The organism is Mesorhizobium kowhaii, from assembly GCF_042431665.1.
In the GTDB taxonomy this organism is placed as follows: domain Bacteria; phylum Pseudomonadota; class Alphaproteobacteria; order Rhizobiales; family Rhizobiaceae; genus Mesorhizobium; species Mesorhizobium kowhaii.
On the sequence record NZ_JBHLYT010000018.1, the window covers coordinates 56,222 to 105,374 of the forward strand.

40 protein-coding genes and 2 pseudogenes (1 of these 42 only partly in view) are annotated in these 49,153 nt (G+C 60.8%); 25 read left to right on the forward strand and 17 right to left on the reverse strand.

Annotated elements, in window-relative coordinates; genetic code table 11:
- Nucleotides 1-482, forward strand: partial view of an efflux RND transporter periplasmic adaptor subunit gene (locus ACFFNA_RS14655; RefSeq protein ID WP_378919339.1) — the 3' end only. The gene continues 625 nt to the left of window position 1, outside the view; only the last 482 of its 1,107 coding nucleotides appear in the window; its start codon lies beyond the left edge, outside the window; it ends in the stop codon at nt 480-482.
- Nucleotides 479-3,682, forward strand: coding sequence for an efflux RND transporter permease subunit (locus ACFFNA_RS14660; protein ID WP_378919278.1), 3,204 nt, complete (start codon nt 479-481; stop codon nt 3,680-3,682). Before ACFFNA_RS14655 ends, ACFFNA_RS14660 begins: the two co-directional genes overlap by 4 nt.
- A 433-nt stretch (nt 3,683-4,115) precedes the next feature.
- Here ACFFNA_RS14660 and ACFFNA_RS14665 read toward each other — a convergent pair whose 3' ends face one another.
- The 8 genes from ACFFNA_RS14665 to ACFFNA_RS14700 all read right to left on the reverse strand — a co-directional run bounded on the left by ACFFNA_RS14665 (nt 4,116) and on the right by ACFFNA_RS14700 (nt 11,553).
- Entirely contained in the window at nt 4,116-4,448 is a 333-nt protein-coding gene (locus tag ACFFNA_RS14665) for a hypothetical protein (RefSeq protein WP_378919280.1), read from the reverse strand.
- A 145-nt stretch (nt 4,449-4,593) separates the two neighbouring features.
- Nucleotides 4,594-5,709, reverse strand: a complete 1,116-nt coding sequence (locus ACFFNA_RS14670; protein WP_111543056.1) for an ABC transporter substrate-binding protein — start codon at nt 5,707-5,709, stop codon at nt 4,594-4,596.
- A gap of 65 nt (nt 5,710-5,774) precedes the next feature.
- The gene (locus tag ACFFNA_RS14675; RefSeq protein ID WP_111543055.1) at nt 5,775-6,710 is read right to left on the reverse strand and encodes an SMP-30/gluconolactonase/LRE family protein; all 936 of its coding nucleotides are present in this window, start codon (nt 6,708-6,710) and stop codon (nt 5,775-5,777) included.
- Between the two features lie 28 nt (nt 6,711-6,738).
- Nucleotides 6,739-7,794, reverse strand: a complete 1,056-nt coding sequence (locus tag ACFFNA_RS14680; protein ID WP_378919283.1) for an ABC transporter permease — start codon at nt 7,792-7,794, stop codon at nt 6,739-6,741.
- Between the two features lie 19 nt (nt 7,795-7,813).
- Nucleotides 7,814-9,310 (reverse strand): sugar ABC transporter ATP-binding protein, encoded by a 1,497-nt coding sequence (locus ACFFNA_RS14685; RefSeq protein ID WP_378919285.1) that lies wholly within the window; start codon nt 9,308-9,310, stop codon nt 7,814-7,816.
- A 78-nt stretch (nt 9,311-9,388) separates the two neighbouring features.
- The gene (locus tag ACFFNA_RS14690) at nt 9,389-10,273 is read right to left on the reverse strand and encodes an NAD(P)-dependent oxidoreductase (RefSeq protein ID WP_378919287.1); all 885 of its coding nucleotides are present in this window, start codon (nt 10,271-10,273) and stop codon (nt 9,389-9,391) included.
- A gap of 1 nt (nt 10,274) precedes the next feature.
- On the reverse strand, nt 10,275-10,847 hold the full coding sequence (locus tag ACFFNA_RS14695; RefSeq protein ID WP_378919289.1) for a gluconokinase: 573 nt from the start codon (nt 10,845-10,847) through the stop codon (nt 10,275-10,277).
- Nucleotides 10,816-11,553 (reverse strand): SDR family oxidoreductase, encoded by a 738-nt coding sequence (locus ACFFNA_RS14700; protein WP_245445788.1) that lies wholly within the window; start codon nt 11,551-11,553, stop codon nt 10,816-10,818. Before ACFFNA_RS14700 ends, ACFFNA_RS14695 begins: the two co-directional genes overlap by 32 nt.
- A 125-nt stretch (nt 11,554-11,678) precedes the next feature.
- Here ACFFNA_RS14700 and ACFFNA_RS14705 point away from each other — a divergent pair, with 125 nt between their 5' ends.
- Nucleotides 11,679-12,647 (forward strand): 2-hydroxyacid dehydrogenase, encoded by a 969-nt coding sequence (locus tag ACFFNA_RS14705; protein ID WP_378919291.1) that lies wholly within the window; start codon nt 11,679-11,681, stop codon nt 12,645-12,647.
- 15 nt (nt 12,648-12,662) lie between these two features.
- Nucleotides 12,663-13,694, forward strand: a complete 1,032-nt coding sequence (locus ACFFNA_RS14710) for an L-idonate 5-dehydrogenase (protein WP_378919293.1) — start codon at nt 12,663-12,665, stop codon at nt 13,692-13,694.
- Nucleotides 13,695-13,709: 15 nt separating this feature from the next.
- Here ACFFNA_RS14710 and ACFFNA_RS14715 read toward each other — a convergent pair whose 3' ends face one another.
- Both ACFFNA_RS14715 and ACFFNA_RS14720 read right to left on the reverse strand, forming a co-directional pair.
- Nucleotides 13,710-14,753 carry a LacI family DNA-binding transcriptional regulator gene (locus ACFFNA_RS14715; protein ID WP_111543047.1) on the reverse strand — a complete coding sequence of 348 codons (1,044 nt, stop codon included), beginning with the start codon at nt 14,751-14,753 and terminating at the stop codon, nt 13,710-13,712.
- A gap of 593 nt (nt 14,754-15,346) precedes the next feature.
- Nucleotides 15,347-15,964, reverse strand: coding sequence for a TetR/AcrR family transcriptional regulator (locus ACFFNA_RS14720; protein WP_378919295.1), 618 nt, complete (start codon nt 15,962-15,964; stop codon nt 15,347-15,349).
- Nucleotides 15,965-16,128: 164 nt separating this feature from the next.
- Here ACFFNA_RS14720 and ACFFNA_RS14725 point away from each other — a divergent pair, with 164 nt between their 5' ends.
- The 7 genes from ACFFNA_RS14725 (at nt 16,129) to ACFFNA_RS14755 (ending at nt 25,309) form a co-directional block, all read left to right on the forward strand.
- On the forward strand, nt 16,129-17,301 hold the full coding sequence (locus tag ACFFNA_RS14725) for a patatin-like phospholipase family protein (protein WP_378919297.1): 1,173 nt from the start codon (nt 16,129-16,131) through the stop codon (nt 17,299-17,301).
- A gap of 106 nt (nt 17,302-17,407) precedes the next feature.
- Nucleotides 17,408-18,193, forward strand: a complete 786-nt coding sequence (locus ACFFNA_RS14730; RefSeq protein ID WP_111543044.1) for an acetoacetate decarboxylase — start codon at nt 17,408-17,410, stop codon at nt 18,191-18,193.
- Between the two features lie 43 nt (nt 18,194-18,236).
- Complete coding sequence (locus ACFFNA_RS14735; RefSeq protein ID WP_111543043.1) at nt 18,237-19,007, forward strand: 3-hydroxybutyrate dehydrogenase; 771 nt, start codon at nt 18,237-18,239, stop codon at nt 19,005-19,007.
- A 340-nt stretch (nt 19,008-19,347) separates the two neighbouring features.
- On the forward strand, nt 19,348-20,313 hold the full coding sequence (locus tag ACFFNA_RS14740) for an efflux RND transporter periplasmic adaptor subunit (protein ID WP_245445681.1): 966 nt from the start codon (nt 19,348-19,350) through the stop codon (nt 20,311-20,313).
- A complete protein-coding gene (locus ACFFNA_RS14745) occupies nt 20,313-23,411 on the forward strand; it encodes an efflux RND transporter permease subunit (protein ID WP_378919300.1) in 3,099 nt (1,032 codons plus the stop codon). Before ACFFNA_RS14740 ends, ACFFNA_RS14745 begins: the two co-directional genes overlap by 1 nt.
- Before the next feature lie 144 nt (nt 23,412-23,555).
- Complete coding sequence (locus ACFFNA_RS14750; RefSeq protein ID WP_111543738.1) at nt 23,556-23,996, forward strand: hypothetical protein; 441 nt, start codon at nt 23,556-23,558, stop codon at nt 23,994-23,996.
- Between the two features lie 218 nt (nt 23,997-24,214).
- Nucleotides 24,215-25,309 (forward strand): patatin-like phospholipase family protein, encoded by a 1,095-nt coding sequence (locus tag ACFFNA_RS14755; protein ID WP_208647040.1) that lies wholly within the window; start codon nt 24,215-24,217, stop codon nt 25,307-25,309.
- Between the two features lie 551 nt (nt 25,310-25,860).
- Here the strand turns inward: ACFFNA_RS14755 and ACFFNA_RS14760 are convergent.
- From ACFFNA_RS14760 to ACFFNA_RS14775, 4 genes are all read right to left on the reverse strand, one after another.
- The gene (locus tag ACFFNA_RS14760; protein ID WP_378919302.1) at nt 25,861-27,060 is read right to left on the reverse strand and encodes a mandelate racemase/muconate lactonizing enzyme family protein; all 1,200 of its coding nucleotides are present in this window, start codon (nt 27,058-27,060) and stop codon (nt 25,861-25,863) included.
- Between the two features lie 38 nt (nt 27,061-27,098).
- A complete protein-coding gene (locus ACFFNA_RS14765) occupies nt 27,099-28,457 on the reverse strand; it encodes a mandelate racemase/muconate lactonizing enzyme family protein (RefSeq protein ID WP_378919304.1) in 1,359 nt (452 codons plus the stop codon).
- 63 nt (nt 28,458-28,520) lie between these two features.
- Nucleotides 28,521-29,687 carry a mandelate racemase/muconate lactonizing enzyme family protein gene (locus ACFFNA_RS14770; protein ID WP_378919306.1) on the reverse strand — a complete coding sequence of 389 codons (1,167 nt, stop codon included), beginning with the start codon at nt 29,685-29,687 and terminating at the stop codon, nt 28,521-28,523.
- A 54-nt stretch (nt 29,688-29,741) separates the two neighbouring features.
- The gene (locus ACFFNA_RS14775; RefSeq protein WP_378919308.1) at nt 29,742-30,452 is read right to left on the reverse strand and encodes a GntR family transcriptional regulator; all 711 of its coding nucleotides are present in this window, start codon (nt 30,450-30,452) and stop codon (nt 29,742-29,744) included.
- 215 nt (nt 30,453-30,667) lie between these two features.
- Between ACFFNA_RS14775 and ACFFNA_RS14780 the strand changes: the two genes are divergently transcribed.
- The 6 genes from ACFFNA_RS14780 (at nt 30,668) to ACFFNA_RS14805 (ending at nt 37,144) form a co-directional block, all read left to right on the forward strand.
- Nucleotides 30,668-32,149 carry an ABC transporter substrate-binding protein gene (locus ACFFNA_RS14780; protein WP_111543035.1) on the forward strand — a complete coding sequence of 494 codons (1,482 nt, stop codon included), beginning with the start codon at nt 30,668-30,670 and terminating at the stop codon, nt 32,147-32,149.
- Nucleotides 32,150-32,228: 79 nt separating this feature from the next.
- A complete protein-coding gene (locus ACFFNA_RS14785) occupies nt 32,229-33,188 on the forward strand; it encodes a carbohydrate ABC transporter permease (RefSeq protein WP_378919311.1) in 960 nt (319 codons plus the stop codon).
- On the forward strand, nt 33,185-34,075 hold the full coding sequence (locus tag ACFFNA_RS14790) for a carbohydrate ABC transporter permease (protein ID WP_111543033.1): 891 nt from the start codon (nt 33,185-33,187) through the stop codon (nt 34,073-34,075). The genes ACFFNA_RS14785 and ACFFNA_RS14790 overlap by 4 nt, the downstream gene beginning before the upstream one ends.
- A 10-nt stretch (nt 34,076-34,085) precedes the next feature.
- On the forward strand, nt 34,086-35,183 hold the full coding sequence (locus tag ACFFNA_RS14795; protein ID WP_378919313.1) for an ABC transporter ATP-binding protein: 1,098 nt from the start codon (nt 34,086-34,088) through the stop codon (nt 35,181-35,183).
- Nucleotides 35,184-35,216: 33 nt separating this feature from the next.
- The gene (locus ACFFNA_RS14800; RefSeq protein WP_378919315.1) at nt 35,217-36,380 is read left to right on the forward strand and encodes a mandelate racemase/muconate lactonizing enzyme family protein; all 1,164 of its coding nucleotides are present in this window, start codon (nt 35,217-35,219) and stop codon (nt 36,378-36,380) included.
- A 23-nt stretch (nt 36,381-36,403) separates the two neighbouring features.
- On the forward strand, nt 36,404-37,144 hold the full coding sequence (locus ACFFNA_RS14805; RefSeq protein ID WP_111543030.1) for a ribonuclease activity regulator RraA: 741 nt from the start codon (nt 36,404-36,406) through the stop codon (nt 37,142-37,144).
- A 427-nt stretch (nt 37,145-37,571) separates the two neighbouring features.
- Here ACFFNA_RS14805 and ACFFNA_RS14810 read toward each other — a convergent pair whose 3' ends face one another.
- Together ACFFNA_RS14810 and ACFFNA_RS14815 are read right to left on the reverse strand one after the other, a co-directional pair.
- Complete coding sequence (locus ACFFNA_RS14810) at nt 37,572-37,883, reverse strand: tautomerase family protein (protein WP_378919317.1); 312 nt, start codon at nt 37,881-37,883, stop codon at nt 37,572-37,574.
- A 25-nt stretch (nt 37,884-37,908) separates the two neighbouring features.
- Nucleotides 37,909-38,310: pseudogene (locus tag ACFFNA_RS14815) on the reverse strand (SDR family NAD(P)-dependent oxidoreductase); the annotation flags it as partial.
- Between the two features lie 897 nt (nt 38,311-39,207).
- Between ACFFNA_RS14815 and ACFFNA_RS14820 the strand changes: the two are divergent.
- The gene (locus tag ACFFNA_RS14820) at nt 39,208-40,512 is read left to right on the forward strand and encodes a hypothetical protein (protein WP_378919319.1); all 1,305 of its coding nucleotides are present in this window, start codon (nt 39,208-39,210) and stop codon (nt 40,510-40,512) included.
- An 84-nt stretch (nt 40,513-40,596) separates the two neighbouring features.
- Here ACFFNA_RS14820 and relB read toward each other — a convergent pair whose 3' ends face one another.
- Nucleotides 40,597-41,085 carry a type II toxin-antitoxin system RelB family anti-toxin gene (gene relB, locus ACFFNA_RS14825; RefSeq protein WP_378919321.1) on the reverse strand — a complete coding sequence of 163 codons (489 nt, stop codon included), beginning with the start codon at nt 41,083-41,085 and terminating at the stop codon, nt 40,597-40,599.
- 21 nt (nt 41,086-41,106) lie between these two features.
- Between relB and ACFFNA_RS14830 the strand changes: the two genes are divergently transcribed.
- The 7 genes and pseudogenes from ACFFNA_RS14830 to ACFFNA_RS14860 form a co-directional block, all read left to right on the forward strand.
- On the forward strand, nt 41,107-42,369 hold the full coding sequence (locus tag ACFFNA_RS14830) for a hypothetical protein (RefSeq protein ID WP_378919323.1): 1,263 nt from the start codon (nt 41,107-41,109) through the stop codon (nt 42,367-42,369).
- A 125-nt stretch (nt 42,370-42,494) separates the two neighbouring features.
- A complete protein-coding gene (locus tag ACFFNA_RS14835) occupies nt 42,495-42,743 on the forward strand; it encodes a hypothetical protein (protein ID WP_378919325.1) in 249 nt (82 codons plus the stop codon).
- Nucleotides 42,744-43,041: 298 nt separating this feature from the next.
- Entirely contained in the window at nt 43,042-44,418 is a 1,377-nt protein-coding gene (locus ACFFNA_RS14840) for a site-specific DNA-methyltransferase (RefSeq protein WP_378919327.1), read from the forward strand.
- On the forward strand, nt 44,415-44,870 hold the full coding sequence (locus tag ACFFNA_RS14845) for a DUF5681 domain-containing protein (RefSeq protein WP_378919329.1): 456 nt from the start codon (nt 44,415-44,417) through the stop codon (nt 44,868-44,870). Before ACFFNA_RS14840 ends, ACFFNA_RS14845 begins: the two co-directional genes overlap by 4 nt.
- A 65-nt stretch (nt 44,871-44,935) precedes the next feature.
- Nucleotides 44,936-46,324, forward strand: coding sequence for a phage terminase large subunit (gene terL, locus ACFFNA_RS14850; RefSeq protein WP_378919331.1), 1,389 nt, complete (start codon nt 44,936-44,938; stop codon nt 46,322-46,324).
- 19 nt (nt 46,325-46,343) lie between these two features.
- Nucleotides 46,344-46,899 (forward strand): annotated as a pseudogene (locus ACFFNA_RS14855) (transposase); the annotation flags it as partial.
- Between the two features lie 1,145 nt (nt 46,900-48,044).
- Nucleotides 48,045-49,153 (forward strand): cadherin-like domain-containing protein (locus ACFFNA_RS14860; protein ID WP_378919333.1); only part of this gene is annotated, 1,109 nt, incomplete at its 3' end.

Genomic DNA, 49,153 nt, shown 5'->3' on the forward strand with positions numbered 1-49,153 from the left:
GCGGCGGCAGCATGCAGGAAGGCGCCGGCGGGCTCGAGGTGGTGGTTCGCGTCGCCGACCGCGCGGAGGCGGTATTCAAAGGCAAGCTCGATTTTGCCGAGAACCGGATCGACAACGCGACCGGCACCATGCGGGTGCGTGCAAGCTTTCCCAACGCCGACGGCATTCTCCAGCCAGGCATGTTCGGGCGCATCAACGTGCCGGGGTCGCTGCCGCATGGCGGCGTGCTGGTGCCCGACGAGGCGATCGGCGCCGATCAGGATCGCCGCATCGTGTTCCTGGTGGATGAGGCCGGGATGGTGTCGGCGAAGCCCGTGCGCACCGGCCCGCTTCTCGACGGCTACCGTGTGATCCGCCAGGGCCTGACCGGCGACGAGACGATCATCGTCAACGGGCTGATGCACGCCAGGCCCGGCACCAAGGTGAAGGTCGAGATGGTCACGTTGCCGCCCAAGGCCGACACCGCCGAGTTGCAGCAATGAGGTTCGCACATTTCTTCGTCGACCGTCCGATCTTCGCATCGGTCGTTTCGATCGTCCTGCTGATCCTCGGCGGGATCGCTTATACCCAGCTGCCGGTCGCGCAATATCCCGAGATCGCGCCGCCGACCATCGTCGTTCGCGCGCAGTATCCGGGCGCCGACGCCGAGACGGTCGCAGCGACGGTGGCAACGCCGATCGAGCAGGAGATCAACGGCGTCGAGGGCATGCTCTACATGTCGTCCTATTCGTCGGGCGACGGGGCGATGGGCCTGACCATCACCTTCAAGCTGGGCACCGATCTCGACCAGGCGCAGGTGCTGGTGCAGAACCGCGTGTCGGTCGCCGAGCCGCGCCTGCCCGAAGAAGTCCGCCGCCTCGGCATCACCACCACCAAGAGCTCGCCCGACCTGATGATGGTCGTGCACATGCTGTCGCCCGACAATACCTACGACCAGCTCTACGTCTCGAACTACGCCCGCTCGCAGGTGCGCGACATACTGCTCAGACTCGACGGCGTCGGCGACCTCACCATCTTTGGAGAACGCGAATATTCGCTGCGGATCTGGCTCGATCCGGAAAAACTGTCCGCCCTGGGGATGACCTCGGGCGATGTGGTGCAGGCGCTGCGCGACCAGAACGTCCAGGTGTCGGGCGGCTCGATCGGCGCGCCGCCGACCAGCACCGGCACGGCATTCCAGTACACGGTCACCACGCAAGGCCGCTTCAACGACGCACGCGACTTCCGATACGTGATCGTCAAATCGACCGACGACGGCCGCCTGATCTCGCTGCAGGACGTGGCGCGCATCGAGCTCGGCGCCAAGGATTACGTCACCAACTCCTATCTCAACGGCAAACCGGCGGTGGCGCTCGCCATCTTCCAGCGGCCGGGCACCAATGCGCTCGCCGCAGCCGCGGAGATCCAGGACAAGATGAAGGAGCTTTCCCGCGACTTCCCGAAGGGGTTGAGCTACGACATCGTCTACAATCCGACCGAGTTCGTCGCCGAGTCGATCCAGGAGGTCTACAAGACGATCCTCGAGGCGATGCTGCTGGTCATCATCGTCATCATCGTCTTCCTGCAATCGTGGCGCATGGCGATCGTGCCGATCGTGGCGATCCCCGTGTCGCTGATCGGCACGCTGGCGGTGCTTTACGCCGCCGGCTTCTCGCTCAACATGCTGACGCTGTTCGGCCTCGTTCTGGCGATCGGCATCGTCGTCGACGATGCGATCGTCGTGGTCGAGAACGTCGAGCGCAATATCGCCAGAGGGCTGGCGCCCAATCCGGCGTCGCACCTGACCATGGACGAAGTCGGAACGGCGGTCATCGCGATCTCGCTGGTGCTGATAGCCGTGTTCGTACCGACAGCCTTCATCCCCGGCATTTCTGGGCAGTTCTACCTGCAGTTTGCGATCACCATCGCGGTGTCGACGGCGATCTCGGCATTCAATTCGCTGACGCTTTCGCCGGCGCTGGCCGCGCTGCTGTTCAAGCCGCACCACGCCGCGGCGGCGCCGCCGCGCTTTTTCCTGGCGCGGTTCGGACGGGCGCTCGCCGACGGCTTCAATCGCGGCTTCGACAGGGTCGCCCATTGGTATTCGAGCATCATCCGCGTGCTGGTCGGCTCGTGGATAACGATCGCCGCCATGCTGGCCGTTTTCGCGGCCCTCATCTGCGCCACGGTCTACATGGTGCAGGCGGTGCCGCGCGGTTTCATTCCGTCGCTCGACCAGGGCTATGCGATCATCGTCGTCCAGTTGCCGGACGGCGCCTCGCTGTCGAGGACCGATGCGGTCATCCAGCAGGCGTCGCAGATCATCCAGAAAACGCCAGGCGTCGACTACGCAGTCGCCTTCGCCGGCTTCTCCGGCGCGACCTTCACCAACGCCAGCAACGCGGGCGTGATCTTCGCCAGGTTCAAGCCGTTTCACGAGCGACTGAAAGCCGGCCAGTCGGCGACCCAGGTCATCGGCAATCTGTTCGGCAGCCTGCAAAGCATCAAGGAAGCCTTCATTATCGCACTGCCGCCGCCGCCGATCCGCGGCGTCGGCAATGCCGGCGGCTTCAAGCTGCAGATCCAGGAGCGCAAGAGCGCCGACATGCGGCAGATCCTGGCACTTGCCAACGAAATCGCCGGCAAGGCCAACAAGACGCCGGGGCTGACGGGCGTGTTCACGACGTTCTCCGCGTCGAGCCCGCAATTCTTCCTGGCGATCGATCGCGACAAGGCGCGCATCCTGAACGTGCCGATCCCCAACATCTTCGAGACGCTGTCGATCAATTTGGGCACCGCCTACGTCAACGACTTCAACGCTTTCGGGCGCGTCTACCAGGTGCGGGCGCAGGCCGACCAGGCGTTCCGCCTCGATCGCGCCGACATCTTGAAACTGAAGGTGCGCTCGGCGACCGGCGCGCTGGTTCCGCTCGGCACGTTGATCGAGATCCGCGACGTCACTGGCCCGGCGCTGGTCCAGCGCTACAACATGTACGTCTCGGTGCCGCTGCAGGGCAACGCCGCGCCCGGCGTTTCCACGGGCGACGCGCTGGCATTGATGGAAGGGATCACGGCAAAGACGCTGCCGGCCGGTACCTCCTATGAATGGACCGAGCTCGCCTATCAGGAGCGCAACACCGGCAATGCCGCTGTCTATATCTTCGGACTGTCGGTGCTGTTCGTGTTCCTGGCGCTGGCGGCGCAATATGAAAGCTGGGTGCTGCCGTTTGCCATTGTGCTGGTGGTGCCGCTCGGCGTGCTCGCGGCGTTGCTCGGCGTGTCTTTCCGAGGGCTGGACAATAACATCCTCGTGCAGATCGGCCTCATCGTGCTGATCGGGCTTGCTGCCAAGAACGCGATCCTGATCGTCGAGTTCGCGCGGCAGGCGCAGGAACGCGGCCTGACGGCCGCCGAGGCTGCCGTCGAAGCCTGCCGGCTCAGGCTGCGGCCGATCCTGATGACCGCCTTCTCGTTCATCCTCGGCGTCGTGCCGCTGATGATCGCAACGGGCCCGGGCGCAGAAATGCGCCAGTCGCTCGGCACCGCGGTGTTCTCCGGCATGCTCGGCGTCACCTTCGTCGGCCTGTTCCTGACGCCGGTGTTCTACGTCACGCTCAGGTCGCTGTTTTCACGGCGCAAGCCCCGTGCCGAGGCCGAGCCTTCGGGGCCGGCAGAGGCGCCATCGGAGACGGCCGCCGAGTAGGGTTACGAATTCGCCGCGTCGGGCGCGGCTTATCACTCCAGAAAATCGGCGCGGCGCGCTGCACACGACCCCAACAAACGATCAGATTGGGGTCAGTTGTCTGCCTCAACATCTTCGTTACTGGCGGACGTGAGACCAATAAGTGCTTGGTCAGAAATAGGGGGTTCGAGTCCACGTCGTGGGCCCCTTCAGAAAATGGTATAAAAATCAGCCACTTACGCGGTCGTTTTGGTGGGCCCGGAGGGCGTATTAAGACCGTTGATTTTATTGAGTTTTTCGTGGGCCAAAACCAGAAGTCTTCCCGTATCGTTCCGTACGGTCCCGCGGCCAATGAGCGACGTCTGGTCCGCAGGTTCAAATCATGGACATGCAACCACCGATACCGGCATTCGCCGATCGCAGCAATTGAGAGCGTTGCCGATCAAGATCCCAATCAGGCCGGTGCGTACTCATTTGCCTCGAACACATGGTGATGAACACGGCCGGTAAACATCTTCAGCAGATCACCGGTCACGTCCCTACTTTGAAATCTTACATCGGATTGAAGCGCTCGGTTGCAGGCGTCCATGTCGGGGTAGCGAATGGCGAGTGCCATGGCATAGACGGGAGCGCCTTCGTCCCGCGTCGTGCCATCCAGAACGCGCACTTCCTCCGCTCCGGGAAACTGTGTCCACAGCGGCACCAGCCTTTCCCTGACGAAGCGCCGGAACTCGCTCTCTTGTCCGGGGTGGATTTCACCTTCGAAGAGGGCGTAGCGAATGATCATGACGAGGGTTTCCTGACTTTTCTGCAGTTGATGCGACTTGCCGCCGCCGGCGGCAGTTCGCGGGCCGGACACTTCCCGGATTTGCGGTATCGAATGACGCCGGTTTTGGGGGCGCATCGGGTGATGCGCCCGCCTCCTTGCATGCTTATTTGCCCCAGATTTTCTTGTACTGGTCGCGGTAGCCATTTTCGGGGTCGAACGCATTCTTCGGGCCACCGTCGAACTCGACATTGTCGGCCGTCACCACATGCAGGGGCGACAGGTAGCCCGACCATTTCTCACCGGCGATGGCGCGGTTCAATTCGTCGACCAGTTGCCAGCCCTGCAGGTTGAGCGGTTCGGCGACCGTCACCTTCTGGAACTGGCCGGCGCGGATGCGCTGATAAGCTGATTCCGAACCGTCGCCGGCGGCGACATTGATCGGTGCGTCGGTGCCGGCTTTGCCGGCCGCCGCAAGCGAGGGTCCCATGAAGTCGAAATAGAGATCGTTGATCGCCAGCGAATGCGTCCAGGCATCGCCGTATTTCTGCAGCAGCGAGGTGGTGAGCTGCGGCATGCGCTGCGAGGTCTCGGCGATCGGCGTGTCGACATATTCGAGCACCTTGCCGCCCAGCCGCTCGATCTCCGCCTTCATCTTGTCGGCCTTGGCGATGGCGATGGCGTAGGTCGAATCGGTGAAGATGACGACGCCGGGTTTGCCCTTGGCATCGGCGTAGGCCCAGTCGGCCGCCGCCGTGGAGACCTGCATGGCGTCGGTGGAGACATTGGCGAAGACGCCGCTCTTTTCGTCAGGTCCGATCACCGGTCCGGCATGCCAGGAAACCAGCGGGATGCCGGCAGCCTTCGCCTGCTCCAGCGCCGGCGCCTGCTCGATGGCGTCGAAACCGTTGATGACGATGCCATTCGGCTTCAGCGCCATCGCCTGGCCGAAGGCGGCGGTGCGGCCACCGATCGAGCCGGCGCCGTCGATCACCTTGACCTCCCAGCCGATCGCCTTGGCCGCTTCCTCGACGCCGGTGGTGACGCCCAGAATGCCGCCATTCTTGAGGTCACCGGCGAGCACGACGATCGTCTTGCCCGGCTGCGCCTTCGGACCGGTGGTCGGGCCGTCCCAGGCGGTGACTTTCTGGGCATATTTTTCGACCACCGCCATGGCGTCGGCCATCGCGTCCGCCCGTGCATGGCCGGCGAACAGGACTGGAGCAGCGATTGCGATAGTCATCAAGGCGACGGATGATTTCAAAAATGTTCTGCGTTGCATGTTGGTACCTCCCTTGGTTTCAAAAAAATTGTCTGGTCTTCCGGGACTCGACTTCGGGCGCCAGGTCACTGGCTGATGTGCCCAGCCACCGGGCCCAAACCGGCCGGATGCGCGTCGACATAGATGGAATAAAGCGACGTCTGGGCGGTGATGTAGAGGCGGTTGCGCTTCGGACCGCCGAAGCACAAATTGGAGACGATTTCGGGAATCAGGATGCGCCCGATCAGCGTCCCGTCCGGCGCGTAGACGCGAACCGCATCGGCGCTGGAGGCCCAGATGTTGCCATCGCGATCGACGCGGAATCCGTCGAAGAATCCTGCCCCGCATTCGGCCAGGGTGCCGCGCGACCGCAGCGAGCGTCCGTCCTTAGCGACGTCATAGGTCTTGATCGCACGCGGCAGGCCCTGAACATGGCTTGCGCCGGTATCCGACACGTAGAGGATGCTCTCGTCGGGCGAAAAAGCCAGCCCGTTCGGCTGCACCAGATCGGTGATGACCGCACCCACCTCGCGGGTTGCTTCATCGAACCGGTAAACATGCGACGCGCCGATCTCCGGCCGGGCAATCATGCCTTCATAGTGGCTGTCGATGCCGTAGACCGGGTCGGTGAACCAGATCGTCCCATCGGATTTGACCACCACATCGTTCGGCGAATTGAACCGCTTGCCATTGATGGCTTCGACAAGCGGCTGCCAGCGTCCATCATGCTCAAGCCGGGAGATGCGCCGGCCGCGATGCTCGCAAGCGACGACGCGGCCCTCGCCATCGAGCGTGTGACCGTTCTGGTTGTTGCAAGGGGTTTCGAAGACACTGACCGAGCCGTCGCTTTCGTCGTAGCGCAGCAACCGGTCGTTGGGGATGTCCGACCACAGCAAATGCTTTGCCGCCGGAACATAGACCGGTCCTTCCGCCCAGCGACTGCCGGTCCACAGCCGTTCGAGCTTGGCATGTCCGATCGTCAGCTTTCGGAAGCGATCGTCCAGAATCTCGTAGTCGCTCATTCCATTATTCCCGGATGGGTTCGGCTGGTCACTTCGAGGACTGCGCTACGGTCTTGGTCCTGGCTCTGCGAGCCGCGCCGCGCTTGCGCTGGGCGTAGCCGGCGATGCCGATGGCGACGAGCAGCGTCACGCCGTTGAACAGCGGTTCGACGAAGAACGAGCCGCCGAACTGCTGGATGCCGGAAATGCCGACCGCCAGGATGATGACGCCGGTCATCGTGCCCCAGACATTGACGCGTCCGGGCTTGATGGTGGTCGAGCCGAGAAAGGCGCCGACCAGGGCCGGCAGCAGATATTCCAGCCCAACGCTGGCCTGGCCGATGCGCAGCTTGGAGGCAAGCAGCACGCCTGTCAGCGCCGTCAGGAAACCCGACGAGATGAAGGCGCCGATGACGAAGCGGCGCACCGGAATGCCGTTCAGCGCAGCGGCTTTCGGGTTGGCGCCGATGGCATAGACGTAGCGACCGATCGGCAGATATTCGAGGATGATCCACAGCGCGACGGCGATCGCCAAAACATAGAGGCCGGTGATCGGCAACCCGAACACCATCGTGCCATTCAGCGCGTAGAACCCGTTCGGCAGCACGCCAACCACTTGCCTGCCGCCAGTGTGCCATAGCGCCAGCGCGTAGAGCACGGTGCCGGTGCCGAGCGTGGCGATGAAAGAGTCGATGCGGGCGACTTCGACCAGCAGTCCGTTGAGGAAGCCGGTTGCAGCACCAAGAAGCAGCACGATGATCACCGCCAGCGGCCACGGAACGCCGAACATGGTCTGCAGGCTGATAGCGAGGATGTGCCACAGCACGATGCCATAGCCGACGGTGAGGTCGATACGGCCGGACGCCATCGGGATCATCGCCGCCAGCGACAGCAGCGCGATGATCGCCTTGTCGGAAATGATCGAGCGCAAATTGAGCATCGTCGGAAACGTGTTCGGCAGCAGGATCGAAAACAAAAGGATCAGCAGCGCCGTCAGGATCACCAGCCCGTACACCGGCAGCAGCCGGATGATCTTCTGCCCCAACGATAAACCCGCCATTTCGCCGCGGGTCGGTTCGAGTGCGCTGGATTCGATCGATTGCATGAACTCGCTCCCAGAAAAATCAGGCGGCTTCGGAAGCCGATGCCGCGGTGATCACGGCGGATGTGGTCAGTTTGTCGCCGGTGAGTTCGCGCACGATCTGTCCGCGCGAAAACACCAAGGCGCGGTGGCAGATATGGGCAATCTCCTCGAAATCGGTCGACACCACGACGACGACGAGGCCGGCTTCGAGCGCCCGGCCGATCAACCGGTAAATCTCGGCCTTGGCGCCGACATCGACGCCGGCCGTCGGATCCTCGGCGATCAGCAAGGTGCGGCCGGTGTGGAGCCAGCGGCCGACGACCACCTTTTGCTGGTTGCCGCCCGACAACGCCTCGATCGGCAGGTTCGGATCGTTGGGGCGCAGCCCGACCGAGCCGCCGATCACTTGCGCCAGGGCGGCCTCCTTGTGTGGCGCCAGAAAGGAGAACAGGCCGCGCTTGCCGGCGCCGGGATTGAGAAAACTGTTTTCGCGGATCGACAAGGAGGCCGCGATGGATTCTTCGGTCCGGTCGCGGGCGATGAGCCCAACACCGGCCGACATCGCCGCGATCGGGCTCGACAGATCGGGCGTAACGCCATTGATGGCCACCGAGCCGGAAAAGGCCTGGCAGCCAAACAGCGCCCGGCCGACCAGTTCTTGCCCGGCGCCGCGCAGGCCGACCAGGCCGAGCAACTCGCCTTTGCGCACGTCGAACGACACCGGGCCTGCACCGGCGCAGACCAGGTTACGGACGGCGCACACCGTCTCGCCGGCCTGCGTCTGGGCTTTGCTGAAAACCTGGCTGACCGGCCGACCGACGATCATCTCGACAAGTTCGTCCGGCCTTGTATCGGCGACCTTCTTTTGACCAACCAGCCTGCCGTCGCGCAGCACCGCGACGCGGTCGGCGATGCGAAAGATCTCGTCGAGGCGATGCGAGACATAGATCATGCCAACGCCGCGCTGCTTGAGCGGGCGGATGGCGTCGAAGAGGCGGTCGACCTCGTCGGCCGGAAGGCTGGCGGTCGGCTCGTCGAGCACCAGCACATCGGCCTCGGTGGCCAGAGCGCGGGCGATGGCGACCAGCGATTTCTCGGTGCGCGTTAGATCCTCGACGCGCGTCGTCGGATCGAAATCGCAGCCGACCAGCTTTAGGGCCTCGTGCGCCCGCTTTTCGGTGGAACGCCAGTCGATGAGACCGGAGCGCCGCGAAAATCCCTGGGCGAGGCCGACATTTTCGCCGACCGTCATCCATTCGATCAGGCCGAGATCCTGGTGAATGAAGGCGACGGATTGGCGCTGGTTCGGCCGCGGCGGGCGATGATGATAGGGCTCGCCGCGAAACAGGATGCTGCCGCCATCGGGACGGTAGATGCCGGCGAGCGTCTTGATCAGCGTCGACTTGCCGGCGCCATTCTCGCCGAGCAGTGCCAGGATCTCGCCCTTGTGCAGATCGAGCGTCACGTCGGAGAGCGCGCGGGTGCCGCCGAACTCCTTGGTAATCGACTTGAACTCGATCAGTTTTTCTTCGGTCACAAAGCGTTCCTCCCGAGATCGCCAAATGATGTTATCGATAACATTTCTGAGCGTCAAGCGACAAAATTGGCTCTCCGCTTAGCTGGTCTTGCCGTCGAGCAGCCGCATCATTTCGGCGGAATCCCTAGGCCCCAGTCCAGCGGCGCAGAGCAGGCGGTGGATCTCAACCACCTGCCCGGTCATCGGCATCGGCGTCTTGGTCTTCAGCGCAAAGGCCTGCAGCGAATCCAGGTCCTTCAGCATGTTGTCGATGCGGCCGGTGGCTGAAAAATCGCGGGCGGCGAATTTTGCCATGAACTCCTGCATGATGCTGGAATCGGCCCGCCCGCCCTTGAGTGCGGCCGGGATGGCCTTCGGATCGACGCCGCCGGCTTCGGCGAGCTTCACCGCTTCGGCGACGGCCTGGAACAGCACCGCGCAGAACAGCTGGTTGATCAGCTTGGTCGTCTGCCCTGCCCCGCTCGGGCCCATCAGCGTGTAGTTGGCGCAGAGATGCCGCATCACCGTGCGCGCGTGTTCGAAGTCTGCCGGCTCACCGCCCGCCATGACGGTCAGCCGGCCGGCCAGCGCGCCGGGAACGCCGCCCGAAAGCGGGCAGTCGAGCCATTTCATGCCGGTCTCGGCCGCGAACTTCTTCGCCATCTCAGCGGTGTCGGCCGGGTCGATCGACGACATGTCGATCAGCAGCTTGTCGGATGATGCCGCAGCCGCGACACCGGCATCGCCGAACACCACCGAACGCACGATATCGGCATGGTTGAGGCTGAGGATGACGAAGTCGCTCGCTCGCGTTGCCTCGGCAACCGACGCGGCGACAGCCGCGCCCTTCGCGGTCAGGGCAGCAACCTTGGCCTTGTCCAGATCGAACACGGTGACGGCCTGGTTGGCCTCAATCAGGCGGGTAGCGATCGCCGATCCCATGATGCCGGCACCGACAACGGCGACTTTTGCAGCTTGCGTCATCTCAACGAGCCTCTTTCCTTATCCTGGCGGGGGCGATCCCGAAGGCGCCCAGGCCCTGCAACGCCGCATCGGCGATGCTGTCGACGGGGGCGTCGATGTCCACTGTGACCACCAGCTTTTCGTCGTCAGGATGTTCCAGCGCGGCGAATTGGCTGTCGAGCAGCGCCGGCGGGAAGAAGTGGTCGCGACGCGCGGCGAGCCTGGCTTGCAGCAGCGAGCGCGACCCCTCCAGGAATACGAAAAACAGCGGCCCGCCTGCCGCATGGCGAAGCCGATCGCGATAGGATTTCTTCAGCGCCGAGCAAGAGACGACGAGCCCGCGGCCCTCCTCACGCGCCTGGCGCAAGGCCGCGCCGACCAGATCCAGCCAGGGCCAGCGATCGTCGTCGGCAAGCGGTATGCCCGCCGACATTTTTTCGACATTGCCACGCGGATGCAGCGTATCGCCTTCGACGAAGGCAAGGCCAAGCCGCGCGGCGATCTCGACGCCAACTCTGGTCTTGCCGCAGCCGCTGACGCCCATCACGACAATGAGCGCGGGTTCAAAGACAGGTCGTGATGCCGCCATCGACATAAAGCGTGTGTCCATTGACAAAGGATGAGGCCGGTCCGGCCAGGAACACTGCCGCGCCGACCAGTTCGCCGACGTCGCCCCAGCGTCCTGCCGGCGTGCGGTTGGTCAGCCAGGTTGAAAATTCGGGATTGTCGACCAGCGCCTGGTTGAGCGGCGTCTTGAAGTAGCCCGGTGCGATGGAATTGATCTGCAGGCCATGCTTGGCCCAGTCGGCGCACATGCCGCGCGTCAGGTTGCGCACCGCGCCTTTCGTGGCCGTATAGGGCGCAATGTTGGTCCGTGCCAGCTCGCTCTGCACCGAAGCGATGTTGATGATCTTGCCGCGTCGCCGCGGGATCATGTGGCGCGCCACCGCTTGCCCGACGAAGAACACGCTGGAGATGTTGGTGCGCAGCAACTCGTCCCATTTGTCGGCGGGAAAATCCTCGAGCGGCATGCGGAACTGCATGCCGGCATTGTTGATAAGGATATCGATGGCGCCGATCGTCGTCTCGATCTCGGCGACACCGTTCGCCACCGCAGCATGATCGGTGACGTCGAAGACGGCGCTATCGACCTTGTATCCCTTCGCGGTCAGCGCATCCGCAGCCGTTTTGACTTTTTCGGGGCTGCGGCCGTTGAGCACGATTTCGGCGCCGTGCTGCGCCAGCCCCTCCGCCAAGGCCAGGCCGATGCCCTGCCCCGAACCCGTGACCAGCGCCCGCATGCCGGTCAAATCGAACAACGAACTGCTCAAGTGCTCCTCCCGAGGAATGTCCCTGAATCGGGATACGATTTCCACCGCTCCGCCGCCAGTGCCTATTGACATGAATGTTATCGATAACATAGTCAATGGAAAAATGCAGTAGCGCGGGAGACGATGCCGTGACCGACATATTGATGACCGGACCCTATCCGGAATGGGACATGGCAGACCTCGAAGCGAAATATCGCGTCCACAAGCTTTGGCAGGTCGACGACAGGGACGCGTTGATTTCAAGCCATGCCGATGCCATCCGTGCCATCGCGACCCGCGGCGAACTTGGCGCCAGCGCTGCGCTGATGGCGAAACTGCCGAAGCTCGAAATCGTCTCCTGCTATGGCATGGGCACCGACGCCATCGACCTTGCCTACACCAGGGAAAACCGCATCCGCGTCACCAACACGCCAGACGTGCTGACCGAGGATGTGGCCGATATCGGCATCGGGCTGCTGCTCGCCGTGGCGCGCCAGATTCCGCAGGCCGACGCCTATGTGCGCGCTGGCAGCTGGCGCAAGGCCAACATGCCGCTGGTGACGCGCGTTTATGGGAAGAGGCTGGGCATTGTCGGCATGGGCCGCATCGGCAAGGCGGTGGCCCGGCGCGCGGCTGCCTTCGACTGCGAGATCGCCTATTTCAGCACCCGCAGACACGACGACCTGCCCTACGACTTCGTCGGCAATCTGGTCGAGTTGGCGCGCCAGAGCGAGTTCCTGATCGTGACGCTGGCCGGCGGCCAAGGCACGAAGAACATCGTCAATGCAGAGATTCTGGCAGCGCTCGGGCCGGATGGCATCCTGATCAACATCTCACGCGGCAGCACCGTCGACGAAACGGCGCTGCTCACCGCACTGGAATCCGGCGCGATCAAGGGCGCCGGACTCGACGTGTTCTGGAACGAGCCGACGATCGACGAGCGCTTCGGAAGACTTTCCAACGTCGTGCTGCAACCGCACCATGGCAGCGGCACGGTGGAGACCCGCAAGGCCATGGGTCAGTTGGTTCGCGACAATCTCGCGGCCCATTTCGGTGGGCGGACCTTGCTGACGCCTGTCGTCTGAGAGAGGATCATCTTCATGAAGTCCATCGTTATCCACGCCGCAAAGGACCTGAGGATCGAAGAGACCGATCCGGGCGTCCTCGGCGATGGGCAGGTCGAAATCGCCGTCGAAGCCGGCGGCATCTGCGGTTCGGATCTGCACTACTACAATCATGGCGGTTTCGGCACTATCCGCCTGCGCGAGCCGATGATCCTCGGCCACGAGGTTGCCGGCACGGTGAAGGCCATCGGCGGCGGCGTTTCCGCCCTTGCCATCGGCGACCGCGTCGCTATCTCGCCCAGCCGCCCCTGCAATGCCTGCCGCTACTGCCTGCAAGGCATGCAGAACCAGTGCCTCAACATGCGCTTCTACGGCAGCGCCATGCCGATGCCGCACATCCAGGGCGCGTTCCGCCAGCGCCTGGTCGCCGAGGCGTGGCAGTGCCACAGAATAGCCGACCACGTTTCCATCAACGAAGCCGCTTTCGCTGAGCCCTTTGCGGTGACGCTGCATGCCATGAACCGCGCCGGCTCGCTGCTCGGCAAGCGCGTTCTGGTCACCGGCTGCGGGCCGATCGGCGCGCTTTGCATTCTCGCCGCCAGAGCCCACGGTGCGCGCGAAATCGTCGCCACCGATGTCATGGACGGCGTGCTGGCCAAGGCCCTGGAGATCGGCGCCGACCGCACCATCAATGTTGCGACCAACAGTGAAAAGCTCGCCGCCTACAATGTCGACAAGGGCAGTTTCGACGTGATGTTCGAGGCCTCGGGCAACGAACGCGCCGTGCGGGCCGGCCTCGATGTTCTGAAGCCGCGCGGCGTGCTGATGCAGCTCGGTCTCGGCGGCGACGTGTCGATCCCGCAGAACCTGATCGTCGCCAAGGAGATCGAGATGCGCGGCAGCTTCCGCTTCCACGACGAGTTCGCGCTCGCCGTCGATCTGATCAATCGCCGCCGGGTGGATGTCAAACCGCTGCTGACCGGCATTTATCCGCTCGACGAGGCGGTTGCGGCTTTCGAGATCGCCGGTGACCGGAACAAGTCGATGAAGGTCCAGATCGCGTTCTGAACCGACGCGGCAACGTCAGGTGCTTTCGCGCTCGACGACACGGTAGCCGGTCAGGACGATTTCTTGACCGTGCCGTTTCCCGTCGCCGCGGATCACCTGGATCAGTCTTCGGGCAGCCTGTTGCCCGATGCCGTAGCAGTCGACATTCACGGTGGTGATGCCGGGATGGCAGAAGGCGGCGACCTCATAGTCGCCAAAACCGGCGATGGCGATGTCCTGCGGCACCCGCATACCCCGGCGCTTGCATTCCATCAGCGCGCCAAAGGCCGAGAGATCCGAAACGCAGAGCACGGCCTCAGTGTCCGGCCAGCGCTCCAGCATGCTGACTACGGCTTGGCCGCCCTGCTCGATGGAGATCGGTGGCACGCCGAAGGAAACGAGGCGACCGGGCGGCAGGCCGAGTTCCTCAATGGCTCTTATGAAGCCTTCACGCCGCTGGCTGCCGCGCGTGTCGCGCGAGGTCGTACCACCGATGTAGCCGAATTTTCGGTAGCCCTTCCTGGCGAGCGTCTTGACGAGAAGCCCCATCGCCTCTTCGTTGGAGAACCCGACCACCTGATCGATCGGCTTTACCGGCAACTCCCAGGTTTCGACCACGGGAATGCCGGCGCTCTTCAGAAGGCGGCGGGCGCGATCCGTATGAGCGCCGCCGGTCAGGATGATGCCTTCCGGCCGCCGGCGGAACATCGCCTCGATCAGCCTTTCTTCCTTCTCAGCCGTGTAGTCGGTGTAGCCGAGCAGAAGTTGCAGCCCCGTGCTTTCAAGCTCGTCGGTAATGCCGCGAGCAGTGTCGGCGAAGTTGGAATTGTTGATCGAAGGGACGATAGCGGCGACGAACCCCGTCTTGCGCGAGGACAGGCTGCCGGCTGACTGGTCGAGCACGTAACCAAGGTCGTTGACCGCAGCCATGATCTTTTCCCGCGTGGCCTTGGACACCCGGCTGCCCTCCTTCAGGGCGCGCGAAACCGTCATGGTGGACACACCTGCCCGCAGCGCCACGTCAACCATAGTCGGCGCATGGCTTTCGATGGGCCTCGATGAGGCAGCCTTGGCCATCATGCCGCTCCACCGGCCGGCTGCGGTCTGCCCGAGGAAAGCGCTAGACGCTCGGGCACACTGTCTCTGCGGCGTCCGGCATCGCTCATGAACCACCCATTGGAATCAACTTCACGCAAAGGCATGTTATCGATACCATATCAACAAGACAACAGCCACATACGAGGCCCGATTGTGTGTAGACATGGTCATGAGCACTGGTTTGGGCCGCGGTCACACTTTTGATCTGCTACCAGGTCTTCCCGCGCCGTCCTGGTGCCTAGGTGGATTCCGTAAAAGACCCAGAGAGGTTCGAGTCCAAAACGCAAAAACAAAACGAGTAAAAAATTCAACAAAATCAGATGTTTAATACTTTGGTGGGCCCGGATGGCGTATCAAAATCATTGATTTCATTGGCTTTTTCGTGGGCAAAAATCAGAAGTCTTCCCGTATCGTTCCGCATGGGCCCGCGAACCCGTACAGTCGACTTTAGCTAACCCCAATGCCTCCTTTGCGAACATAAGTTGCCTTCAAACCAAGGTCTCGGAAAATCCTGATCGAGGTGGGAGGCAATCAGCGCCTGGACCGCATCGAAGCCGGACATTCGCCCACCGCTATCATTTCTTCGTGGCCTTACGCTGCTCCGACTGCGATGAACCAAGCGCGCGCAGCACCGCCTCGACAGCCTGGCGTATCAATTCGGGCCGGGCGCCTCGTTCGAGGATGCCGCGCGTCACCTGCAGCCATATACCGATCACGATGTCGACTGCCAACTCTGCGTCCCGAACGCTCAGGCGGCCCTGAACAATCGCCTCGGCAATATCCGCCTTGAGGTTATTCCGGATCCCTCGCGCAAATTCCGTTGGTGAGTGAGAACTCTGAACGACCAGCCGGGCCCAGTTGGGGTCCGAGATCGCCTTTTCCAAGAATTGCGTGAAGGCGAAGGAGAGGCGTTCTATTGGATCTTGTAGTTCCAGGCGCGCAGGCGTCAGCACGGCGTCAAAGCTCTCCCCGAGCTTCTCGCCTACGGCTGAGGCCAATTCATCGATGCTCTGGAAGTGATAGTAGAAGGTGCCCTTCGCGACACCTGCTGCCTCTACCACTGCATCCACCGTGAGGGCCTCGCGAAGCCGCTCAGCCAGCAGCATCGCCCCTGCGTCCACGATCAGCGTGCGCGTCCTTTCCCGCTTCTCGCGTCCGATCTCCGCCCTGCGCGCCAAATCAACCTTCGCCATCCGTCATACCTTTTTTGCATTGCACCATTACTAAAATCTCATATTGACCATATAGTCGATTTGACCTAAAGATGCAAATTGAAATTGAGCCGGCGAATTCGACCGGCCCCACTCGGGCTCCCCTGCAGCCCTATCGCTTTCAGATGAGAAGGAACAGCATCCCCATGAATGTACTGTCCCGAAAAGACTTCAGAACAGCAAAACGGCCTCTCCCGTTCGAATGCGTTGCCCTGGTGTTGCAGGGTGGCGGCGCGCTCGGAGCCTATCAAGCTGGAGTCTACGAGGCTCTCGCCGAGGCCGATATCCATCCAGACTGGGTCGCCGGGGTCTCGATCGGTGCCATCAATGCGGCCATCATAGCCGGCAATGAACCCACCGAACGGGTTCAGAAGCTGCGGGCCTTCTGGCGCGAGATCACGGCGAACCCACTTCTCGATTGGGCTGCCGCCGCGCCCACACTCGCTCCGAAAGGAGACCTGCCCCGCTCGCTCTTCAATCAGTTCAGTGCGGCCTGCGCGCTCGTCGCCGGTGCCCCAGGCTTCTTCAGCCTGCGGCAGCCCGTTCCCTGGCTGCAAACGGACGGCTCCCTCGAAGGAACGAGCTTCTACGAAACCAAACATCTGAAGAGCACACTAGAGCGGCTCGTCGACTTCGACCGGATCAACGCCGGCCGCATGCGCTTCAGCGTCGGTGCCGTAAACGTGCGCTCCGGAAATTTCGTCTATTTCGACAATGATCAGCATACAATCCGCCCCGAGCACGTGATGGCCAGCGGATCGCTTCCGCCTGGCTTCCCCGCCGTCGAGATCGACGGCGAATTCTACTGGGACGGCGGCCTTATCTCGAACACGCCGCTGCAATGGGTAGTCGAACATGGGGCACGGCAGGACACCCTCGCCTTCCAGGTGGATCTCTGGAGCGCGCGCGGCGAGTTTCCTCGCAATCTGTCCGAGGTCGCGACGCGGCAGAAGGAAATACAGTATTCGAGCCGCACACGCGCGCATACCGATCAGTTCAAGCAGTATCAACGTGCCCGACACACCCTCGCGAGCCTTCTTTCAAAACTGCCGCCCGAGTTGCTCGACAGCGAGGAAGCAACCGCACTGAGCTCGATCGCGGACCATAAGGTCTACAAACTCGTTCACCTGATATATCGCTCAAAACAGCATGAGGGGTACTCGAAGGATTATGAGTTTTCGAGGCTGTCCATGGAGGAGCATTGGCGCGCCGGCTACTTCGACGCCGTGCGCACGTTACGCCATCCCGAGGCATTGCAACGGCCCGACAATCTGGAAGGGGTGAGCACCTACGATCTTGCCGAGGACGGGCGGGAATAGGCGCCTGCAATGGGAGATGCCTGACGTGCTCAGTCCAATCGCAAGCCCTGTGCAACTCCTTTCAATGCAAGCCATCCACTTCAACAATTGAAGGAACTCTTCAACCATGCATCAAGACACCGTCCGGGCAACGGCTTTCGCCATGCCCCTGACCAGTCCAGCCTATCCGGTCGGTCCGTATCGCTTCCGAAACCGCGAATATCTGATCATCACCTATCGGACCGATCCGAAAAAGCTGCGCGGTCTTGTGCCGGAGCCACTCGAACTATCCGAACCCCTCGTGAAATTCGAGTTCATCCGCATGCCGGACTCGACGGGCTTCGGCGACTACACGGAAAGCGGACAGGTCATCCCTGTCACGTTCCGCGGCCGCAAGGGCAGCTACACCCACTGCATGTTTCTTAACGACCACCCACCGATTGCCGCAGGGCGCGAGCTGTGGGGATTTCCCAAGAAGCTTGCGAGTCCGACGCTCCGCACTGAGACTGACACCTTGGTGGGTACGCTTGATTACGGCCCGGTCCGTGTTGCTACGGCCACCATGGGCTACAAGCACGAAGCAGCCGACCTCTCGGCAGTGAAGAGTTCCCTCGCGGAGCCGAACTTCCTCCTCAAGATCATTCCCCATGTCGACGGCACGCCGCGCATCTGCGAGCTCGTGGAGTATCACCTGGAGGACGTCGATCTGAGAGGCGCCTGGACCGGCCCGGCATCCCTGAACCTCTGGTCGCATGCGCTGGCTCCTGTCGCCGAGCTGCCGGTGCTGGAGGTGGTTTCGGCGATGCACATCGTCGCCGATCTCACACTCGCACTCGGCAAGGTCGTTCATGACTACCTCGCGAAATCCGAGCCTGGCGATCTGAAAGGAAGAATCCATGCGTTCGCAGAATGAAGCTCTATCTAACAATTGGGCAGGTGACGCCGGTGGTCGGCTCATGGACAAGGTCGTGGTAATCACCGGAGCTGCGAGCGGCATTGGCAAGGAGATTGCCCTTACCTTCGCCCGCGAGGGGGCAAAGGTGGTCATCGCGGATCTTGACCTGAAGGCGGCCCAGGAGACGGCCCTTGAGATCGATCCAGCCGCTCAGCGGGCGCTCGGGGTTGGCATGGACGTTAGCAACGAGGAGCAGGTCGAGAGCGGAATGGCGCGGGCTATCGAAACCTTCGGGCGCCTCGACGTCCTTGTCAGCAACGCCGGCGTCCAGATCGTCGCGCCGCTCGTCGAGTTCGATTTCGAGAAATGGAGGAAGTTGCTTTCCATCCACCTGGATGGAGCCTTCCTGACCACCCGTGCCGCCTTGCGGCAGATGTACCGCCAGAACAGCGGCAGCATCATCTACATGGGATCCGTCCACTCCAAGGAGGCGTCTCCATTCAAGGCTCCATATGTCACCGCCAAGCACGGCCTGATAGGCTTGGCCAAGGTCGTGGCCAAGGAGGGGGCCGCCCATGGCGTCCGCGCCAACGTGATCTGCCCTGGATTCGTCCGCACGCCGCTGGTGGAAAAACAGATCCCGGAGCAGGCGCGCGAGCTCGGAATCTCCGCAGCGGACGTGGTCAAGACGGTGATGCTGAGGGAAACGGTCGACGGTGAGTTCACGACCGTGCAGGACGTGGCGGAAGCAGCGCTGTTCCTGGCGGCGTTCCCGTCGAACGCGCTGACCGGCCAGTCGATCGTGGTGAGTCACGGGTGGTTCATGCAGTAGGCGCGTCAGAGAGGCGTGCCTTTGCCCGTCTTTCGCTCTGCCCTGCCTACAGATCAATCTTTACAATCCCCCTATCTTTTTTGCATTGCACAATTGCGCAAATCTCATATTGACTATATCGTCGATTTGACTTAAAAGTTTAAAATCAAATTGGGCAATGGCGAACTCGCCGCGCTAGCAAAACCATCGATCCCTTCAACCCACCGTTCCAACGGAGGCTCTCATGCGCCTGCCCTCAGGTCTGTTCCTTTCTGCCTGTATCGCCTGCCTTTGTCTTTCCGGCTGTTCTGAAGAAGAAACTGCCGCACCATCAGCGCCACGGCCGACACGGGTCGTCGTGGTGACGCCTCACAAGCTCGCCCTGGTGGCGCAGGGCGCCGGCCGCATCCGATCGCGTTATGTGAGCGCGGTTGGCTTCGAGGTCGGCGGTCGAATGCTCTCGCGCGAGGTCGACATGGGCGCAATGGTCAAGAAGGGCCAGAAGCTCGCGGAGCTCAGTGCCGTCGACTACCAGAACAAGGTGACCGCGGCCGAGGCCGACGTCGATGCAGCAAGGGCCGCGCTCGCCCAAGCATCCGCACAGGAGGAACGCTTCAGAATCCTGCTCGGCAAGGGCTTCGCCACACATTCCCAGCACGATGACGCGCTCAAGTCGCTGCAGAGCGCACGAGCGGAGGTCCAGGCGACCGAAGCCAATCTGCGTATCGCGCGGAACCAGCTAAGCTATACCCAGCTCCTTGCGCCCGACGATGGTGTGGTGACGGCGACCGGAGCCGACCCGGGTCAGGTCGTGGCTGCGGGCCAGATGGTCGTCGAGATTTCCGGCAATGACGCACGCGAGGCGGTGTTCGCGGTGGCCACCAATGATGTCACACGGGCAAAGCTCGGCATGGCGGTGAACGTATCGCTGCAGGGTCGTCTCGACATCGCCGTCACCGGCACGATCCGCGAGATTTCGCCAGAGGCCGACAGCGCGACAGGCACCTATCAGGTGAAGGTGGCGCTGGCTTCGCCGCCGGCGGAGATGCGCCTCGGGGCAGTCGTTGTCGGTCGCGTCGAAAGCGAAGGAGGTCAGGAGGTTGCGACATTGCCACCGAGCGCGCTGCTGCAGTCCGGAGGCCAGCCGCAGGTTTGGGTGGTCGGCCAAGACGACAAGGTGCAGCGCCGCGAGGTCAAGCTTGTCGAATTCGATGCGGACTCGATCGTGGTGAGCCACGGACTGTCCGCTGGGGAGAAGGTGGTGACCGCCGGCGTCAATTCGCTCGCCGACGGTGACCTTGTGAACCCAGAGACGGAGGTCAAGTGATGACACGCTTCAATCTCTCCGAATGGGCCGTCCACAACCGCGCCCTCGTCGTCTTCCTCATGCTCATCTGCGTCATTGGCGGAGCGAGCGCCTACGAGCGGCTCGGCCGCCAGGAAGATCCGGATTTCACCGTACAGACCATGGTGGTCCAGGCAAACTGGCCGGGGGCCACCACGGCTGACACGCTCAAGCAAGTGACGGACAGGATCGAAAAGAAGCTCGAGGAGACCCCGAACCTCGATTACATCAAGAGCTACACAAAGCCCGGTCAGGCGACGATTTTCGTCTACATCAAGGAATCGACGCCCAAGCGCGACCTTAGTGACATCTGGTACCAGGTCCGCAAGAAGGTCAGCGACATAAGGGCGACGCTGCCGCAAGGCGTGGTCGGGCCCTTCTTCAACGACGAATTTGGCGACGTCTTCGGAACCATCTACGGCATCACCTATGACGGCTTCACCGCACGCGAGGCGCGCGACTTCGCTGAGACCGCGCGGGGCGAGTTCCTGCGTGCGCCCGACGTCGGCAAGGTCGACATCTATGGCGACCAGGATGAGAAGGTCTATCTGAACTTCTCGCCGCAAAAGCTCGCGAACCTCAAGCTCAGCCTGGACGACGTGCTGGCGGCGATCGCCCGGCAGAATGCCGTGGCGCCTTCGGGCATCATCAACACGCCTCAGGAGACTATGCTCGTCGACGTCACAGGTTCCCTGCTGTCGCCGGACGGCATTGCCAACCTCAACCTCTGGATCGACGGGCGCTTCTACAAACTGACCGACATCGCCCAGGTCCAGCGCGGCTACAGCGACCCGCCCAGCAAGATGTTCCGCGTCAACGGCAAGCCGGCGATCGGCATCGGCGTCAACATGCGGGAGGGCGGCAACAATCTCGACTTCGGCAAGGGCCTGCACGAGGCGGCCGAACGCCTGAAACAGCGCTTTCCCGTCGGCATTGAGCTCAACCTCGTGTCGGACCAGCCCGAGGTCGTGCACGAAGCGATCGGCGGATTCACCGAAGCACTTTTAGAGGCGATCGTCATCGTGCTGGCGGTCAGCTTCCTCAGTCTCGGCTTCAGGGCCGGGCTTGTGGTCGCTCTCTCCATCCCCTTGGTGCTTGCCATCGTTTTTGTGGCCATGAATGCGCTGGGCATCAGCCTGCAGCGCATCTCCCTCGGCGCCCTGATAATCGCGCTCGGGCTTCTCGTCGATGACGCCATGATCACCATCGAGATGATGATCTCAAAGATCGAAGAAGGTATGGAGAAGATCAAGGCGGCAACCTTCGCCTACACCTCCACCGCCTTCCCCATGCTGACGGGAACGCTGATTACGATCCTCGGCTTCCTGCCGATCGGCTTCGCCGACAGCAACACAGGACAATACTGCTTCTCGCTGTTTGTCGTGATCGCGGTGGCGCTCGTTGCCTCATGGTTCGTGGCCGTCGTCTTCGCGCCGGTGATTGGTCTCTCTCTTCTGCCGTCGCACACGAAGAAGGCGCACGGAAACGTCGAGCCGGGCCGCTTCATGCGCGCTTTCGAACGCCTGCTTGGCTTCGCCATGCGGCACCGCTGGCCCACCATCGCTGCGGCGGTCATCCTCTTCGGCGCCTCCCTTTATGGCATGGGCTTCGTGCAGCAGCAGTTCTTCCCGACGTCCAACCGACCCGAGCTCCTCGTGACGATGACCCTGCCAAAGAATGCCTCGATCGCTGCGACCGAAGCGCAGACGGAGCGGCTGGAGAAGGCGCTTGCCGGCGACCCCGACATCGCCCGCTTCTCCTCCTATGTCGGAGGCGGCGCCATCCGCTTCTACCTGCCTCTCGACGTGCAGCTCGACAACGACTTCATGGCCGAGACCGTGGTTGTCACCAAGGACCTCGAGGCGCGTGACCGGGTGCAGGCCAGGCTGGCGACCCTGTTCGCAGGCAGCTTTCCGGACGTGACTGTTCGCATCTCGCGCCTTGAGCTCGGACCGCCCGTCGGCTGGCCTGTGCAATATCGTGTGAGCGCCCCGACCACTGAGGAGGCGAGGCAGTATGCCGAGCAGGTCGCGCAAACTCTGCGAGCATCGGGGCTCGTGCGTAATGTCAACTACGATTGGGCCGAGAAGAACAAGGCGCTGCGCATTGTCGTCGACCAGGACCGGGTTCGCCAGGCAGGCCTGAGCTCCGAGCAGCTTGCCCAGGCGCTCAACCGTGTGATCAGCGGTTCGACCGTTACACAGATCCGCGACTCGATCTACCTCGTCGATGTCGTGGCGCGGGCCGAGAGCGACGAGCGGTCAAGCGTCGAAGCCTTGCGCAATCTCCAGATCACGACGCCCACTGGTGCCTCAGTTCCGCTGCGCGAGCTGGCGCAGTTCCAGTACGAACTCGATGAAGGCTATGTCTGGCGCCGCGGCCGTCTGCCCACCATAACCGTGCAGGCGGAACCGCTGCCTGGGCTGCAGCCAGCGTCCGTGCACGGGCGAATCGCTGGCGCAATCGAGGGGCTGCGCAAGTCGATGCCGGCTGGCACGTTGCTTGAGACGGGAGGCACGGTCGAAAAGAGCGCGCAGAGCAACGCCGCGCTGCTGGCCCAGTTTCCGCTCATGATCACCCTGATGCTCACCGTGCTTATGGTGCAGCTCGGAAGCTTCCGCCAGCTGGCGATGGTGATCAGTGTGGCGCCGCTCGGCCTCATCGGCGTCGCCGCCGCGCTGCTCACCACAAACACGCCGATGGGCTTCATCGCGACACTCGGCATCATTGCGCTGGCCGGTATGATCATCCGCAACTCGGTGATCCTGGTCCACCAAATTGAGCACGAGCGGGCGCAGGGTATCGAACCCTGGAGGGCGGTGATCGACGCGACCACCCACAGGTTCCGGCCGATCATGCTGACGGCGGCCGCCGCGATCCTCGGCATGATCCCGATCATGCACGACGTGTTCTGGGGACCGATGGCCTACGCCATCGTCGGAGGGCTCGCCGTCGCGACCGTGCTGACGCTGGTCTTCCTCCCGGCTCTTTATGTCGCTGTAAACGGCATACGGGAAAGGGACGAAACGATAGCAGCGCCCGCCGTTCCGGCAATCCCCATTCTCGCCCTCCAGCACTGAGAAAGGGATAGCCATGCCGGTTCGGGCCGGAAGCGTGACATCGGCAGTGGTACGCCTGAACATTTCAAAATCGGTGAGAGTTTCGGCTTGGCGAGGATCCACTTCACCAAGCCGGCGTCGACCGGAAACTTCAAGAGCAACTCCATGACTTTGGACCCCGCGACCATCTCAGCCCTATCGGCATTGGCCGGCTCGGCCATCGGTGCCCTGGCATCCGTCGCCACGACCTGGCTCACCCAGTATCAAAAGGATCATATGCAGCGGCTCGAACAGAAAGGCTCGCATCGCGAGCGGCTGTTCGGCGAGTTGATCGACCAGGCATCCAAAACCTATGCAGATGGCATCGTCCAGGAACGGCTGGATGACCCAGCCAAGCTTGTTCCCATGTATGCCACCATCAACAAGCTACGCCTCTTTGCCACGCCCAACACGATCGGTGCCGCCGAAGCGGTACTCGAACGCATCATAGAGACATACGAGTCGCCTTCGACTGCTCCGGAGGCGCGGAACACGCATGTCGCCGCCCATGACATCCTGCGCACATTCGCGGAGTCCTGCCGGGTGGAGTTGGCTCACCTGCGATGACATCCAGAGGAACTTCCATGCCACTTACCTATGAGGGTCCGCGCATGCGCTACGTTGGATTGGCAGCCATCCCATGCATTCTGAGGCGAGCGAGAGAGGTAGTGCGCCGCTTCAGGACACCGGAAGCTCTGCTTAGGTTTACCCTCCTTGGCCTGTGTGTAACCCAGCTTGCAGGCTGCATTGCAGCCTATCCACGCGACGGCGTGCCGACAAAACACATGGCCACAGCCGAAGTGAATGGCTTCCCCGGCGACATACGTGCCTGGGGCGATTCCTATGCAAGTGTCCCGGCCGATCGGCTCGTCTTATTTCGCAACGAGCGGTTAGAGGCGGCCAAGACCGACCCATCCATAAAACCGCGAGAGCTCAATGTGCTGACGCTTTCCGGCGGGGGCAGCAGCGGCGCCTTCGGAGCCGGAATACTCGCCGGATGGACCAAGGCCGGGACCAGGCCCAAGTTCGACATTGTCACCGGTATTAGTACCGGATCTTTGATCGCGCCATTCGCGTTCCTTGGGCCAGCCTACGACGATCAACTCAAGCAAAGCTTCGCCACAATCAAGGATGCCAACATCTATACCAAGCATAGCATCCTCGGCGTGCTGTCGAGCGCCTCCTTCACAAGCAATGCGCCGCTCGCCAAGATGCTTGACGAATACATAACCCAGGACATGCTCGATCAGATCGCCCGGGAGTCAGGGAAGGGACGGCGACTCTTCATCGGAACAACCAACCTCGATGCGGACCGAGCGGTAATCTGGGACATGGGTGCTATTGCTGCGAGCAATCGGTCGGACCGGTTGAAGCTCTTCAAGCAGGTCATCCTGGCTTCCACATCCATTCCCGGCATTTTTCCCCCGGTCGAACTGGAAGTGACCGCGGCGGGCAAGACCTATCACGAAATGCATGTCGACGGTGGCACCAGCAACGAGGTCTTTCTGATGCCCGCTGGGCTGAGCCTGCGCGAGCTCGACCAGACGTTCCACGCTCGGGTCAAGGCGCGGCTTTATATCATCCGCAACGGCCGGACGACGCCGGAACCGAGCATCGTCAAGGCCACACTGCCTGACATTGCCGAAAAGGCGGTCTCTTCCCTCATCAAGACGCAAGGGATTGGCGATCTCTATCGGCTTTACGCTGTCGCCAAGCGCGACGGCATCAACTACAGCTACATAGATATCCCGACCGACTTCACGGTCGAAGCAAAGAGCCCGTTCGACAGCAAGTTCATGCGGGCGCTGTACGAAAAAGGCTACGAAATGGGCCGCGACGGCGTACCGTGGAAAACGGTGCCTCCCGGATTTTCGAAATGAGTAGGTTCGGGCCGGCAGACGATGTCGAATCTGGCCGGACCCAACCGAGTCGGAAGCCGCCCCACGTCCCGCTGATTAGCAAGGACTGCAATGGACAGTCGACGTTACCGCCAACAGCGGTCATCGGAGTCTGTACCTTCGGAAGGACTGGATTTGGCCCAACCGCGACCTCCAACGTGTTCGCCGGAGATGTCTGGCTTCGGGCAACCCAAAATTGAACTCTACGGCCGAGATGAGGCGCAAACGGTCATCATCGCATGACCCCTTCAATGGCAGCTTCGGGTCACGACGAGAAGTCCGCGGTGACGGCGCCGGCATTCTCCTCAGGTCTCGATCCGATGGGGTCGCGGGTGCAACAAGCTGTTGCACAACTCTGCTATCTATAACGCCCATGCCTGACCCGAACTACCTCACCCCTAAAGAAGCCATCGCTGCAGCGACCTTGTCGATCCATTCGTAGTCGAGAGCTAAGATCGACCCCGAGGCGGTCATTCAGGATGCCAATTTGCGTGAAGCGGTCCGCGTGGTGCAGAGGGCGAAAGAAGGACTGTTCAGTCGAAGAAGCCCGCATCCTCTTCCCTGAGATACTTCCTGGCTGCTTCGGCGTCGATATCGAGCCCCAACCCTGGCGCTTCCAGCAGGTCCACCATGCTGTCCTTCACGATCTGCGACGGCAGGCCGATGACGATGTCGTTCCACCACAGGTCCGAGGCGCTGGGATATTCGAACGCCACGTAGTTGGCGGGCAAGGTGGCGCAAACATTGATCAGCGCGCCGAGGCCGAGCAGGCCATTCGCGGTACCGTGCGGGGCCATCAGGATCGAGTGCATGTAAGCGTGCTCGGCAATCCATTTGAGCTCGGCAATGCCACCGACATCGGCAGGGTCGGGGCCGATGACGCGCACCGCCTGCGTCTCGATCAGTTCCTTGAAATTGTGCCGCAGGTAGATCTGCTCGCCGGTATGGATTGGTGTCGAGGTGGATGTGGTCAGCTCCCGATAGGCCTGCGGATTGACCCACGGCACGTAGTCGCCGGTCAGCATGTCCTCGAGCCACATCAAATTGTACTTCTCGACTGCGCGAGCGAACTTGATCGCATCAGGCAGCATCCAGCCCGGGCCGCAGTCCAGCGCCAAGCTGACCTTGTCGCCGAGCACTTCCTTCATCGCGATCACGCAGTCGAGCATATGGTTGAAACCGCGCTCGCTGATCACGCCCTGATCCATGGCACCGTGGTAGCCGGCCTTCTTCTGCGTTACGCCATAGTGGAAGTCCTCGACAGTGTCCTTCATGTTGGAGTGGAACGAGATTCCTTGCTTGACCATGAAGAAGTTCTGCGGCTGCTCCATCATCCATTTGACATCAGTGGCATAATCCTCCGGCCGGTCGCCTGAGCGTTTCTGGCGGATCGAGCCGTTATAGACGCGCACCTTGTCGCGCACCTTGCCACCGAGCAATTTGTAGACCGGCACGCCTGCGGCCTTGCCGGCAATGTCCCACAGCGCATGCTCGATCGCGCTGACCGCCGCGCCATAGGGCTTGAAAGAGCCGCGCTGGCGGATCTTCAGCATCACGCGCTCGACGTCAGTCGGATCCTCGCCGATCAGTGCCTCGCGGAAATGCAGCACCCAAGGCTTGAGGTAGGTCTTGGTGAACTCGACCTCGCCCAGGCCATAGAGCCCCTCATCGGTAACGATGCGGACGATGGGGTGCCTGCCGATAACGGCACAGCGCAGGTCGGTGATCTTCATGCTTTCCCTTTCTTACCTTCCCTCAAAAGGTGAGGCGGTCAGCTCCAGGTCCGGTCCCAGGAATATTCGTCATCCCAGTGATCGGTCGGTTGCCACATGCCCTTGACCCCTTCCTGCAGGTGCTGGCCGATGACTTTATCAACCACGTCGTCGATGCCCAGACCTGGCTTGTCCGGCACTGTGATGAACCCGTCCTTGACCAGCGGCTTGGGCAAGCCCGTAACGATATCGTCCCACCAGTCCACTTCGACGCTGTGATACTCGAGCGCCATGAAGTTTTCCGTCGCCACCGCGACATGTGCGGCGGCCATCGCGGCGATCGGGCTTTCCGCCATGTGAATGGCCATGGCAACGCCGTGGTCTTGCGCCATGTCACCGATCTTTTTGGTCTCGAGGATGCCGCCGGTGGTAAGCAAGTCCGGGTGGATGACCGAGATGCCTGAATTGAGCAGCGGCTCGAAACCTTCCTTGAGGTAGATGTCCTCACCCGTGCAGATCGGCACCGACGTTGCCTGCTGTAACTGCCGATACTGCTCGGTGTACTGCCAGGGGATCACGTCCTCGAGCCAGGCTGGTGCGTATTTTTCGATCCGCCGGGCGAGACGGATGCCGTCCTGCAGCGAGACGTGGCCGACATGGTCGATGGCGAGCGGGATCTCGTAGCCGATCTCCTCGCGGACCTCGTGGATATATTGATCGAGCAGATCGATGCCCTTTTCGGTAAAGTGGAGCCCGGTGAAGGGATGCGGCACGTTCTGCGCGTCATAGACGGCATTGCGCGCCCGGCGCTCGTCCGGCGTGCGTGCCCGGCCGCGACCGGCATGCGTGCGGAAACCATCGAGCACGCCAGCCGGCGCGACCACCGTGCCCGGGATGTGGGAGATCTGCGCCAGCCCGAGGTCCATCTTGAGGAAAGTGAAACCGAGATCCATCCGCGCCTTGAGCCGCTTTCCGGACTCGGTGCCACTGGGCTTCTCCGCGTCGGTGTCGCAATAGACACGCACCTTGTCGCGGAACCGTCCCCCGAGCATCTGGTAGATCGGCACGCCATAGGCCTTGCCGGCGAGATCCCAGAGGGCGATCTCGACTGCCGAGACACCGCCGCCCTGCCGCCCATGGCCGCCAAATTGCTTGATGCGGCGGAACAGTCGATCGATGTCGCAAGGGTTCTCGCCAAGCAGCCGGCTTTTCAGCATCAGCGCGTAGGTGGCGCTGGCGCCGTCACGCACCTCGCCAAGCCCGACGATGCCCTGGTTGGTGTAAATCTTGAGCAGCGCCGAGGTGAATGGCGCACCGACGATTTCGGCCACCCGCATGTCGGTGATGCGAAGGTCGGATGGTTTGGAGCTCGTGTTCACCCGATTGAGCGCCTCGTCGGCTCCGCCCGTCTTTGGCATGACTTATCCTCGTTCTGGTCGGTTGGCTTGTCGTCCGGCATGCCGGGCCGACGTAGAGCATTGCTAGCCCAGCTCAATCTCGTGGGCCTGCAGGTAGTCTCGGTTCATCTCAACGCCGAGACCAGGCTTCGACGTCAGTTTGAGGCTGCCGTTCGAAACGTCGAGTGGACTGTCGATGAGGTGATCGTATTTGCCCAGGTTCCACTCCGACGTTTCGAGTTTGTAGAAGTTGGGAACGGTCATCATCACCTGCGCGCCCGCGACCACGTTGATCGGCCCTGCGGCGTCGTGTGGCGAAACCGGGATGTAGTAGGCTTCGCACAGGGCGGAAATCTTCTTGAGTTCGGTAATGCCGCCGGTCCAGGTGACGTCCGGCATGATGTAGTCGGCGAGCTTGTTCTCGAGCACCGGCACGAAATCCCACTTGGTGTGGCCGCGCTCGCCCCACGAGATGGCGGCACTGACCTTCTCACGCACCTGCTTGAGGGCGTTGAGGCTCTCTGGCGGGCAAGGCTCCTCAAACCAGTCGATCTGGCCGGCCTCCTCGAGGCTACGGCAGAGGCGAATGGCGGTGGGAACGTCGAAGCGGCCATGCGCGTCGATCAGGATGTCGACATCGGGCCCGGCCGTTTCGCGGATCAGCGCCGTGAGTTCGGCCGCTTCGCGCTCATCCTTGCGGGTCATGCTGCCATCGAGGTAGCCGTCCCGCTGTTCGCGGGACAGGCCATCGGCGGTGCGACCCTGGTGGGGGAAAGGGTCAAACTTGAGCCCGGTGTGCCCGGATTCGACGATGTCTCGAATTTCGCGGACCACAGCCTCCTTGCTGGTAAATTTGGCCTGGTTGGGATGGGTGTAAAGCGCGATTTCATCGCGTACCGGTCCGCCCAGCAGTTCGTAAATCGGCTTACCGAGGACTTTGCCACGGATGTCCCAGAGGGCGATGTCGATGGCGCTTACGCATTCGACGGCGGCGCCGCGGCTGCCCATATAGGTGAAGCTGCGGAAAATCTTGTGCCAGAGATGCTCGATACGCGCTGGATCCTCGCCTGTCACGGCGGCACCGATCTGCCTTAGGATCGTGCAGAGAGCGCGGTTGGCGAGCCTTGTCGTGGTGGTGATCTCTCCCCAGCCACTCACCCCCTCGTCGGTCATCACTTCGACGAACAGGAACTCGCCCCAATAAGAAGCATCGGACTCGATCAGCCACGGCCGAACGCTCGTGATTTTCATCTCTCAACTACCTTTATCTGATGGTCAGGCTAACGATGTTCCGGATTGGCGATTCTATCCGGCCCGAGCGGCGTTGCGCGCACGCATCTGTTCGAGAACATGCCGGCCGGAACCCTCGACATGGCGGGAAATGAGGTCGGCGGCCTTGTCTGCCTCTCCCGCCTTCACGAGTGCGATGAGTTCGCGATGCTCGCGAAGGATTGCGGCACGCCGTGCGAGCGTGAAATTGAAACGCCGGCTCACGGCTCGCAGCACTTCGCGATGCTTCCACCAGAGCTCGGCGGCATGGCGGTTATAGTGCCGCTGGTACATCACGGTGTGAAAAGCGGTGTCTAGTTCGCTGTGCCTGAACGTGTCGGCAAAGTTGTTCTCTTCGATCAGGCCCTGGAGACGTTCGAGCTCGGCAATGTCCTCGACGGTGGCCATGTTCACAAACCATCGCGTCAGGGCAGGCTCGATCAGGACTCCGATCTCGTAGATATCCCGGACAAAATCCTGATCTATAGGCCGAACGCGCGCGCCTCGGTTGGGAACGAAGGTGACAAAGCCCTCGCCGCGCAACAGCTGCAGAGCTTCGCGCACGGGATTGGTCGAGGTGCCGTGACGCCGGGCGAGATCGGTTACCACAAGCCGCTCGTTGGCGGCGAGCCGCCCCTCAATAATGTCTTCCCTGATCCGTTCATAAAGCGAGGCGCCCTCGCTGGAGGCCCCGATGGGGTCAATCCCCGCGGGTGGCTCTGCTTTAAAATCGCTTGTTTCGGCCAAGGCCGGCTCCCCAAATCAATACACGCTTTAATCGATATCACGCACGGTTTCCATAAACAATGTACGATTTATCGCGTTGACAGACAATCCGCGATCTGAAAACGTACAAAGTGCTCGAAGGGATACACAGAACAGGAAGACGTTCCGCGATCGAACGAGCAAAGACCGCTTGCCTCGATGCAGAGCGGCATGGGAGAGAAACCTGGAGGATACCTATGACGAGGATTACACTCGGCGGTGCCGTCCTGCGCGGCACTGTCTCCGCTGCTTTAGTGGTATCGCTAATGTCCGCGTCGGCGCTGGGTGCGCCGCCGGTCGATTTGAGCAAGTGGTCGCCGGAATATGTGCGCTCCATTGCGGGCACACAGGATTTTGATACGGCGGCCGATTGCGGCAAGGTCACCCCGCTCGACTACAAGGGACGGCTGACTTTCTGGTATCAGGGCGTGTTCGAGGGCGACCCCGACCTCCTGCGCCAGTACTACAAGGAGTTCTTCGAGACCTTCCGCAAGACCTATCCGAACATCCAGCTCGAGGAACAAGCCCTCACCTACAACGACCTTCTCGACAAGTTCCGCACGGCGCTCCTGGGCAATGCCGCGCCGATGGCGGTCCGCCTGCAAATCCTGGGTGGTACCGAGTTCGCCGCAAAGGGCTATCTGCAGCCGCTCAAGCCCGAGGATGTGGGGTATTCGACCGAGGATTTCTGGCCCGGCGCCATGAAGGCGGTGACCTGGGACGGAGTGACCTACGGCATTCCGACCAACAACGAGACGATGGCGTTCATCTGGAACGCCGACATCTTCAAGCGTGCCGGCCTCGATCCGGACAAGGCTCCGGCGACCTGGGACGACGTGGTCAAGTATTCCAAGCAAATTCACGATAAGCTTGGCATTTCCGGCTACGGCCTCGTGGCTCGCAAGAATGCCGGCAACACGCCATACCGCTTCATGCCGCAGCTATGGGCCTATGGCGGCGGCGTCTTCGACGAAGCCACCGCAAACCCGACCTATAAGGAGGTCGAACTCAATAGCCCGCAGAGCAAGGCGGCGCTGCAAGCCTCGTACGATATGTATGTTCGCGACAAGTCGGTTCCGGTGTCGGCACTCACCAACCAGCAGGCCGATAACCAGCCGCTGTTCCTAGCCGGCCAACTCGGCATGATGGTCTCGCACCCGTCCGACTACAACGTCATGCTAGATCTGCAGAAAAAGGCGACGGGCACCGACAAGGACAAGGCGCAGACCGTCATCGACAACATGCGCTACGGTCTCATTCCGACTGGCCCAGACGGCAAGCGCGCCGTTGTATTCGGCGGCTCGAACATTCACATCCTGAAGCCCGAATATGTCGAGGGCGGCAAGGTGGACGAGCCGGCTGCAAAGGCCATCATCTGCATGTGGACGAGCCCTGAATGGTCGCTGAAGATGGCCTACGCCGGCTCGAACCCGGGCAACCTCAACGGCTTCAAGACCAAATGGATGAAGGAACGTCTGGACAGCATCAAGTTCCTCGATGTCACGACGTCGATGCTGCCATACGGCATCCCGTTTCCAGCGCTGCCGCAGTCTCCCGAGATCATGAACATCATCGTCCCGGACATGCTGCAGAATGCCCTGACCGGAGCGATGACCGTCGACCAGGCAGCAGACGACGCGGCCGAAAAGGTGAAGAGCCTGGTAGAGGGTAAACTCTAGTTTGAACCTGACTTACGATCCGACCGGCCGCACCGATGGTGCAGCCGGTTCGTTCCAAAGAAAATAAGGGCGCGCCACAGTGACGATCGTGACCGGTAAGGCCGAGGCTCGCCGAACATTGCAGTCCGGTAGGTCAGGCGTGCTGTGGAAGATGTGGGAGCATCGCGCCGACTACGCCTACGTGCTCCCGGCGATCGCCGTGATGCTCATCGTCATCGCCTATCCGATCTATTACACAATCGAGCTGTCATTTTTTAAGACGCCGCCTGGCCTACAGCTGCGCGACAAGATCTACGTCGGCTTCGACAACTACACGAACATCCTCACCAGTCCGGTGTTCTGGAAAGTCACCTGGAACACTATGATCTGGACACTGGCATCGACTTTCATCTCCTTCGTCCTGGGGTTTGGCTCCGCGCTGGCGCTCCACCGCGACTTTATCGGCCGTGGCGTCCTGCGCGCTATCCTGATCATTCCCTGGGTTATCAGCGCCGTCGCCGCCTCCTACATCTGGAAGTGGATCTACCATTCGGACTTCGGGGTCATCGGTGCGGTGCTGGTCGGTCTCGGATTGGCCGACCGGCCGCCGAATTTCATCGACAACGTCAGCACGGTGCTGCCCTCCCTGATCGTCGTCAACATCTGGCGCGAGTTTCCCTTTGCCATGATCATGATGATGGCCGGCCTGCAGACGGTCCCCGAACAACTGCTGAGCGCCGCAAAAGTCGACGGAGCCAGTGCGTGGCAGCGCTTCTGGCACGTTACCTTCCCGCATCTGAGCAGCGTCTCGACGGTGACCATCCTGCTGCTCGCAGTGGCCAACTTCAATTCCTTCATCATCCCTTGGATCATGACCGGCGGCGGGCCATCCAACGCATCGCATATCTGGATCACCCACATTTATGAGCTCGCCTTCGGACGACAGCTCTGGGGCGTGGCATCGGCCTATTCGGTGCTCCTGTTCCTCATCCTGATGACGCTGGGCTACTTCTATGTCCGCGCGCTAAGCGGCAACGAACGGAAAGAGGGGAGCGCATGAGCACGATTGCCGGGACAGCCCCTCGGGGTCAGACCCGTCGCCGCATCCGCGTCGACGGATGGCGGTGGGCCGGGCGCATCTTCCTTGTGTTCATGCTGCTTTACACCGCGTTGCCGATGATCTGGATGCTGATCACTTCGATCAAGTCCGGCTTCGCGGCGATGCAATTCCCGCCGCAATGGTGGCCAGACGAGCCTACCCTTGCCAGTTACCAGAAGCTGCTCGATCCGCAGAACAGCGTCGGCCAGGACTTCCTCCGCTTCTTCTGGAACAGCCTTTTCGTGTCGACCGTCACGACAATCCTTTCGGTGATCGTGGCTGTCCCGGCGGCCTACGCCTTCTCGCGCTTCCGTTTCCCCGGCCGAAACTTCCTGTTCTTCGCCGTGCTGCTGCGCAACATGTTCCCGGCGGTGATCTTTCTCGTGCCGCTGTTCATACTGATGCGCATGCTCGGGCTGGTGAACACGCATGGTTCGCTGATCCTCACCTATCTCACTTTCGGCCTGCCGCTGGCGATTTGGCTGCTCAAGGGCTTCTACGACAACATTCCGGTGCAGCTCGAGCAGGCGGCGCGCATTGACGGGGCAACGCGGTTCCAGGCCTTCATCCTGATCGTGATGCCGCTTTCGACGCCCGGAATCATCGCCACCGCGATCTATTCCTTCATCGGCGCGTGGAACGAGTACATCTATGCCTACACCTTCCTCTCCAAGAACGAGCAGTTGACCCTGCCGGTCGGCATCCAGCGCTTCTTCTCGGAAAATACGACGGACTTTCCGGGCCTGATGGCGGCCAGCTTTATGATGAGCGTGCCCGTCGTCGTGTTGTTCCTCGTCCTGCAACGATACTTCGTACGCGCCCTTACAGAAGGCGCGGTCAAGCACTAGGGAGTTGCCGATGGCCCACGTGGTCCTCAAAGATCTCGTCAAGACCTATGGCAGCTTCAAAGCTGTCAACGACGTTTCGCTGACGGTCAATGACGGCGAGTTCGTTGCGCTGGTCGGCCCTTCAGGCTGCGGCAAGACAACCACCCTCAATCTCGTCGCCGGCCTGATCCCGATCACATCGGGCGACATCGTCATCGGGGACCGGGTGGTCAACGACCTCGACCCCAAGGACCGGGACATCGCAATGGTGTTCCAGAACTACGCGCTCTATCCGCAGAAATCGGTCTACAAAAACCTGGCGTTCCCGCTGCAGATGCGCAAACTGCCCAGGGACGAGATCGACAAGAAGGTCAAGGAAGCGGCGCGGGTGCTCGACATGACGCACCTGCTCGAGCGCAAGCCGCGCGAACTTTCGGGCGGGCAGCAGCAGCGTGTGGCCCTCGGCCGTGCCCTCGTCCGCGACCCCGCTGTTTTCCTCATGGACGAGCCGCTCTCCAACCTCGATGCCAAACTGCGCGTGCAGATGCGGTCGGAGATCAAGCGCTTCCACCAAGACCTCAAGGCGACGATCGTCTATGTGACGCACGATCAGCTCGAAGCCGTGACTATGGCCGACAAGATGGCGGTGATGAACGGCGGCCTGCTGCAGCAGTACGATTCGCCGGCGCAGGTCTTTGCCCATCCGGTGAACATGTTCGTCGCCAGCTTCATCGGCAGCCCGGCGATGAGCCTTATTCCGCTGGAGGCATCGACGGCAAACGGCAACACAGTGTTGACCGGCGCGGAGGGCTGGAGCCTTGAGCTCTCGCCGCGCAACGCCCAGAAGGTTGCAGGGGCAACGACCAGGAAAGTCGTGCTCGGCGCACGTCACTCAACGATCAAACTCCACAAGAGTGCGGTGGCAGGCAGCGTCCCGGCCAGGGCCTATACGGTGGAGCCGACCGGAGACGTCACCTTCGTGCAGGCGTTGCTGTCCGGCGCCATCGTTAACGTCAGCGTGCCGCCGAACATAGCCATCGCGCCCGATGAGCAGATCTGGCTCGAGTTCGACCAGGAGCGGATGCATCTGTTCGACGGCGAAACCGAAATGGCCTTCCAGGCCAACTGACACTGGGCGGATGCGTGTGGAACGTGGGCGTTGATGACTACGAAGCTTAAGATCACCGCGATCAAGCCCTATCCAGTGTGGGTAGGAACGCGCAACCAGATGCTCGTCAAGGTCGAGACCGACCAGGGCATCTTCGGCTGGGGCGAGAGCGGCCTGAGCGGTCGCGAGAGGGCCGTGGCTGGCGCGATCGAGCACTATCGCGAATTTCTCATCGGTCGCGATCCGATGCAGATCGGCCGGATCTGGCAAGAAATCTATCGCAGCCAGTATTTCGAAGGCGGGCGCGTTCTGCAGGCGGCGATTTCCGCCATCGACATTGCCCTTCACGACATCAAGGGCAAGGCGCTGGAGGTACCGGTCTACGAGCTGCTCGGCGGCAAGCAACGCGACCGTATCCCCACCTTCGCCTCGACCGGAGACGATTCCGAGGGCGACGTTGCCATCGAAAGAGCCCGCGAACTGCGCGCACAGGGATGGCAGACGATCCGCTTCTTCCCAGTCGGGCAAAGCAGCAGGGACATCTTCGAGCCGCGCGAGTCGATAGGCGCTACCGCGAGCATGCTGAACAAGGCGCGCGAGGCGCTGGGCGACGAGGTCGTGCTCGGCATCGACTATCATCATCGGCTGTCGGTGGCCGAGGCGGCGAGCTTCTGCAACAAGCTCGGCCGCGGCGTGCTTGATTTCCTCGAGGAGCCGATACGGGACGAGACACCGGAGGCCTATGAATCCCTGCGCACGATGACGGCCATCCCTTTCGCCATCGGCGAGGAGTTTGCCAGCAAGTGGCAGTTCCTGCCCTACATCGAGCGCGGCATCCATCAGTTCAACCGGCTAGATATCTGCAATGTCGGCGGGATCACCGAGGCGATGAAGGTGGCGGGCTGGAGCGAGGCGCACTATGTCGACTTGATGCCGCACAATCCCCTTGGTCCGGTGTGCACCGCCGCGACCATCCATCTCGCCGCCGCGGTGCCGAACTTCGCGTGGCTCGAGACCAGGGCTCCGGAAAGAAAGCTGGGCTTCGACAATTCCGAGTTCTTCCCGGTGCAACCACGGCTAGACGGCCCCGATTATCCGGTCAGTGACCAACCGGGACTGGGGGTCGAGATCAACGAGGAGGCGATCCAGGCGCAGAGTTTCCGTTTCTGGGAAGCGCCCCACCTCAAGCGCCGCGATGGTTCAGTCACGAACTGGTAGCTCGATTTCAACCGGAGTCCACCATGACGCATACTTCCGACATCACCCGGCCGTCCAAAGACTTGATCGACGCGCTAAGGGAGATCGGCGCCGCGACCGTTGCCGGCACGCTTGGCCACATGGGCTTTCGCAATCCGCATATGGTCGGCCCGGTGGCGCAGAACCACGGCAAGTCGATCGTGGGACCGGCGCTGACGCTGCAGTTCATGCCGCAGCGGCCGGACCTCTTCACCGAGGGAGAATATGCCGATCCGGAAACGCAACTGCATCGGCACGTGCTCTACCACGCGCAGGAAGGAGATGTGGTCGTGGTCGACGCGCGCGGCGACATGAGCTCGGGTGTCTTCGGCGATATGATGTCGACGTATTTCAAGGGCAGAGGCGGCGCTGGCATCGTCATCGACGGGTGCATGCGCGATCGGCCCAATGTCGAGAAGCTCGATCTGCCCCTATGGCTGCGCGGCTGGACGCCCAATTACCATGTGCAGACCAGTATCTATCCAAACGCCGTCAACGTTCCGATTGCCTGCGGCAATGTCACGGTGATCCCCGGCGACATCATCATCGCCGACGACGACGGGGTGGTTGTGCTTCCCGTCGCAATGGCCTCGAAGGTAATCGAAGAATCCCAGAAGCATCACGATTGGGAGGAGTTCTCGCGAGTGAAGCTAATGGAGGGCGGGTCGCTGCAACGCTACTATCCGCTGCACCCAAGTGCGAGCGATGAGTACGAGGAGTGGCGGAAAGCCAACTCCAAATCTTGATAGACGGATACTAGTCGCCTTTGCCTATAAACATGATTGCGCGGTTAAGATGCGCCTAGATGAAGCTGAGGCCTGGTGAGGTTCCCCGTTGACACTTGTCACCAATCTTTCCTCGGCCTACCCGATCCTGCAGGCGGTGGGACTCGACAACGCCAAGGGCATCATTACCCGCTTTCCTTAAAGCGCAGATCGCGAAGGCCATAGACCAGCGCCGAACTCCGACGTTCCTGCGTCGGCTAGCCGCACGGGCGGTCGATGAGACCGCGCACACGAGGGCAATCTTGGTATCTGCTGCCATCCTGATCTCCGGCCCTTGTCTGGCCACGACTGGCCCGAGCCGCGGTGAGCAGCAGGATGGTCAGCGCATCGCGCGAGCCCGCTTCACGGTAGAATAATTCCAACCCATCTACCCCGACGGTGCGATACCTCAGGGTCGCCGACGTCGAAGGCAAAACCATGTCAGTTGAAGCACCAGTATGCTTTTCGGGGAGATGCAATGGGGCTCAAACGCCCTTTGCAGCCAGCAGCTTGCGGTATTCGGGGACGGGCATGCCGCCCAACCCCAATTCTCCATCTCCACTTCCTCAAACACCACCCAGGTCCAGTCCAGCGGCTTCCCGAGGACGTCGAGCAGTACCTCGCTCACGCCCTTGTAGATGGCTGCTTTCTGCTCCGTTGTAACATGGTCCACACCGGGCTCGGTGCCCTCGCGCGTGAGCTGGACGGTAACGATAGGCATGAAGGGTCTCCTTTGACTGGTGGGCTCAGTGGCCAGCGCTCTGGCCGCCGTCGACATGAAGGGTTTCCCCCGTCACGAAAGGGGCATCCTCCAGGTAGAGGACCGCGCCGACGATGTCGGAAATCTCACCAAGGCGGCCCAGCGGATGCAGGCCCGCCAGCGCCTCGTACATCTCCGGCGCATGCATCGGCGTCCTGATGACGCCCGGCGACACGGCGTTCACCCGGATTCCGTTGCGGGCGTATTCGATCGCCAGACTCCGGGTCGCGGCGTCGAGCCCGCCCTTAGTCAGCGAAGCGAGCACCGATGGCACCTTCGAACTGGCCTGCTTCACCAAGCTGGTGGTGATGTTGACGACATGGCCGCCGCCCTGACGTTCCATTGCGGCGATCACTGCCTGGGTGGCGAAGAAGAAACCGGTCAGGTTAGCATTCCATGACCAAGACCGTTGCAGACACCATCGTGGAGCCGCTGCAGGCTGCAGGAGTCCGTGGGGCGAGCGCCACGGTCAATTGGTGGATCCGTTCGGCTGTCGCTGGAACATTGGCCAGCGCCTTCGTGAGGTACCACAGGAGGACATAGTCGCCGCAGCGGCGAAAATGTTCGGACAGCCGGCGACATGAAGCGCGTGCGCAAGGTCCAACGCAACCTGGCTTGATCGCTATTGGTTCGACGTGAAAGTGGTGGAGCGGGCGGACGCTATTCGTAGCAGCGGCTACGCTATCGATGTGCGAGGCACCGCAATCGACGTCGTCTAACGCATGGGCGCTACCTTCGATACAGCAGTTCCACGGCCGCCGGAATCGCCGATATAGGTTTGTTTTCGCAAACTTTGTAGCGCTGCAATAGTTTACTTTCCACGACTGAGGTGCGCGCGTCGGTCCGGTGTCACGGCGTGATTGGTGAATTCCAGTCCCCGCTGCCGGCGGCGCGGCATTGGCGGCCGGGTTGCACCCGTTGCATGCGGCCCATAACTGGCCCACAACGTTCTGGGCCCAAGGCAATTTTTGGTAACAAAATCAAAGGTTATGGTGGTGCTGGCAGTCACAAGCGAACCAGTCTCTGTCTGATTTTCCCTGTTAGGCGCCAAAAAACAGCGAATTTCGGTCATTTTCGTTCTCCAAGCCAATTTCGACCTAAAATCCTACGGTAGTTTCAATGGTTTGGTGGAGAATTCCCTACTCAGCGTAACAGGGAAATGAAACTCGTCTAACAGGGAAAGCGTTGGACCGGGAGCGGGCGAAATGTGCATCCTTTGCTTGACTTTGAGCAGCGTTGCGACTGGTGTGTCTGACCCCCGCCAAATCCCCGTGATACCCTAAAAATGCAGCGCACCTTCACCAGGCAGGAATTGTATGACCTCGTTTGGTCGACACCCATCGTCACGCTCGCTGGGAGTTTCGACATTTCGGATCGAGGACTGGCGAAGACTTGCGCCCGCTATCAGATACCCGTTCCCGGCCGCGGCTATTGGGCAAAAATCGAAGCCGGCCAATCTGCGCCGAAAACGCCGCTTTGGAAAATCGATAACCCGACCTTAGAAACCGTCCACATCGGTGCCTACAAACCACCGGTGAACCCCTACGTCGCTTTTGCGATCGAAGCGGCGGCCGGCACAGTGAGGAAATCGAGGGAGGAGAGACAAGCGAAGAATGCTCCTGAGCAAACAAGGGCTGTTTCCGAGAAGGAAGCGGCACCTCGTGCGCCAAAGGAACTGAACGTCTTCGAGCCAGTGAGACGTCCTCACAACTCAGTCTCTGGCCTTGTCGCAGCACTAAGATCTGCGAAGCCGGACCAATACGGCGAGGTCTCAGTGCCTGGTGTGAGGGTTCACAAGAGCTCCGTATCCCGGCTGATATCGTTTCTCCATCACCTGGCTCTTGCACTCGATCAACGAGAAATCACGGTCAGCCACAGCGAGAAGGGAGTAAATACTGCAATCAGTCCCGACGATGTGCGACTTGAGATCGGCGAAGCCCGCAGTCGGGAAAAACATATTCCAACCCCTGCGGAGCACAAAAAACACGAGGAGCACGAGAAGCACCGTGAGATAGCCCGCCGCCTCGGTCAATGGCTATCCTACGAGAGCTTCTGGCCGGAATACGATTACATCTATTCCGGCAAGCTTAGCCTCGAAATTCAAAACTGGGCGGATGGTGCCCGCAAGCGCTGGAATGACGGCAAGCATCAGAACTTGGAATCCATGCTTGAACCGATTGCAGATGGCATCCTTTTCCATCTGGCTTTTGAAAAAGCTCGTCGAGAGGAGCGAGAAGCAGAAGAACGCCGTCGAAAGCATATGGCACAAAGGCGGGAGCTTCACAAAAAGCGGCAAGAACGCGAAGCGAACAGACTAAGCTTCCTACGTCAGCTGGCCGAGCATCAAAAGGAAGCCGTTGATCTTCGTAACACGATTGCCAAGGCGGCTGAGTTTGTCAGCCAAGCGAGTTCCGAATACCTCCGCATGATCGCATGGGCTGAACAGAGGCTGGCACACTTAGAAGCGCAAAACCAGCTCGAGGTGCTGACTTCCAACCTACGAGAGCAAGACCTCTTCCCTGAGCCAGATGACTTGTACGATCCAGAGGGCGATCCGGCACCGCCCAGAAATGCTTGGAGTTACGATTGAAAGGTTAACGGCTGCAGTCGATCACAACGTGGCACTGGCCGGCATAGTCTGATTACGTGTCAGAATGCATGCGAGTACGCGTCGCTAACCCAACTGCCTCAGTACCCTCACTTGCTCCAACGCAACTTTTACAAGCCGCGGTGGCAGTTGGCGGGCGGTTTCGAGTAGCTCGGCCTCTAGCTCCGCGCGCTCACGCGAAACGGCGCGTCTCTTGTCCAAACCCTCGAAAAAATCCGTCAGCGGGACATTGAGGACGCGAGCGAGCTCGGCCAGCGTTTCGATGCTCGGTAGCTGCTTGCCGCGCTCGATATTGGAGACGCTCTCAGGCGTGCGGCCAATTCGGTCAGCCAAGGCCTCCTGACTGAGCTTCGCGCCGCGCCTCGCGGCCTGAACCCGCGCACCTATAGCCTGCTTTAAAGAGTCGCCCATACTTGAAGCGTGACTTCGGCATTTCGAGTTGACAACGAAGTCAGCTTCAGCATTGGTCGATGTTATGAAGTCTACTTTAAGCCCCGCAAGAAACATGAACACGACCCGTAGCGGCAGGAGCTCAAGCAGCGCTGGCTCCGCCATCAGAAGGAGCGCCGACCTCGCATGAGTGCCTTGCTCCTATCTGCGTTACAGGAAACCGCCACTCCTCTGCGCCGCCACGCGCTTGTGCGGAATGCATCAAATTTCGGTGGCCAAACGTCCGCTGCGAGCCCGCAGCTTTACGACGAGCAGTGGCTCCGAGATCTGCTATTTCGGCATCCGGAGTTGATGGTGGTCGACCGGCTCGATGTTGGCCTTGGGGACGTCGCCCCCCTTTGCTGCGAACTCCCGATACCCAGAGCGGGTCGGACAGTGTTCGCCGACCTCCTAGGCGTGACGAGAACAGGCCGGCTTGTCGTTGTCGAATGCAAACTCTGGCGCAATCCACAAGCTCGCCGGGAAGTGCTGGCGCAGATCCTTGAATATGCCGCGCTGCTGCGACGCTGGAGTTTTGGCGATTTGGCTTCAACGCTGAAACGCAAACTGGCCACTCCCGATTCAAACCCAATCTTCGCCGCAGCCAAGCAAAGGTGGCCAGAGCTGGAAGAAGCCTCTTTCGTCGATGCGATAACGCGGTCGCTTAAGTTGGGCGATTTTCAGCTGATCATCGCCGGAGATGGCATACGCTCGGACACGCACGCAATTGCCGAGCATCTCAACGCACAGGGAGCCGGTTTGGCCCAACTGGCCCTGCTTGAGATCCAACTCTGGCAGGCAGCTTCCGGAAGCATGGTAGTGGTGCCGATGATGCCGCTGCGGACAGAAATCCTGCAACAGAGGGTTTTGGTCGACATCAGCGGCATGCCGCTTCAATTGGAAACACTTGAGATCGCAAGTGGCCTCCCCGTCGACACTATGGAGAGTGTAGTCGATCCAGAACGAGCCAACCGACGAAACATTAATCGCGCCTTCTGGCAGCAGTTTATCGACCAGGTGCACTTCGACCACGCCGACCAACTCCTGCCACGCCATGGCGGCGACAATTGGGTCCGGATTCCGCTGCCCGATCCGCTTGGCTGGATGACAGCGTTCCGTTCGACCGGAGCCCGGGGTGAAGTCGGTCTCTTCCTGACTTTTCGAGATGAGGATGGACAGCTTTTTGATAATTTCCATAACGATATGGAAGGGCTCCGTAACGAAAGCGGCCTTGAGTTAGTCGCGCGCACTAAATCTGCCGCCCCATTCTATGCGGAGATCGGTGTGTTCAAGCCACGGTCTGAATTTGCAGCCGACGACCAGCAACTCGCATGGCTATGCGATGCCGCAAATCGGCTTGTCACATCGATCCGCCCCAGGCTTAGCTTGGTCACGGAGGCTGCCGAGTGACACGGCTGCTAAAATGGGAACGACTTGCTCTGAATGGGAACTTCGCATCAATGCCCTCGCCGTTTGCGTGGGCTCAGTCGGCGCGCTTCGCACATTTCATGAATGGATATGAGGTTGCCGGTGGAATGGACCGCCTTGCAAATCTCTCCAACACCATGTCAGAGCGGTTCCGCGAGACAGGCGAATGGCAGGGGACTGCGCTCGACCTCTGGCTCTGTCTCTTTTTCCAGCACCGCATCCATCGCCACACGGGTTCGGAAGACATAGATCCAGCGCTTGATGCTCTTTGTGATGCGCTGTGGCACGCGCTCAATCGGCTCGATTGTGACGAAGCCAGCGCGATCGCTTCACGCCTGAAACAGGACGCTTTCTAGGCAGCATTTTCGCAAAATCCCGAAGCTCCGAGACTGAAGATTAATGCACGCACTGATTCGGCCTAAATATGAGCCAACAAAATATTTTGTCGAACTTTTCTTGTACTTTTGCTGATTGACAAAATATTTTGTTGCAACCAGAAGTTCTATTAGCGTCGAAAAAATGCAATAAGTTCTAGTTTGGTTCGGTGGACAAGGCGTATTCCTGCTTCACCTCGAACTATGAGCCATTTATTCTTTGAGAAACGCCCAAGCGCGAACATCTTTTGTGGCTGTGGGCGACGTTCAGAGGATCTCAATGGCCACCAACATCAACACCGTTTCCGTCGACGCACTCACCCCCTATCGCAACAACGCCCGTACCCATTCCAAAAAACAAATTAAGCAGATTGCCGACAGCATCGTAAAATTCGGCTTCACCAACCCGGTTCTGGTCGACGAGAGCAACAATGTACTCGCTGGCCACGGCCGCTTAGCGGCCGCACGCCTCTTGGGATGGAAGGAGGTACCTACCCTTTCAATCACGCATCTCAACGAGACACAGAAACGCGCCTACATCGTTGCGGACAACCGCATCGCCGAGAAGGCCGGCTGGGACAAACAGATCCTGGCCATCGAGCTTCAAGCGCTGGTCGATCTCGATTTCGACGTAAGTATTACGGGCTTCGATATCCCGGAAGTCGATCTGATCATCGGTGAATTCTCGCCAGACAATCAGGACGACGCCGACGAAGAGGAGGAAATTGAGTTCCCGGAGAAGGACGCGGGCCCGGCTGCAGTCCAGCCTGGCGATCTATTTCTGCTTGGCGATCATCGGCTGATCTGCGGCAATGCCCTCTCGGCCGAGGCCTTCGCTGCTGTCATGCAGGACGACAAAGCGTCCGTGTGTTTTACAGACCCGCCCTACAACGTTCCCATCGGCGGACACGTCACCGGATTGGGCAAGACCAAGCATCGCGAGTTTGCGATGGCGTCCGGCGAAATGTCAGAGGACGAGTTCGCAAAATTCCTCGAGGAGTCATTCTCGCAGATTGCAGCGTACACCAAGCTCGGCGCGATAGCCTTCGTCTGCATGGACTGGCGCCACGTCGCAGAGACGATTGTGGCGGGCAGGCAAACCTTTGGCGACCTGCTCAACCTGTGCGTCTGGAACAAGACCAATGCGGGCATGGGCAGCCTTTACCGTTCGCAGCACGAGTTGGTGCTGGTCTTCAAGAACGGCAAGGAGCCCCATCGCAACAACGTCGAGCTTGGCAAGCACGGCCGCCACCGCAGCAATGTCTGGACCTATCGCGGCATCAACAGCTTTGGCACCGACCGGATGGAAGACCTCGAAGCACATCCAACCGTAAAGCCGGTCAATCTGGTTGCCGATGCACTGCTCGACGTCAGCCGACGCGGCGACGTCGTGCTCGATCCGTTCGGAGGCTCTGGAACAACGCTGCTTGCCGCACACAAGACCGGGCGGCGAGCCCGCCTGATTGAGATCGATCCGCTCTATTGCGATCTCATCATCCGTCGTTTCGAGAAGCACACCGGAAAGCAAGCCAAGCTCGCGGCCACAGGCGACACTTTCGAGGAATTGAGCGAACAGCGCGCTGCCACTGCGGCACCCGCAGTAGCGGCTTCGTCGGCGACCATCGAGCTCACCCAAGCCATCGGAGGCGCGCTGTGAGAGCCCGCAAGAAAAAGCCTGCCGGGTACGAGGTCGGCTATGGAAAGCCTCCTGTAAATTCCCGCTTCGAGAAGGGCCGATCGGGCAACCCAAACGGTCGGCCGAAGGGAAAGAAAAACGTGAACACGATGCTACGCGACGCGCTCTACGCGCCCATCCAGATCCAGCAAAATGGCAAGACGACGACCGTCACCGCCCTCGAAGCCATCGTGCTTAAATTGCGCAACAACGCGATTGGTGGCGACTACCGATCGGCGGTCCAGGCCATTGCACTTGCTATGCGGTCTTTCGAACAAGAAGAGATTGGCCAGCCCGACGCAGAGGCCAGTCCGCTAGATCAGCAAACGATGCTCGAGCTGATGCGAGACTATGTCGAACAGAAGGCATCGCCGCAGCGCGACGACGCGGAAGGCGCTAGCGCCGCCGCCAGCGACGAGCAGGACGAACGATGAACGCTCCCTTCCCTAGGCCAGAGAGATCGCAGCCCACATCGCCCAAACTGCCGAGCCCAATTCAGATGTTGTTCAGCGCCGCTAGCGACGACCTCGCAACATTTGTGGCGCTGGCTTTTTCCGCCGTCGATCCCGGTGCGAAATATCTACCCAATTGGCACATCCGGGCGATCACTTATCAGCTCAAGCGTGTCTTGCTCGGACATTGCAAGCGACTGATCATCACCATGCCCCCGCGGTCGTTGAAATCCGTCACTACCTCGGTCGCATTCCCCGCTTGGGTTCTTGGCCGCGACCCGTCGAAGAGAATGATTTGCGTCTCTTATGCCCAACCGCTTGCGGTCAAGCTCGCGAACGATTTTCGAACCGTCGTCGACACCGCCTGGTACCGGCGGACCTTTCCGACGTTCAAAGTCAGCCCGCGGAAAAACACTGAGAACGAGCTGCAGACGACGCTTGGCGGTGGGCGATTAGCCACCTCAACCGGCGGACAGCTGACCGGCCGCGGCGGCGACATCATCATCATCGACGATCCGTTGAAGGCCGATGACGCGCACTCGGAGGTAGCGCGGAAGAAGTGCGCCGAATGGGTCCGCACGACTTTGATGTCGCGCTTCGACAATCCAGCCGCCGGCGCCGTCGTCCTGGTGATGCAGCGACTGCACGTCGATGATCTCGCAGGCGTGCTTCTGGAGACTGGTGGCTGGGAGCATTTAAATCTGTCGGCGATTGCCGAAGAGGACGAACGCATCCAGACCAGCGAAGGCCGTGTCCACGAACGCAAGATCGGCGATCTTCTGCATCCGGAACGTCTCGGAAAGCTCGAACTCGAAGGCTTGAAGCGAGATCTCGGTTCACTCACCTTTTCTGCGCAATACCAGCAATCTCCTGCACCAGCCGAAGGCAACATGGTCAAGCGGGTGTGGTTCCGCGACTACGACCCGCAACAACTTGATGTCGGCGGCATGACCATCGTGCAGAGCTGGGATACTGCCCTGAAGGGCGACCCAAGCAGCGACTACTCCGTCGGAACGACATGGGCACAGGACGGCTCAAACTACTATCTCGTCGATATCGTTCGCGTTCGAGCAGCCTATCCAGATCTGGTCAGGTCAGTCAGAAGCTCGCTTGATCGGTACAACCCCGACATCATTCTAATCGAAGACGCCGGCTCGGGATCGAGTTTGATTGCCGACCTGGATAGCCAAGGGATTGCCACTACCCCTGTTAAAGCTCGGACCGACAAGGAAAGTCGCTTATCGCGGGTGGCGGCAATAATTGAGAATGGCAACGTCTATCTACCGAAAGACGCGCACTGGAGAGACGACTTTCTGCTGGAGGTGCTCGCGTTCCCGCACGGCAGACATGACGACCAAGTGGATTCCATGACTCAGGCACTCATCTGGATGAAAGATGATCGACCAACAGGCGGCTTCTATTTTGGGACGTTTTGACGACTTAGGTGCAAGCGATCGCGGCCTAAAGGTCGATTACCGCTCGGTATGCGAGTTCGTCCACGCCGAGAAGCTCAGTCACAAAAAAAAGACGCTGATCGCGGCTGAGCAGGATCGCCCGGGCGCGCAGGCGGGCACGGTGGGCAAAGTATCAGGATCGCATCGATCCTTCCCGCCTGGTGTTCATCGACGAAACATGGACCAAGACCAATATGGCGCCGCTCAGGGGATGGGCGCGACGCGGCGAGAGAATCAAAGCCAAGGTGCCGCATGGCCATTGGAAGACCATGACCTTCCTGGCGGCGTTGGGCCACGACCGTGTCGATGCACCATGGCTGATCGACGGACCGATCAACGGCGAGCGTTTCCAGCTCTATGTCGACGAGGTTCTCGTCCCAACCCTCGAACCAGGCGACATCGTCATCCTGGACTCTTCGCCAAGCTCAAGCATTGGCTATGCAAGGCTGCCGGGCGAACAGTCGAGACCGTCTGCGACGCCATCGGCCAAATCCTCGGCCGTCACTTCAACCGAATGCAGAAATTACTTCATCGAGGCCGGCTATGCACCAACCTAAATTCATCCCGCTCTAGGCCCGCTCGCCTCGTCACATCGTCGAAAGCGGCGACGCAGGCGCGTACGCAGAGAATCCTTTTGGACGACGATCCTGAGTAACAAAACTCAGAGCGTGCGACTGGTGTTACTCCAGCAACGGTGGCCATTGTTTTCAAGCGACCAGTGGCTGCATGAGGGAGGCTGAAGCCACAACCTCCGGCTTTCGTTCTACCGCTTTCTGGCGTGGCAGCCCCCTGCCAATGCTCACCACTTTCGGCCGTTAACTGTTCCTCCTTTTGGATGTTGACGCTTACTCTTCATTAGCGTTAAGACTGTGCTAATATAAGCATCACCTAAGAAGATCCTGACTGGCAATCAGGGATGGGCGATGCCATAGGGGCTAAAGGGGAACGCAGCGCGGCCAGGAAAACTTGTGGCAGCTGCCATCGTTGAGACAATACCCGCCAGTGGACGGCCATGTGCATGCATGGCTGATCGCGGGATTGCGACGACCCCTGCGCTTCCTGTGGATTGTGCGCTGCCAATAGACGTCGGTCAAAACCAGCATGTTGATCGTTCAACAGGTTTATATGGAGAGTAGATAGCCGCCGGATACGGCACTCAAATAGATGATGGGGCATCTGTTTTTGTGCTGGCGCAAGAGAAAAAGGGTGGGGGTTAAATGGCTTCCTGTCAAAGCACAGATGCCAAGGGAATTGCGACATCGCTTCCAAATACATCGCCGACCGGCGACGGGGCCTGCGGCTTTGCCGAAAATACGACAATCCTCATTTCCATGCCCCTGGCAGTTATTTTTCTCGATCCGTTCAGCAACGATTTAGCCGGAATCGGGCTTTGCTCTGTCGATGATGGTTTTCCTGCCTCGACCGATACGAAGAGACCCGGGGGCGCCGATTGCGAAGTTTCAGCCGACATCAGGCATCAGGCGGACTCGCGAGCATGGGCGTTTGGCGTCGGTACAAATGTCATTGGTGTGAACGCGAAACTCATTGGCCATGGCGCTCTCGCCCAGGATCAGGCGGTTTGTTGGCGAAGGCGAACTTGGTTGCATAGATTCGCAATTTTTGAGCGACCCGCCGCAAGCGGCAGGTCGACGTCGGCAATTCTTGACCGACAAGAACAACTAGCGAAATAGGGGGACGGGGTATGGCAACGACCACTGGCACAAGCGGCAACGACAATCTGGTCGGCGGTAGCGGAGACGACGTGCTTTTGGGGGGCGCTGGAAGCGATCGCCTGAATGGCGGGTCAGGCGCCGATACGCTCGATGGAGGCAGTGGTTTCGATACGGTCCTGGGCGGATCGGGAGCGGACATACTTATCTATCGAGCGTGGGAAAATCAGTACAAGATTGGCAGCCAATTCTACGGCACTGGGATAACGGCCGGACAAACAGCCTTTTCCGGCTACGACGTCTACGACGGCGGTAACGGCAATGCTGCCAAAGGCACTGCCGAGATCGATACGCTCGTTATCTATCTAAGCAATGAGCAACTCGCCAATGCGTCGTTCATGGCGGCGTTTAACGGTGAAATTGCTCAGTTTCGTGCCTTTATTGCCGCAAACTCGAACTCGAATACGGGCCAGGCAGGTCAAGCAGAATTTACATTCACTTCGATCAATCTCAAGGTCTCCGCGATCGAGCAGGTTTCAGTCGGTCTCGATCCGACTTCGCCCGTCGGCTTCAACGATGCCAACGCTGCCGACCAGGTGCGGGAGGCTGGCGTTGGGCCGGGGAATGCACTCGTTGCGGGTGACCCCACGGCGGCAGGTAATGTGCTGAACAACGACACGGATTCCGACGACGGCCAGGCGTCGCTTGTCGTGTCGGCGGTCCGGACAGGTGCGGAATCCGGATCAGGAAGTGCGGGCACGGTCGGATCTGCGTTGGTGGGCACCTATGGCTCACTGACCTTGAATGCCAATGGCACCTATACCTACACCCTCAGCAACAGCGATGTGGACACCAATGCGCTGGCGAACGGGGTCACGGTCACCGAGGTGTTTACATACACCGTCCGTGACCCGCACGGACTTACGGATACTGCGCAGCTGACCATCACTATCACCGGCACTAACGACATCGTTTCGATCGCCAGCGGCGCGCAGAATGGTACGGTGGTCGAAGATGCTAACACGACACCTTCGCCGACCGATTCCCTCAACGCCGCCGGCACCATTTCCTTCACCGACGTCGATCTCAGTGACGGCCATACCGCGTCGTTCGCGCCGACCGCCGGCGAGACGGCGCTCGG

Coding starts and splice junctions, on each gene's coding strand:
- ACFFNA_RS14720 (WP_378919295.1), bottom strand. CDS start 15,964: ATGGCGAAGGTTGATTTGGCGCGCAGGGCGGAGATCGGACGCGAGAAG.
- ACFFNA_RS14805 (WP_111543030.1), top strand. CDS start 36,404: ATGACGCATACTTCCGACATCACCCGGCCGTCCAAAGACTTGATCGAC.
- ACFFNA_RS14690 (WP_378919287.1), bottom strand. CDS start 10,273: ATGACGCAAGCTGCAAAAGTCGCCGTTGTCGGTGCCGGCATCATGGGA.
- ACFFNA_RS14835 (WP_378919325.1), top strand. CDS start 42,495: ATGGACCGCCTTGCAAATCTCTCCAACACCATGTCAGAGCGGTTCCGC.
- ACFFNA_RS14725 (WP_378919297.1), top strand. CDS start 16,129: ATGAATGTACTGTCCCGAAAAGACTTCAGAACAGCAAAACGGCCTCTC.
- ACFFNA_RS14780 (WP_111543035.1), top strand. CDS start 30,668: ATGACGAGGATTACACTCGGCGGTGCCGTCCTGCGCGGCACTGTCTCC.
- ACFFNA_RS14665 (WP_378919280.1), bottom strand. CDS start 4,448: ATGATCATTCGCTACGCCCTCTTCGAAGGTGAAATCCACCCCGGACAA.
- ACFFNA_RS14810 (WP_378919317.1), bottom strand. CDS start 37,883: ATGCCTATCGTTACCGTCCAGCTCACGCGCGAGGGCACCGAGCCCGGT.
- ACFFNA_RS14675 (WP_111543055.1), bottom strand. CDS start 6,710: ATGAGCGACTACGAGATTCTGGACGATCGCTTCCGAAAGCTGACGATC.
- ACFFNA_RS14750 (WP_111543738.1), top strand. CDS start 23,556: ATGACTTTGGACCCCGCGACCATCTCAGCCCTATCGGCATTGGCCGGC.
- ACFFNA_RS14795 (WP_378919313.1), top strand. CDS start 34,086: ATGGCCCACGTGGTCCTCAAAGATCTCGTCAAGACCTATGGCAGCTTC.
- ACFFNA_RS14710 (WP_378919293.1), top strand. CDS start 12,663: ATGAAGTCCATCGTTATCCACGCCGCAAAGGACCTGAGGATCGAAGAG.
- terL (WP_378919331.1), top strand. CDS start 44,936: ATGTTGTTCAGCGCCGCTAGCGACGACCTCGCAACATTTGTGGCGCTG.
- ACFFNA_RS14765 (WP_378919304.1), bottom strand. CDS start 28,457: ATGCCAAAGACGGGCGGAGCCGACGAGGCGCTCAATCGGGTGAACACG.
- ACFFNA_RS14715 (WP_111543047.1), bottom strand. CDS start 14,753: ATGATGGCCAAGGCTGCCTCATCGAGGCCCATCGAAAGCCATGCGCCG.
- ACFFNA_RS14790 (WP_111543033.1), top strand. CDS start 33,185: ATGAGCACGATTGCCGGGACAGCCCCTCGGGGTCAGACCCGTCGCCGC.
- ACFFNA_RS14735 (WP_111543043.1), top strand. CDS start 18,237: ATGGACAAGGTCGTGGTAATCACCGGAGCTGCGAGCGGCATTGGCAAG.
- ACFFNA_RS14730 (WP_111543044.1), top strand. CDS start 17,408: ATGCATCAAGACACCGTCCGGGCAACGGCTTTCGCCATGCCCCTGACC.
- ACFFNA_RS14745 (WP_378919300.1), top strand. CDS start 20,313: ATGACACGCTTCAATCTCTCCGAATGGGCCGTCCACAACCGCGCCCTC.
- ACFFNA_RS14700 (WP_245445788.1), bottom strand. CDS start 11,553: ATGCGGGCGCTGGTCACGGGTTCGGGGCAGGGCATCGGCCTGGCCTTG.
- ACFFNA_RS14660 (WP_378919278.1), top strand. CDS start 479: ATGAGGTTCGCACATTTCTTCGTCGACCGTCCGATCTTCGCATCGGTC.
- relB (WP_378919321.1), bottom strand. CDS start 41,085: ATGGCGGAGCCAGCGCTGCTTGAGCTCCTGCCGCTACGGGTCGTGTTC.
- ACFFNA_RS14800 (WP_378919315.1), top strand. CDS start 35,217: ATGACTACGAAGCTTAAGATCACCGCGATCAAGCCCTATCCAGTGTGG.
- ACFFNA_RS14680 (WP_378919283.1), bottom strand. CDS start 7,794: ATGCAATCGATCGAATCCAGCGCACTCGAACCGACCCGCGGCGAAATG.
- ACFFNA_RS14820 (WP_378919319.1), top strand. CDS start 39,208: ATGCAGCGCACCTTCACCAGGCAGGAATTGTATGACCTCGTTTGGTCG.
- ACFFNA_RS14705 (WP_378919291.1), top strand. CDS start 11,679: ATGGAAAAATGCAGTAGCGCGGGAGACGATGCCGTGACCGACATATTG.
- ACFFNA_RS14830 (WP_378919323.1), top strand. CDS start 41,107: ATGAGTGCCTTGCTCCTATCTGCGTTACAGGAAACCGCCACTCCTCTG.
- ACFFNA_RS14770 (WP_378919306.1), bottom strand. CDS start 29,687: ATGAAAATCACGAGCGTTCGGCCGTGGCTGATCGAGTCCGATGCTTCT.
- ACFFNA_RS14695 (WP_378919289.1), bottom strand. CDS start 10,847: ATGTCGATGGCGGCATCACGACCTGTCTTTGAACCCGCGCTCATTGTC.
- ACFFNA_RS14840 (WP_378919327.1), top strand. CDS start 43,042: ATGGCCACCAACATCAACACCGTTTCCGTCGACGCACTCACCCCCTAT.
- ACFFNA_RS14760 (WP_378919302.1), bottom strand. CDS start 27,060: ATGAAGATCACCGACCTGCGCTGTGCCGTTATCGGCAGGCACCCCATC.
- ACFFNA_RS14670 (WP_111543056.1), bottom strand. CDS start 5,709: ATGCAACGCAGAACATTTTTGAAATCATCCGTCGCCTTGATGACTATC.
- ACFFNA_RS14755 (WP_208647040.1), top strand. CDS start 24,215: ATGGCCACAGCCGAAGTGAATGGCTTCCCCGGCGACATACGTGCCTGG.